Source organism: Shewanella sp. K8 (assembly GCF_028823715.1).
In the GTDB taxonomy this organism is placed as follows: domain Bacteria; phylum Pseudomonadota; class Gammaproteobacteria; order Enterobacterales; family Shewanellaceae; genus Shewanella; species Shewanella algae.
Genome location: NZ_JAPEHY010000014.1, coordinates 1 through 57671 on the forward strand (window position 1 = coordinate 1; position 57671 = coordinate 57671).

48 protein-coding genes and 2 other annotated features (1 of these 50 running past the window's edge) are annotated in these 57671 nt (G+C 51.8%); of the genes, 22 read left to right on the forward strand and 26 right to left on the reverse strand.

Annotation, left to right across the window (positions count from 1 at the left end; all coding sequences use genetic code 11):
- Nucleotides 1-426 (forward strand): transposase (locus ON072_RS09295; protein WP_274626035.1); only part of this gene is annotated, 426 nt, incomplete at its 5' end.
- A gap of 31 nt (nucleotides 427-457) precedes the next feature.
- Here the strand turns inward: ON072_RS09295 and ubiT are convergent.
- Entirely contained in the window at nucleotides 458-976 is a 519-nt protein-coding gene (gene ubiT / locus ON072_RS09300; RefSeq protein WP_028779819.1) for a ubiquinone anaerobic biosynthesis accessory factor UbiT, read from the reverse strand.
- A gap of 140 nt (nucleotides 977-1116) precedes the next feature.
- Between ubiT and ubiU the strand changes: the two genes are divergently transcribed.
- Complete coding sequence (gene ubiU, locus ON072_RS09305) at nucleotides 1117-2118, forward strand: ubiquinone anaerobic biosynthesis protein UbiU (protein ID WP_044734919.1); 1002 nt, start codon at nucleotides 1117-1119, stop codon at nucleotides 2116-2118.
- A gap of 10 nt (nucleotides 2119-2128) precedes the next feature.
- A complete protein-coding gene (locus tag ON072_RS09310; RefSeq protein WP_096140785.1) occupies nucleotides 2129-2989 on the forward strand; it encodes a U32 family peptidase in 861 nt (286 codons plus the stop codon).
- Nucleotides 2990-3033: 44 nt separating this feature from the next.
- Here ON072_RS09310 and ON072_RS09315 read toward each other — a convergent pair whose 3' ends face one another.
- Nucleotides 3034-3741 carry a DUF998 domain-containing protein gene (locus tag ON072_RS09315; RefSeq protein WP_045283546.1) on the reverse strand — a complete coding sequence of 236 codons (708 nt, stop codon included), beginning with the start codon at nucleotides 3739-3741 and terminating at the stop codon, nucleotides 3034-3036.
- Nucleotides 3742-4257: 516 nt separating this feature from the next.
- Here ON072_RS09315 and ON072_RS09320 point away from each other — a divergent pair.
- From ON072_RS09320 to ON072_RS09345, 6 genes are all read left to right on the forward strand, one after another.
- The gene (locus ON072_RS09320; RefSeq protein WP_208141991.1) at nucleotides 4258-5802 is read left to right on the forward strand and encodes a methyl-accepting chemotaxis protein; all 1545 of its coding nucleotides are present in this window, start codon (nucleotides 4258-4260) and stop codon (nucleotides 5800-5802) included.
- 372 nt (nucleotides 5803-6174) lie between these two features.
- Nucleotides 6175-7452, forward strand: a complete 1278-nt coding sequence (locus ON072_RS09325; RefSeq protein WP_081782994.1) for a YjiH family protein — start codon at nucleotides 6175-6177, stop codon at nucleotides 7450-7452.
- A gap of 139 nt (nucleotides 7453-7591) precedes the next feature.
- A complete protein-coding gene (locus ON072_RS09330) occupies nucleotides 7592-11242 on the forward strand; it encodes a two-component regulator propeller domain-containing protein (protein ID WP_261753138.1) in 3651 nt (1216 codons plus the stop codon).
- Nucleotides 11243-11331: 89 nt separating this feature from the next.
- Nucleotides 11332-12198: a UDP-2,3-diacylglucosamine diphosphatase gene (locus ON072_RS09335; RefSeq protein ID WP_052658119.1), complete on the forward strand. Its 867-nt coding sequence runs from the start codon at nucleotides 11332-11334 to the stop codon at nucleotides 12196-12198.
- 15 nt (nucleotides 12199-12213) lie between these two features.
- Nucleotides 12214-13962 carry a lysophospholipid acyltransferase family protein gene (locus tag ON072_RS09340; RefSeq protein WP_261753137.1) on the forward strand — a complete coding sequence of 583 codons (1749 nt, stop codon included), beginning with the start codon at nucleotides 12214-12216 and terminating at the stop codon, nucleotides 13960-13962.
- A gap of 51 nt (nucleotides 13963-14013) precedes the next feature.
- Nucleotides 14014-14421 (forward strand): CBS domain-containing protein, encoded by a 408-nt coding sequence (locus ON072_RS09345; protein ID WP_025011917.1) that lies wholly within the window; start codon nucleotides 14014-14016, stop codon nucleotides 14419-14421.
- A 37-nt stretch (nucleotides 14422-14458) separates the two neighbouring features.
- Here the strand turns inward: ON072_RS09345 and ON072_RS09350 are convergent, their stop codons facing one another.
- The 12 genes from ON072_RS09350 to murJ form a co-directional block, all read right to left on the reverse strand.
- Nucleotides 14459-14758 (reverse strand): TapY2 family type IVa secretion system protein, encoded by a 300-nt coding sequence (locus ON072_RS09350; RefSeq protein WP_141250864.1) that lies wholly within the window; start codon nucleotides 14756-14758, stop codon nucleotides 14459-14461.
- On the reverse strand, nucleotides 14755-15150 hold the full coding sequence (locus ON072_RS09355; RefSeq protein WP_028779812.1) for a type IV pilin protein: 396 nt from the start codon (nucleotides 15148-15150) through the stop codon (nucleotides 14755-14757). Before ON072_RS09355 ends, ON072_RS09350 begins: the two co-directional genes overlap by 4 nt.
- A gap of 8 nt (nucleotides 15151-15158) precedes the next feature.
- On the reverse strand, nucleotides 15159-18740 hold the full coding sequence (locus ON072_RS09360; RefSeq protein ID WP_261753136.1) for a pilus assembly protein: 3582 nt from the start codon (nucleotides 18738-18740) through the stop codon (nucleotides 15159-15161).
- Nucleotides 18737-19195, reverse strand: coding sequence for a PilX N-terminal domain-containing pilus assembly protein (locus ON072_RS09365; protein ID WP_025011916.1), 459 nt, complete (start codon nucleotides 19193-19195; stop codon nucleotides 18737-18739). The genes ON072_RS09360 and ON072_RS09365 overlap by 4 nt, the downstream gene beginning before the upstream one ends.
- A 10-nt stretch (nucleotides 19196-19205) precedes the next feature.
- The gene (locus ON072_RS09370) at nucleotides 19206-20165 is read right to left on the reverse strand and encodes a PilW family protein (protein ID WP_025011915.1); all 960 of its coding nucleotides are present in this window, start codon (nucleotides 20163-20165) and stop codon (nucleotides 19206-19208) included.
- 4 nt (nucleotides 20166-20169) lie between these two features.
- Nucleotides 20170-20721 carry a type IV pilus modification protein PilV gene (gene pilV / locus ON072_RS09375; protein WP_025011914.1) on the reverse strand — a complete coding sequence of 184 codons (552 nt, stop codon included), beginning with the start codon at nucleotides 20719-20721 and terminating at the stop codon, nucleotides 20170-20172.
- A gap of 255 nt (nucleotides 20722-20976) precedes the next feature.
- Complete coding sequence (gene ispH / locus ON072_RS09380; protein ID WP_025011913.1) at nucleotides 20977-21930, reverse strand: 4-hydroxy-3-methylbut-2-enyl diphosphate reductase; 954 nt, start codon at nucleotides 21928-21930, stop codon at nucleotides 20977-20979.
- A 1-nt stretch (nucleotide 21931) separates the two neighbouring features.
- Nucleotides 21932-22354 (reverse strand): FKBP-type peptidyl-prolyl cis-trans isomerase, encoded by a 423-nt coding sequence (fkpB, locus tag ON072_RS09385; RefSeq protein ID WP_261753135.1) that lies wholly within the window; start codon nucleotides 22352-22354, stop codon nucleotides 21932-21934.
- A 5-nt stretch (nucleotides 22355-22359) separates the two neighbouring features.
- Nucleotides 22360-22875, reverse strand: coding sequence for a signal peptidase II (lspA, locus tag ON072_RS09390; RefSeq protein ID WP_025011911.1), 516 nt, complete (start codon nucleotides 22873-22875; stop codon nucleotides 22360-22362).
- Nucleotides 22876-22886: 11 nt separating this feature from the next.
- Nucleotides 22887-25712, reverse strand: coding sequence for an isoleucine--tRNA ligase (ileS, locus tag ON072_RS09395; protein ID WP_261753134.1), 2826 nt, complete (start codon nucleotides 25710-25712; stop codon nucleotides 22887-22889).
- Nucleotides 25713-25744: 32 nt separating this feature from the next.
- A complete protein-coding gene (gene ribF / locus ON072_RS09400; protein ID WP_028779808.1) occupies nucleotides 25745-26680 on the reverse strand; it encodes a bifunctional riboflavin kinase/FAD synthetase in 936 nt (311 codons plus the stop codon).
- Between the two features lie 65 nt (nucleotides 26681-26745).
- Nucleotides 26746-28305 carry a murein biosynthesis integral membrane protein MurJ gene (gene murJ, locus ON072_RS09405; RefSeq protein ID WP_101059508.1) on the reverse strand — a complete coding sequence of 520 codons (1560 nt, stop codon included), beginning with the start codon at nucleotides 28303-28305 and terminating at the stop codon, nucleotides 26746-26748.
- Between the two features lie 255 nt (nucleotides 28306-28560).
- On the opposite strand from murJ, the gene rpsT reads away from it, so the two are divergent.
- Nucleotides 28561-28827: a 30S ribosomal protein S20 gene (rpsT, locus tag ON072_RS09410; RefSeq protein WP_025011908.1), complete on the forward strand. Its 267-nt coding sequence runs from the start codon at nucleotides 28561-28563 to the stop codon at nucleotides 28825-28827.
- 63 nt (nucleotides 28828-28890) lie between these two features.
- On the opposite strand, the gene ON072_RS09415 is transcribed toward rpsT, so the two are convergent.
- Nucleotides 28891-29187, reverse strand: coding sequence for an ArsR/SmtB family transcription factor (locus tag ON072_RS09415; protein ID WP_025011907.1), 297 nt, complete (start codon nucleotides 29185-29187; stop codon nucleotides 28891-28893).
- 135 nt (nucleotides 29188-29322) lie between these two features.
- Here ON072_RS09415 and ON072_RS09420 point away from each other — a divergent pair, with 135 nt between their 5' ends.
- Nucleotides 29323-30726 carry a M28 family metallopeptidase gene (locus ON072_RS09420; RefSeq protein WP_261753133.1) on the forward strand — a complete coding sequence of 468 codons (1404 nt, stop codon included), beginning with the start codon at nucleotides 29323-29325 and terminating at the stop codon, nucleotides 30724-30726.
- A gap of 75 nt (nucleotides 30727-30801) precedes the next feature.
- Here the strand turns inward: ON072_RS09420 and yaaA are convergent, their stop codons facing one another.
- Nucleotides 30802-31578, reverse strand: coding sequence for a peroxide stress protein YaaA (gene yaaA, locus ON072_RS09425; protein WP_117199812.1), 777 nt, complete (start codon nucleotides 31576-31578; stop codon nucleotides 30802-30804).
- 110 nt (nucleotides 31579-31688) lie between these two features.
- The gene (locus ON072_RS09430; protein ID WP_044734931.1) at nucleotides 31689-33188 is read right to left on the reverse strand and encodes an alanine/glycine:cation symporter family protein; all 1500 of its coding nucleotides are present in this window, start codon (nucleotides 33186-33188) and stop codon (nucleotides 31689-31691) included.
- A 425-nt stretch (nucleotides 33189-33613) separates the two neighbouring features.
- Here ON072_RS09430 and ON072_RS09435 point away from each other — a divergent pair, with 425 nt between their 5' ends.
- The 5 genes from ON072_RS09435 to ON072_RS09455 all read left to right on the forward strand — a co-directional run bounded on the left by ON072_RS09435 (nucleotide 33614) and on the right by ON072_RS09455 (nucleotide 40614).
- On the forward strand, nucleotides 33614-35980 hold the full coding sequence (locus ON072_RS09435; RefSeq protein WP_045283541.1) for a phosphoketolase family protein: 2367 nt from the start codon (nucleotides 33614-33616) through the stop codon (nucleotides 35978-35980).
- Between the two features lie 288 nt (nucleotides 35981-36268).
- Entirely contained in the window at nucleotides 36269-37369 is a 1101-nt protein-coding gene (locus ON072_RS09440) for an OmpA family protein (protein ID WP_025010588.1), read from the forward strand.
- 242 nt (nucleotides 37370-37611) lie between these two features.
- Nucleotides 37612-38565, forward strand: a complete 954-nt coding sequence (tal, locus tag ON072_RS09445) for a transaldolase (protein ID WP_025010587.1) — start codon at nucleotides 37612-37614, stop codon at nucleotides 38563-38565.
- Between the two features lie 38 nt (nucleotides 38566-38603).
- Nucleotides 38604-40241 (forward strand): glucose-6-phosphate isomerase, encoded by a 1638-nt coding sequence (pgi, locus tag ON072_RS09450; RefSeq protein WP_045283540.1) that lies wholly within the window; start codon nucleotides 38604-38606, stop codon nucleotides 40239-40241.
- 190 nt (nucleotides 40242-40431) lie between these two features.
- Complete coding sequence (locus ON072_RS09455) at nucleotides 40432-40614, forward strand: DUF3545 family protein (protein ID WP_025010585.1); 183 nt, start codon at nucleotides 40432-40434, stop codon at nucleotides 40612-40614.
- A gap of 61 nt (nucleotides 40615-40675) precedes the next feature.
- Here the strand turns inward: ON072_RS09455 and ON072_RS09460 are convergent, their stop codons facing one another.
- The 3 genes from ON072_RS09460 to ON072_RS09470 form a co-directional block, all read right to left on the reverse strand.
- Nucleotides 40676-41218, reverse strand: a complete 543-nt coding sequence (locus ON072_RS09460) for a hemerythrin domain-containing protein (RefSeq protein WP_025010584.1) — start codon at nucleotides 41216-41218, stop codon at nucleotides 40676-40678.
- 201 nt (nucleotides 41219-41419) lie between these two features.
- On the reverse strand, nucleotides 41420-42517 hold the full coding sequence (locus ON072_RS09465) for a response regulator transcription factor (RefSeq protein ID WP_045283539.1): 1098 nt from the start codon (nucleotides 42515-42517) through the stop codon (nucleotides 41420-41422).
- Nucleotides 42505-44514: an ATP-binding protein gene (locus ON072_RS09470; RefSeq protein ID WP_261753132.1), complete on the reverse strand. Its 2010-nt coding sequence runs from the start codon at nucleotides 44512-44514 to the stop codon at nucleotides 42505-42507. Before ON072_RS09470 ends, ON072_RS09465 begins: the two co-directional genes overlap by 13 nt.
- 99 nt (nucleotides 44515-44613) lie before the next feature.
- On the opposite strand from ON072_RS09470, the gene nfo reads away from it, so the two are divergent.
- Nucleotides 44614-45468, forward strand: coding sequence for a deoxyribonuclease IV (gene nfo, locus ON072_RS09475; RefSeq protein ID WP_045283538.1), 855 nt, complete (start codon nucleotides 44614-44616; stop codon nucleotides 45466-45468).
- A gap of 139 nt (nucleotides 45469-45607) precedes the next feature.
- Here the strand turns inward: nfo and thrC are convergent, their stop codons facing one another.
- From thrC to thrA, 3 genes are read right to left on the reverse strand one after another with little or no spacing between them, the layout of a single operon-like run.
- Nucleotides 45608-46891, reverse strand: a complete 1284-nt coding sequence (gene thrC / locus ON072_RS09480; protein WP_261753131.1) for a threonine synthase — start codon at nucleotides 46889-46891, stop codon at nucleotides 45608-45610.
- 38 nt (nucleotides 46892-46929) lie between these two features.
- The gene (gene thrB, locus ON072_RS09485; protein ID WP_107352752.1) at nucleotides 46930-47889 is read right to left on the reverse strand and encodes a homoserine kinase; all 960 of its coding nucleotides are present in this window, start codon (nucleotides 47887-47889) and stop codon (nucleotides 46930-46932) included.
- On the reverse strand, nucleotides 47886-50351 hold the full coding sequence (gene thrA / locus ON072_RS09490; RefSeq protein WP_107352751.1) for a bifunctional aspartate kinase/homoserine dehydrogenase I: 2466 nt from the start codon (nucleotides 50349-50351) through the stop codon (nucleotides 47886-47888). Before thrA ends, thrB begins: the two co-directional genes overlap by 4 nt.
- Before the next feature lie 34 nt (nucleotides 50352-50385).
- Nucleotides 50386-50506, reverse strand: a sequence feature (Thr leader region).
- Nucleotides 50507-51011: 505 nt separating this feature from the next.
- Here thrA and slyD point away from each other — a divergent pair.
- Complete coding sequence (gene slyD / locus ON072_RS09495; protein ID WP_025887197.1) at nucleotides 51012-51623, forward strand: peptidylprolyl isomerase; 612 nt, start codon at nucleotides 51012-51014, stop codon at nucleotides 51621-51623.
- A 147-nt stretch (nucleotides 51624-51770) separates the two neighbouring features.
- Nucleotides 51771-52151 (forward strand): hypothetical protein, encoded by a 381-nt coding sequence (locus tag ON072_RS09500; RefSeq protein WP_025887196.1) that lies wholly within the window; start codon nucleotides 51771-51773, stop codon nucleotides 52149-52151.
- Nucleotide 52152: 1 nt separating this feature from the next.
- Here ON072_RS09500 and trpR read toward each other — a convergent pair whose 3' ends face one another.
- Nucleotides 52153-52428, reverse strand: coding sequence for a trp operon repressor (gene trpR, locus ON072_RS09505; protein WP_045283537.1), 276 nt, complete (start codon nucleotides 52426-52428; stop codon nucleotides 52153-52155).
- Nucleotides 52429-52625: 197 nt separating this feature from the next.
- Between trpR and ON072_RS09510 the strand changes: the two genes are divergently transcribed.
- On the forward strand, nucleotides 52626-53078 hold the full coding sequence (locus tag ON072_RS09510) for a c-type cytochrome (protein ID WP_025010575.1): 453 nt from the start codon (nucleotides 52626-52628) through the stop codon (nucleotides 53076-53078).
- A 62-nt stretch (nucleotides 53079-53140) separates the two neighbouring features.
- Here ON072_RS09510 and ON072_RS09515 read toward each other — a convergent pair whose 3' ends face one another.
- A complete protein-coding gene (locus tag ON072_RS09515; RefSeq protein WP_025010574.1) occupies nucleotides 53141-53818 on the reverse strand; it encodes a cytochrome b/b6 domain-containing protein in 678 nt (225 codons plus the stop codon).
- 312 nt (nucleotides 53819-54130) lie between these two features.
- On the opposite strand from ON072_RS09515, the gene hpf reads away from it, so the two are divergent.
- The gene (gene hpf, locus ON072_RS09520; protein WP_025010573.1) at nucleotides 54131-54484 is read left to right on the forward strand and encodes a ribosome hibernation-promoting factor, HPF/YfiA family; all 354 of its coding nucleotides are present in this window, start codon (nucleotides 54131-54133) and stop codon (nucleotides 54482-54484) included.
- Between the two features lie 108 nt (nucleotides 54485-54592).
- Nucleotides 54593-54712 (forward strand) — a sequence feature (Phe leader region).
- A 38-nt stretch (nucleotides 54713-54750) separates the two neighbouring features.
- A complete protein-coding gene (locus ON072_RS09525; RefSeq protein WP_107110675.1) occupies nucleotides 54751-56706 on the forward strand; it encodes a chorismate mutase in 1956 nt (651 codons plus the stop codon).
- Here the strand turns inward: ON072_RS09525 and ON072_RS09530 are convergent.
- Nucleotides 56694-57671: the 3' portion of a cation:proton antiporter gene (locus tag ON072_RS09530; RefSeq protein ID WP_096140804.1), read on the reverse strand. The gene runs 324 nt beyond the window's last position; only the last 978 of its 1302 coding nucleotides appear in the window; its start codon lies off the right edge, out of view; it ends in the stop codon at nucleotides 56694-56696. The genes ON072_RS09525 and ON072_RS09530 overlap by 13 nt on opposite strands.

A 57671-nucleotide genomic window follows, 5' to 3' on the forward strand; every position in this document is an offset into this window, starting at 1 on the left:
GCCCGCAAACGGGTAAAACGGGGGCGCTGGGTCTTACTCAAAAACAGAGATAATTTGACAGACAAACAGGCGGGTTATCTCAACGAGCTGTTGGAGTCGAACAAAAGCTTAATGACGGTTTACCTGCTCAGGGAGCAACTCAAGGAGATGTGGTACTGCACAGATGAAGCCGAAGCCACGGCTCAATGGAACCTCTGGTGGCAACAAGTCAGAGAGAGCGGTATCAGGCCGTTACTCCAATTTGGCCAGCGTCTTAAAAACTATCTTCATGGCATAGTTGCTTCAGCGGTTCATCCGTTGCACACCTGCCGACTGGAAGGGATGAACAACAAAATCAAACTGCTGAAGCGAATGGGCTATGGCTACCGGGATACCGAATACTTCTTTCTGAAAGTCAGAGAGGCGTTCCCCGGAGATCCGCGATGAACCTTTTTTTATGCCAGGATTTTACTGTTTGTCAGGCCCATTGAGGTGCGGTTTGTGAACTTTGCAGGAGCGTGGTCAGCATATTGGCCAGCTTATCCAACATCAGCTTCAACCCCTTTGGCATACTTTGAACATCTATGCCGAGCAGCAAGTTTTTAACCTCGAGGCCCAATTCGGTATCACCTTCAATACTGAGTCGGCGCTGGAAAAACAGGGTGTCAGGATCCTCTTTGGCAGCGGCGACCAGCAAGAGTTCGGCGCTATTGGCGCTGAAAGTGACTTCCGGAGCCGTAAAAGGCCGCACCTTGAAACCTTGTTCGAAACTGACTTCAAATGCCAACTCCATGTCCTCGACCCGAACGCCCACCCATTGCCCTTCAAGAAAGTCCAATTCACCATCCTGAACCTGTTCGCTGAGCAATACCGCCAATAGCTGCTGCAGTACGTTCGCCTTGATGGCGAAGGGAACCAAGGTCAGCGGTTTTCCAACCAACTTGGGAGCCAGAGTGAGAATATCGCGCGCCGCCTTGGCGGCTAAAGCCGTGCGCATCTTGAGTTACTCCTGATTAAAATGCCAAAACTCCGGCAGTCTAACCAAGTTTTATGATCATAAACCTGTTTTATATCAATTCTGTGAGATCCAAAGGTCGATAAACTGCGGCTTTGTTTGTAATTAGGGAGAAAGTTAACATGGAACTCCTGTGTCCGGCCGGGAACTTGGCATCACTCAAGGCTGCTCTCAACGCCGGCGCCGATGCCCTCTATCTGGGGCTGAAAGACGACACCAATGCCCGCTCATTTGCCGGACTGAACTTCACACCGACCAAACTGCAACAGGCAGCCAAAGAGGTAAAGTCACAAGGGCGCAAGCTGTATCTGACTATTAATACCTTTCCGCAACCGGGTGAAGAGAAACGTTGGTACCAGGCCGTCGATCTGGCCGCCAACACGGATATAGATGGACTGATCATGGCCGATCTGTCGCTACTGGATTATGCCCATAGCCACTACCCTCACCTGCCGCTGCATCTTTCGGTACAGGCCAGTGCCACCAATCTCGGCGCCTTGGCACTTTATAAGCGTGAATTCAACATTGAGCGCGCCGTACTCCCCAGAGTGCTATCCATCAAGCAGGTCAAAGATCTTGCCAAGGCCAGTCCGGTTGATCTGGAAGTGTTTGCCTTCGGCAGTCTATGTATCATGGCCGAAGGGCGCTGTCAGTTGTCTTCCTATGTGACTGGGGAATCGCCCAATTCAGGTGGCTCCTGCTCACCGGCAAAACATGTGCGCTGGCAGGAAAATCAGGGCTGTCGCCAGACCCGCCTCAACGAAGTCTTGATTGACAGCTCGGGGTTGAACGAGCAGATGGGCTACCCGGTTGTGTGCAAGGGACGTTATCTGACCGAAGAAGACAGCCAGCCGGGCTTTTTGCTGGAGTCCCCCACCAGCCTCAATACCCTGGACTTGCTGCCGGAACTGGCCCAGGCCGGCATAGTGTCACTTAAAATTGAAGGTCGCCAACGCAGCCCCGCCTATGTGGAACAGGTTACCCGGGTTTGGCGTCAGGCGCTGGACACCTATCAGAATGCGCCGGAGCGGTTCCAATCCAAACCCGAATGGCATGCCGCGCTGGCCAAAGTATCCGAGGGACAAACCACCACGCTGGGTGCCTACGAGCGCAGCTGGCAATAGGAAGTTTTCTATGAATATTTCTCTTGGCCCGCTGCTCTATTGCTGGCCCAAAGCACAAGTGCAGGCCTTCTACCGTGAAGTTGCAGACAGCACTATTCCACTGGTTTATCTGGGTGAAGCCGTTTGCAGCCGCCGCAGGCAGATGAAGTTTGCCGATTATCTGGCCCTGGCCCTTGAGCTCAAGGACGCCGGCAAACAGGTTGTATTGTCGACTCTGGCCTTGATAGAGGCACAATCCGAGCTTAAAGAGCTTAAAAAGCAACTCGATAATGGCGAGTTCATAGTTGAGGCCAATGATATGGCCGCCGTTGGTATGGCGCGGGAGCAGGGACTGCCTTTTGTCTGTGGTGCCAGTATCAATAACTACAACAGAGCCAGCCTGGAAAAGCTGCATCAATGGGGCATGCAGCGCTTTGTGATGCCCATTGAGCTGTCAAAAATGTGGCTGCAAAAAGTCACCGCCCCGACGCCAAACTTTGAAATTGAAGTACTGGGTCATGGTTATTTGCCATTGGCGCACTCGGCCCGTTGCTTCACCGCCCGTCATCAAGGGTTGGCAAAGGATGACTGTCAGACGGTATGCATCAAGCATCCAAAAGGCCTGGTCGCCCAGACCCAGGAGCAACAACCACTATTGCGACTCAACGGCATACAGACTCAGTCGGCAGCCCGCTGCGATCTCAGACGGGAAATACCAGAAATGAAACGTATGGGTGTTGACTGGTTCAGGGTTTCACCGGATGGCCATGACTCCATCGCTTTGGCGGAGTCTTTACTGCAAAATGCAGGGAGTGAAGTCGATGCTGAAACAGGCAAAGAAGCCTGTAATGGATACTGGCACGGCGCACCTGGCATGGTCTATAGACGTTAGCGTCAAGGTCTTAAGCAAACCCGTGCTGTGGGCTTTTCCGGCCTTTAATAAGGACTTTCAACAGGCTCCTGTTCATCGGGGGCCTTTTTTGTGCACAGCAACAAACACAAGACCCAGAGCATAAAGCTGCCGAGCCCCAGCCATTCGAGGACTGCCGGCCACCAAAAGTCAGGCCGAGGTAATTGCAGCACCAACTCATGGTAAAAGGGGTTATCCCCCTCGGTAATACCAAGTTCAAGATGCGGTAGAAACAGAAACGCGCCCAGACTGACGCCGCTGATAAGCGCCGGGATCAGAGTCCACAGAGTGGCGGCACCAAAGGGGCGCTGCAGCAGATAAACCAGGTAGCAGCCGACACTGATACAGCCAAAGATAAAAAACCACTTCAGCATCAGGATATGAAGGTGATAGACATTGACGGGAAACAGGCCAACACCGGCCAGGGCCATACAAGTCAGGGTCAGGCTGAGATACAGGAGATGGCCGCTCAATAAGCGAGACAACTGCAGGGTGAATAACCAACAGAGCACCAGGCTCAAACTGCCGAAGAACAAACCACCATTGAGCAGTACCGCCAACTTAGAATGGCCATAACTGCCCAGCTCACTCAGGCTGTGATTGAGCAGGCTGAACTCCCGCCCATCGCCGCTCTGATAGCCCCAGATAACCAAACCCAGGCCAAGCAGCAGTCCAAAGAGTCCCAGCAAACCAAAGCTCAACGCCATTCTTGCCAGTCTCTGTCTTCTTAACATGCCAGTGTATGCCCCGGATTCATTTTCTGGTGTCTAACTTACATGCTCCAGATTTTTTTTAAAGCCCGGGCAAGGTCTTTTTGCGTTACCGATCGCTTATTTACCCGAGTTTAAACAACAAAATTCGCTTCCGGTCGAATTATTGCACTTTGATGCCTCGGCCATTCTTTGCTGTTCTGGCATACCCTCCCGCAGGAGATGACAGTAACCTTGGTTACCAAGATCATGCCGGGTCTGGAAACTGCAGTTCCGCCCAAGAGCAAAAATACAGCGCTAGCAGATTTCACTGTGTCCAGCCGTTGGATTGCTTGTTTACAGAGTTTTATCCCGACTAAAACACTGGCCATCGGAGTTTTCAATTAGTATACATATCAATAACCTGCAAACGCTTTACCTCTAAAAAAGTTGCAAAAAGCGCTCACTCAAATAACCACAAAAATGTTATGCTTATCACACTTAAAACGATAATAAGGCCTGAATCAATATCGGGCCACTAACTCTGAGCCGGAATTAAAGATGTCCAGAAGGAATTCCACCACCACAGACAGGGAAGTCTGTCTGCAATCCACCGACGAACTCATTTCCACCACAGATCTTCGCGGCGTTATCACTTACGTCAACCCGGCCTTTGCTGAGATATCGGGTTTTTCTGAAGCCGAGCTGTTGGGCCACAGCCACAACATGGTTCGCCATCCCGACATGCCCAAGGCGGCCTTTGCCGAAATGTGGCAATGCCTCAAGGCCGGCAGTTCCTGGCGGGGATTGGTCAAAAACCGTTGTAAGGACGGTGGTTTTTACTGGGTCGATGCTTTCGTGTCCCCCATCTTTGAACAGGGTAAAATCATTGGTTATCAATCTGTCAGGGTTAAACCCAGTCAAGGCACCATCAAACGGGCCATCAAGGTATACAGTCGCCTGAATCAGGGCAAAAGAGTCAAAGATCCGCTGACGCTGACGCAAAAACGCTTGCTTTCGGCACTGATGGCAGGCTCTGGCTTACTGCTTAGCGGCTATATCTGGGGCTGGGGCGTGGTGTTGGCCGGAGCCATGTTGATGGCGCTCAATCTGGCTATCTTCTATGACGAAGCCTTTCGTATTCCGGCACGATTGATGGCACTCAAGCAAGAGTACGATTCTGTCAGTCGCTTCATCTATGCCGGGCACGATACCTCATCCGTGCTCGAATTTCAGTTGCAGCGTAAGGCCGCCATGCTTCAGGGCGTTTTGGGCCGGACTCAGGATCAAGCGCTTAAAACCAATGATATTGCCGCTCAGTTGGTGGTGGCCACAGAGCAGGCCAGAGTCGGCATGGATCTGGAACAACAACAGATGCAGCAGATAGCCAGTGCCATCGAAGAGCTGCATGCCACTATCAGTGAGGTGGCCGACAACACCCAGGCAACCTCAGGCCGTATAGATGAGGCTTATGGCCTATGTCGTCAAAGCCGGGATGTGATGCATCAGAACAGTGAACATATTCTCCACCTGGCCGATGATGTTGCCAGGGCGGCTTCCAATGCCAAACGCCTGAACGATGAAGCACAGCAAGTTGCCAACGCCATGTCGGAAATCGACGCCATTGCCGACCAAACCAACCTGCTGGCTCTCAATGCAGCCATAGAAGCAGCCAGAGCCGGCGAACAGGGACGCGGCTTTGCGGTGGTCGCCGATGAGGTCAGAGCCTTATCCGGCCGCACTCAGCAGTCCACCAAGAGTATATCTGCCAGCATAGAGGCCATGTTCAGCATGCTGACCCAGTGGGCCAATGAGATGGAAGCCAGTAGACAACAGGCACAGGAGTGCGCCACTGAAGCATTGTCGGCTGTGGAGTCCATCAACACAGTTAATCAGGGGATGGCTGAAATACACGATCTCGCCAGACAAAACGCCGTGACGGCAACCCAGCAAGGGCAAGTAGTGCAAGAGATAGCAGGCGGCATACAGACGATTCACGGCGCCACCAATGACAATGTCAGCGCCCTGTGTCAGGTTGAGCAAGCCGTATTGCAGTTAAAGGCCAGTGCCGACAGGTCGCTGAACCTGAGACAGACTTTCGGCTGAGACAAAGCCCAGGTTCAGCCTGAATAACAAATATTTAACCATTTCTTTTTGAAGGATTTTCCATAAGGAACTGCTCAAATAATAATTAAGCAAGGACAGGAAATAACTATGCTGTTGTGATCAAAGAGACAGAACTGACAGCGAATGAATTTACATAGCCGCGCTAAGGGGGTAATCTTGCCCCCTTAAATTCGGGGGCCGGTTGAATGAAAATGCATTCAGAGCCAATATTGCCCCTGGCGAGTAGCTTTGTTACTCATCCAATTAGTGTAGATTCAGGGTGTAATAACCGTGGCAGACGAAAAACAACCCCGCAACATAACAACCATACTCACCTTCCTGGTGCCATCTCTGCTCGGCGTCTTACTCTTTATGACGCCTATCAGCTATAACAACGAACTGACCATTCCTGTGGCGGTGTTGGCCGGTGAACTCAAGAATTTGCTCAATGATTATTTGACCAGCATAATTTGCGCCATAGTGGTATTTACCGCCACGGCCAGTGTATTGGTGAAACTCCTGCGCCCCGGTTTTATCCGCCGCAGCAAGTTTCTCAACTCCCTGTTGAATATCAGCCCTGCCTGGCTCTTGGTCAGGGTTTTGGGCGCCATATTTATCTGTCTGACCTTCTTCCAGGTTGGCCCTGAGATGCTCATAGCCGATTCCACCGGCGCCTTGGTGATGAATGGCCTGTTGCCACTGTTGTTCTGTGTATTCTTTTTTGCCGGTATGTTCCTGCCTTTGTTGCTCAACTTTGGCCTGCTGGAACTCTTCGGAACCTTACTGACCAAGTTGATGCGGCCGGTGTTCAACCTACCGGGACGCAGCGCCATAGACTGTATGGCCTCCTGGCTCGGGGATGGTAGCGTTGGTATTTTGCTGACCAGTAAACAGTATGAGAACCGCTTCTATACCCAGCGTGAAGCGGCGGTTATCGGCACCACCTTCTCGGCAGTCTCCATCACTTTTACCCTTGTGGTACTCACCCAAGTGAAACTGCAGGCAATGTTTGTACCCTTCTACCTGACAGTCTGTCTGGCCGGCATTGTTGCCGCCATAATAGTACCCAAGTTGCCGCCGCTGTCGCGCAAGAAGGATGTTTATGTTGATGGCAGCCCCAGACAGAAAGATGATGAGTCGCTGCCAGAAGGTCATAACTCTCTGTCCTGGGGACTGGATCTGGCGCTCACCAAGGCGTCCCACACAGGTGGCGTATTCAAGGTGCTCTCCGAAGGGGTGAAAAATGTCATCGATATGATCTTCGGTGTGCTCCCCGTCGTAATGGCATTGGGGACCATAGCTCTGGTCATCGCCGAATACACCCCGGTATTTAACTATCTTGGTAAGCCTTTTATTCCATTGTTGGAACTGATGCAGATCCCCGAAGCTACCCAAGCCTCCAAGACTATAGTCGTCGGGTTTGCCGATATGTTTATCCCCTCGATTCTGGCCACCAGCATAGAATCCGACATGACACGCTTTGTGATTGCGGCGCTGTCTGTCACCCAATTGATCTACATGAGTGAAGTAGGTGCCTTGCTTATCGGCAGCAAGATACCGGTGAAAATTTGGGAGTTGTTTGCCATCTTCCTGCTGCGAACCCTGGTTACTCTGCCTGTGATTGCCGGGATGGCACATCTACTGTTCTAAGGGCAATTTAGCCGGACTTCCCCACAACGGCCGCTACATGCGGCCGTTTTTTATTTCTAAGCACTAGAATGTGCTCACAAAATTCGCATTTCGGCCACCAGCATCTACACTGAAAAAAGTTCGTTTTTGAGGCTTTTCGGTGAAAATCTTTGCGTTGCTGCTCCTTTTTACGGCACTTTGGTGCCTCGATAGCCTGACGCCGTCATTGGGCTATCGCCCTGTCCTTGAGCAATTTCAGGCCGAAGACGGCTTGTCGATGAACACTGTCAATGACCTCGCCACAGACGATCGTGGTCACCTGTGGATAGCCACACAAGCCGGACTCAACCGCTTCGATGGCGAACATTTCAGAATCTACAGTAAGCAGGACGCTCCCTACGGCCCTAGTGGCAATCACATTGAAAGGCTACTGTTTTCAAGCCAGAAGGAGTTGTGGCTGCTGACCTTGAGCGATGGCCTGAATCTTTATCATCCGGACAGTGGCCGCTTTGAAATATTGGGTGCCGAAGCCGATCTGCCGCTGACCGGGATCCGCGAGCTGGCAGAAGACAAACAAGGCATGCTCTGGCTGCTGATGGATGATGCAAAGGTTTGGCGCTACGACCCCAAACGCCGCCAACGCCTGGATAGCCAGCAGCTTCAGACAAATACCGTTTCACAACTGAGGTTTTATGCAACACCTTCCGGCGACTTGTATCTTGCAGGAGACTCGCTCTGGCAGCTGGATGACAGCAAGTCCTGGCAACAGATGGCAATATTGCCGCAGTCTGCTCAGGTAGAGTCTCTGATACAGGCCAAAGACGGCAGTTTATGGCTCGCAAGCAAAGGAACGCTCTGGCACTGGTCTTTGGGAACCGAGGCCGTGCCTTACTCCATCAACCAACTTGGCGATGCCGGCTTTCGGCATATGGTTTTGGATCCACAGCAACGGCTCTGGTTGGCGGTGGATAAACTCGGTCTGCTGCGGTTTACACCTCAAACCCGGGAGCTTCTTTGGCAACCAAACAGCGATGGCAAGACCATCCAGACACTGCATCTGGATGACAGCAACCAACTTTGGATAGCGACCAAGGGAGCCGGTCTCGGTAAGCTGGATCTCAATCAGGAAGCCATGGGAAAGCTGCTCCCCAACAGTTTCGAGAACCACAACCTGGGTAATGGCGATGTCAGAGCGATTTTTCGCGATCATCTGGGGCAACTCTGGGTCGGCACCGCCAGCGGCCTTTATCAGGCACTGGAGTCTGACTCGGGCAAAATTCAAGGCTTCAAACCCTCGCCGCTGGCAAGCCAACTGCTGGATAAGGCCTTTATCGGCTTTATCAAAGAAGACAGTCAGGGCCGGCTTTGGATTGGCACCCGGGGCGAAGGCTTACTGATCTTCAATGCCGAGCGCGACAGCTATCTGCACTATCGCCATCAGGCCAATGAACCGGGCTCACTGCCGGCCAACACCCTCTACAGTTTAACCTTTGACCAAAGTGGCATTGCCTGGATAGCAACCAAAGAAGCCGGAGTCAGCCGTTATCTTGGTATCGAAAAAGGCTTTGCCGCACCGGATGCCGCGCCGCTGCCCAAAACAGAAACCACTTCGGTGCTGGAAGATGACGGCGGCAATATCTGGATCACCAGTTACGGTGAAGGCCTATTCAGGCTCAAGCCGGATGGCAGTGTATCTCATTGGTCCACGGATACTGAAGTCCCTCTACCCAGCAAGCACCTGTTTTCCATCTACCAACATCCGGATGGACAGTTATGGATAGCATCCAGCGACGGCGTATTCTCATTCACCCCGGATAGCGGGCAGGATCAAATGTTTGACCGCCAACACGGCCTGATCGGCGATGTCGCCTACCTGATGCAACATGATGCCGACAACAAACTCTGGATTGGCAGCGCCAGCGGCCTGTCACGGCTGGATCCCGCAACAGGCACAAGCCGGAATTTTGCTTATGAAGATGGCTTGCAAGCCAACGAGTTCAACTTTGGCGCCGGGTTTCTCGATCGGGACGGTAGCTTGTTTCTCGGCGGTGTAAAAGGTCTCAACCATATTCAGCCCCCCGCTTTACCCGCGAGGAAACCTCCGGCGCAGCCGATCATAGATGAACTGCAGGCGCTGGGGCAAACACAAGAGCACACACCAAAACCCTGGAGCCGACAAAAACTGGTTCTGGGGGTTGATGCCTTGCCGCTGAGTCTCAAATTCCACAGCCCGAACCTGCATCACGCCAGACATCTTGAGTATCAATACAAACTCGAAGGCATGCAGCAGGAGTGGCTCAATACCCGGGGGGCCAGAACCGCCTTCTTCCCGGCGCTCAAACCAGGTGACTATCGCTTTATGGTCAGAGCTGTGGATATTGACGGCAATACCAGCCCGGCGCAGAGCCTGCTGCTGAGCATAACCCCCAGGCCCTGGCAAAGCCCCTGGGCTTATACTATTTACAGCTTATTGTTGCTGAGCCTGATATTTGGCTTTGCTTATAACAGGTGGCAGAAGTTTATTGAGCAACGAAAACTGCTGCAACAGGTGGCGAGCAGCGAGCAAAAGCTGCAACTGGCACTTATCGGCAGTGGCGATGAGTTTTGGGATTGGGATTTGCAGGCACAGGAGGCCAATCGCAATAACGCATTTCTCTGGTATCCCGAGCCCGAAACCCACCTGAAAGATACGCTGGAGCGCTGTGTCCATCCCGAAGACTTGCCGCTCATCTGGCCCGAGATTGATGCCTGCCTCCATAAAGACCGGCAAGAATTTGAACTCAGCTATCGCGGCAAGACCCAGGACGACAGCTGGCTTTGGGTACTCAACCGTGGCCGGGTCATGGCCAGGGATCAAGAGGGGCGCCCTTTAAGGATTACAGGAACCATCAAGGATATTCAGAAACTGAAAGAAACCGAATCGGCACTGCGTCGTTTCAATCAGGAGTTGGAGCAGAGGGTTAAACAGCGCACTGAAGCGCTGCAACAGAGCAATGATGAACTGAACCACACCCTGGAAGAGTTACGACTGGCGCAGTCTGAACTGCTGGATAAGGAGAAAATGGCCACACTTGGTGGTCTGGTTGCCAGCATCACCCATGAAGTCAACACTCCCATAGGTATCTGTGTCACCGCGGCTTCGCATCTGGCGGAGAATGTTAAAGCCTTCAACAAGCGCTTTTACGCCGAGGATGTCGATCAGCAGGATTTCGAACAGTACCAGAGTGAAGTGGCCGACTGCAGCCGACTGATGCTGACCAACCTGGAACGCGCCGCCAAGCTGATCCGCAGCTTCAAACAGCTCTCCGTCGATCAATCCCATGAAGAACTGCGGGAATTTAACCTGGGGCACTATCTGGATGAGATTTTCCTGTCGCTCAACCCCATGCTGCACCGCTCGCCTCACAAGTACAGCTATCAATGCCCGGCCGACATCACCCTCAACTCCACTCCGGGCGTCTTTTACCAAATTATCAGTAACCTCTTTACCAATTCACTGGTACACGCCTTTCCAGAAGGAAGCGAGGGACGGATGTCGCTCAATGTCAGCCGCACAGATAACGGCATAGAGCTTGTCTACCGTGATGATGGTTGCGGCATGAATACCGAAGTACAGCAGAATATTTTTGTTCCCTTTTTTACCACCAAACGCGGTAAAGGCGGCAGTGGCCTGGGGATGAACATAGTCTATAACCTGGTGACTCAAGTACTTGGCGGCGAGATCCGTCTGATCAGTGCACCGGGTCATGGCAGCGAGTTCCGCATCATACTGCCAAATGATATAGAGGTAAGTTCAGGGGCGTCACAATAAGGTCATCAAGACGTCACTTCAAGGTCAAATAACTGACTTAGAGTCTTTCACAGTCAAACCCGTTTCACTGGTTTTATCCAGGAGCCGCGATGAAAGACAGCAAGTCATTGGTAGCAAAACCATCGACATTTCACCCATCCTCCCGCCGCGCAGCCGAGTCTGTCATCAAGCTCAACGCCCTCTGGCTCTCGGATATTCACCTGGGCAGCATTGACTGCAAGGCCGAATATCTGCTGCATTTCCTAAACAGCGTTCAGCCCAAGGTGCTGTATCTGGTGGGGGACATAGTCGATATCTGGGCCCTCAAACGCCGGGTATTCTGGCCCGAGAGTCACAACCAACTGCTGCAAAAACTGCTGCAAATGGCACAGAGCGGCATCAAGCTGGTGTATCTGCCCGGCAACCATGACGAGCTGTTTAAGGATTACCACCAGCTGCAACTCGCCGATGTCATTATCAGCAAAGAGTACAGACATCAAACCCTGAGCGGCAAAACCCTGCTGATGCTGCATGGCGATCAATTTGACTCCGAAGTCTGTATCGGCCGTATCACCGCCCGCCTCGGCGATCACCTCTACGATGTATTGATGTTTCTCAACCGCCAATTGCACAAGGTTCGCCGCCGTCTCGGTTATCCCTATTGGTCTTTGGCCGGCTTTATCAAGCAAAGAGTCGGCAAGGCCCAGCAAGCCATCAACAGTTTTCGCGAAGCCGTGGTGCGTTATGGCCGCAAGCAGAAGGTGGACGGCATCATCTGTGGCCATATTCACCAGCCGGAGCTCACGGAAATGAGCGGCTTTATCTATGCCAATGATGGTGACTGGGTAGAGAACTGCACTCTATTGACTGAAACCCTCGAGGGCGAGCTGCAACTCGAGCGCTGGAATGAACAACTGGGCCGGACCGAAGTACTGAAACGCTTCGCCTGGCAGGGACAAGAACAACAAGCTGCTTAAATCAGGTACCCCATTATGATGTTTACCGTCGATAAAGTCGTGGAATCCAATCTGCCCAATATCAACAGCAAGCCTTGGCTCGCCAAGCCAACCAAGGCCTTACTGCGTTATCTGCTTAATGAGCGGGAGTGCAATGATATCGCCGGCCAATTCAGTTTTCTCAAGGGCGTGGATTTTGTTGAACAAGTGCTGGAAAGCTTTGCCGTCAGCTATACGGTTCCGGACAGTGAGGTGGAAAACATTCCCCATCAGGGCCGGGTCGTTATCTTCGCTAATCATCCAATAGGTTCGCTGGATGCTCTGGTGCTGATAAAACTAATCAGCGAAGTCAGGCCTGACATTAAAGTGGTTGCCAACGAGCTGTTGATGACACTGACGCCACTGCACAACATCCTGCTGCCGGTTCGCAATATGACAGGCGGAACCCCCAGACAACACCTGGAGAAGATCCATCAACATCTGCGCAGTGAAGGCGCTGTGCTCATCTTTCCATCGGGTGAGGTATCCAGGCTCAGATCAAGCGGCATTCGCGATACCCAGTGGCAAACAGGCTTCCTGAAGATGGCTATCAACTGCAATGCGCCGCTGCTGCCCATGTATGTCGATGCCAAGAACTCGGCGACCTTTTACGGTGCTTCCATCTTGTATAAACCTTTGGCTACCCTGCTGTTGGTCAAGGAGATGTTTAAACAAGCCAGTAATACTCTGCCGCTGCGTATCGGCGAGCTTATCCCGGCCGAAGCGGTCAGCGGCAGTGACTTCCCGCTTAAAACCCGGGTCAGCCTGCTGAAGAACCACCTCTATCGCATAGGCAAGAACCGCAGCCCACTGTTCAACACCCAGAGCGCCATCGCCCATCCGGAAAAACGTCGTGAGTTGCAACAGGCTTTACTGCAGTGCGAACAGCTTGGTCAAACTCAGGATGACAAGCAGATTTTCCTCTATCGCCATCAGGGCAGCAGCCCAGTGATGCGGGAAATAGGTCGGCTGCGGGAGCTGGCTTTTCGCGCCGTGGGTGAAGGCACAGGAAAACGCAGAGACATAGACAAATACGACTCCAGTTATCTACACCTGGTACTCTGGGATCCCAAGGAGCTGGAGATAGTCGGCGCCTACCGTTTTGCCGAAGTCGCCCGCTTGCACAGTGCAGGTGAAAACCTCTACAGTGAGTCACTGTTTCACTATCAAACAGAATTTGCTCCCTATTTCGCCAAGGGCCTGGAGCTCGGCCGCAGCTTTGTGCAGCCTAAATATTGGGGAAAGCGCAGTCTCGATTATCTCTGGTACGGCATAGGTGCCTTTCTGGCTCGTCATCCCGGCTACCGCTACCTTTTCGGTCCTGTGACCATAAGCAATCAGTTGCCGGCACAGGCCAAGGAGATGTTGGTGCACTTCTACCTGCAGCAGTTTCCCTGTAAGACGCAGCTGACACAGTCTTTCACGCCTTTTGGTCTGCCTCCTGAGCGCCAGGCTGAGCTGGATAAGCTCTATGTTGATTCAGATTACCAAGGCGCATTCAAACTGCTCAAGCAGACCCTTGCCAGTATGGGTGCCGCTGTGCCAACTCTCTACAAGCAATACGGCGAACTTTGCCAGCCTGATGGGGTGCGCTTTCTCGCCTTTGGAGTGGATGCCGACTTTGCCGACTGTATCGATGGTTTGGTGCTGGTGGACTTGGACAAACTCAAGTTCAAGAAACGCAGCCGCTATATCGATTGTCATCTGCAAGAACTCAATCAGCAAGATGAAAACGCTCCGAGTTAGCATTATTGACAGGGCTCTGATATAACAAAGAAAAGGTTATGGAGGATCCCTATGCAGCTCTGCATCGCCGATATCATGATCACCCGGGTCGTCACAGTGGAAATGGACGACCGCCTGAGTGTGGCCAAAGAGATATTTCATCATGCAGGCTTTCATCATCTGCTGGTGGTGGATGATGAAGGCAAGCTGGAAGGCGTCTTGTCCGAACGGGATCTGCTGCGGGCCTTAAGCCCCAATCTTGGCAGCGAAACGGCCACCAGCAGAGATCTGGAGACCCTCAATAAGCGGGTGCATCAAGTGATGAGCCGTAATCCTGTGACCGTTGCGCCGCATCTAGGCTTGGCTCAGGCATCCAGACTACTGCTGGAGAAAGATATAGGTTCACTGCCGGTACTGGAAAACGGTGAGATTGTCGGCATAGTGACCTGGAAGGATCTATTGCGAGCCTATTGCTGTTAACCACAATAGGCTCAGACTTCATAGGCCTGGGTGAAAGCTATCTCAGAGTTACCTCATCCAACTTACGGGCCTTTTCAGAGCTGAACTCCTCATTGAGCAACACACACTCACTGGCCTGCTTGATATAGTAACGTTTCCCCTGAGTATCCTTGAGCGGCTTGCTACTCAAACGCGCCATCAATAGCGGCTGCTTTTCCAGATCCCAACGATAGAAGGCAATTTGCTCTCCCTTGCTGGTGATCAAGTGACACTTCACCTCTTGCCGCTCGGCGGCATGAGTTGTCAAAACGATACCGGGCAAGATGAGCAACAAGCCATATTTGATTGATTTCATCATTTCCAACACTCCGCAGAGGCGCCGCCTTTAACCCCGGCGTCAGTCAAGGTCAGCGTCTTGCACTTGCTGTCACGACTGGCTTGTACCCCTTGCGCCGTTGCTGTCAGGGTAAAACTGCCGGTGCCGGTTGACGCTATGCTGTAGTGACCATTTTCAGTAATAAAGGGGCTGGCATTGAGCCCCAGTTTGGTCATATCCGTGGCGTAAGTGCGATTGTCCAAATAGTACTGCTCCTGCAGATTGGCCAGTCGCATCAAGGCTGCATGAGCCTCAGCCCTGGTACTCTTGGCAATGTACTGCACATAAGAGGGATAAGCGATCGCCGCCAGTATGCCGATAATGACCACAGTGATCATGACTTCTATCAGGGTAAAACCCGCTGCTTTTTTCATCTCTTATCCTACTCATTCACATGATAATAAATCTTGTTGGTACTCAGGCCTGTATCCAGCGCCACTGTACCGGAACAGTTTTCACCGGTTTCATCACACTCACCGCGACCAATAATCAAGGCAGCATCTGGATTGTCCGGATTATCCGGGTCATCTGGATCTTTGGGCGGGGTAATGATCTTGGGTGGCTGAGGAATACAATCCTCACACACTTCCAAAAACTCATAATTGTAACGCCCGCCTTTATGCAGGTCGAAACTGTACAAGCGTCCGGTCGAAGAGATGAGACAGCTATTTTCAGTTTCGGGTGTCGACTGCGCCGGCACAAAGGAGGTGAAGTAGACACGCCCTTTGATGATGGCCGAAGGTGACAGACTCTTCTCGCCAATGACAGAGAAGTTATAGTACCAGCCCAGCTTGGTACCAAAGTCGATATTCTCACTGTCGCTGCTTGGCGCCGCCGATGTCACATTGTAAAGGTTGGCCAAAGTGATCGGGCTGGGCACTGTCGCACCTGAGCCGCCAAAAGTCTTGGTCACCACGTTGCGATCCTGCAGCACAAAGAACATATCTTCGGCATCGGTAGCCAGTGGTGACGCCCTGTTACCACTGCCGAGCGTAACGGCATCATAAGGTACGTTTTGATATGCCGTAGTAGTACTGGTGTTACCGTCGGCATCTGTCGTTGTCACCCGGGTGACATTGGTAAATACTGTCTGAGCCACCACAGGTTCATAGAAGAAGCGGCGATCGGAAGATGCCAGCGCGCCGCCCACAGAGGCAAACTTGAAGCCACTCCAACTGGAGGTGTTTTCTGAAGGCATATCCATACGCCAGACATTACCCCCAAGGTCTGCGGCATATAACCTGTCTGTAGCGCCATCACTGTTGCTGTCGAGAGTGGCTATTGAACCGGCAATGCTGTGTTCTATGCCGGTCAACGCTGTGCCACCATCGACACCAAAGCTATGCTTGAGTACCCCGGTTTCGGCGTCGACCAAGTACACATTGCGGCCATCTGAGTTGCTGCCTGTGTTGGCGTCATATCCCAGATTGTAACCACCGCCGAAGATCACTACAGGTTTATCTGAACCCGGCACCTTAGTCACAACCGGTGTCGACCAAGTCTGCCCCATATTGGCAAACCCGGCGCTATTGTTGTCAATCCGCCACATCATTCGAGGCGAATCCGGGGCGGTAACATCGAAGCCATAGTAGGAACTCCCGCCCCTACGCATGCCGAAGAAGATCCAAGCCTTGGTAATGGCACCCGAGTCGTTGCGCTCCAAATAGGAAACCGGCGAGCCATCTATGCCATAAACACTGTGACCATTGGCATAGCTGTTATCTCTGAGTTCCTGCACATTACTGAGTAGCTCATAGGGCATAAAGGCCCAACTCTCTTCAACACTGCTACCCGTGTCTTTGAAGGCATGTAACATACCATGGTTGGTGCCAACGAAAATGCGCACATTGCTATTGCCATCGCCACCAAAGTCAATGGCAAGCGGTTGCGAGTGCATGGGGTCACCCATGATATCGCCGCGAACCCCGTTGTAATCATCAGAGGTAAATTCGCCATTTTCATCTTTATCGACATTTTTGCCCTTGATCCACTCAAAGGCTTTTTCCAGCTCAGAGCTTTCTGTACCGGCGGCTACACTCATGTTCATATGAGTCAACAAGGCAAGGTCACCACCGGCATAGCTGGAAGCCTGATTCTTGCTTAGGGTCGCGAGGCCTCCACCTACCTTGATGTTACTGTAGAGAGTACGGCTGTCAGGTACTATGGTTCTGGCTGCACCGCCTTCCTGTACATCGTTGCCATCTGGGTCCGGAGAGCAGTTACTCCATAGACTACAAGCCGTGTCCGCAATACCACCCGAACTTGAGATAGCCGGTCTGTCGTTGGCATCTATCAGTACGCCTGAGGAGTTCACCTTCAACTTCTTCAGGTTACCGGCCCACTTGGGCCCTTGAGATGGGCTGAACAAGGCATAATAGGCAGAGTCCAGAGTTCGGGTTGGGTCAGCATTACTGAAGGCTACCCCTGGCGCCGAAAACCTTTGTCCTTCGTCCGTGATACTGTCAAGCACATTGCTGAAGGCCTGCTGCAGATCGGCCACACTATTGGCAGCATGGTATTTGCCCTTTCCTCGTTTGGCAGTCTCTTCCAGCAAGGGCTCGGCCGCAGATCCCTCATCCAGCGCAAAACCTATGGTGTGAGTCACCACCCTTTGGAATTTCTCCGTGGCCGGCAAAATATCGTTGCGATACATGTAACTGGCCAGCGCCGGCAGATAGCTCTTCTTTTCTCTACCGTAATAATCTACTTCATAGGTGTATGGGCTGTAATTACCGTCGGAGTTCACCCCCGAAGCGCTTGTAATGGATTGAATCGCGGCATCGGCAGATGAGTCCAGCGTTGGCACCCCATCGGTAATATAGATGATATAAGCAATATCACTACAGACACTCATGGGAGACTTATAATTACCGCTATTCTCAATGGTCGTGTCATACATAGGCCTGTTGGCGGTATACTTTATCGAGCCACTGTTATAGTTTCTATCACTGTGGCCAAAGGTAATCGGGCCGCCGCTAAAGTACCGATAGGCTTCAAACAAAGTTTCACAAAGTGGAGTGTTGGTTTCGGCCGGCAGGTTTTCAACCGTACTGATCAGGGTTTCTTTCTCAGGCGCCGTGCGGCTACGAATACCGGCGACGATTCGGCCACCATCCCGATCCCCCTCATAGCGATAGTTCATATTGAATACCGCCAGGCCAAAATCAACCGTCGGCATCGAACTTATCACCCCGGCGATAGCTGTCTTGGCAATATCCAGTCTGCTGAGGTCTTGAGTATCATCCAAGTCGCCATTCTTATAAAGGGTGTACCAACGCAGATAATTGTCAGTGTATAAGGTTACCAGCTCGCCTTGGTTAAAGCCCATGGATTGCGCGTTGCTGAGTGCATTTGCTTCATTGCTGTATGGAATATAGTTTTTACCCACTTTGACGCTATTCTGTGGATAGCCATCACCATAGGTAATCCCATCTACTGTGATACCGTTATTGCTTGGATTGGCGGCTTCAATATCTTCCCAACAGTCCACCGGGTTGTTCTTTTCGGCGCCACTGTTTTCTTTTATCTGCTGCCAGGTTCCCTTGGCATTACCGGAAAACACAAACTCTCGGATATAACCGGTAAAACGACCATAGCGATCCAAGGCGGTTTTAGCGACGGCGCAACCATTGAGAGCATCGTTGAAACGGCGCGATTCCGAAGGGCTGTCCGGCACAGGTAATGAACTTTCATCCATCCCGGAGCCGACGGTAAAGTAGATCATCCTTCCTTGATAGGAATTCGAGGAACCGACAGGGGGATACTCTTCGGTTGGATCATATCCTCCTGGCACTCCGGTTTCTATGGTATCCATGGATGCCGAATTATCAAAAATAATCAGCACCTTGGCTCGTCCCTGATTTGGCGGCGGGATCAAGTAAAGGTCTGTATCATCGGCCGAGACTTGCCCGGAAGAGCCAACCAGCACAAACAACAAACCGCATAAACACTTTTTGAGTTTCATGATCCGCTCCCGTTAAGCACTTCCTGCTCAACTCCTTCGATAACTGTCAGTTGCCCGAGGTTGTCCCGGCCGTACCTAACCTGGCTGGAAACCTCCACTCTTCGGCACTTGATAAGATCTGTACCGCTGGCATCCCTGCTACGCTGACAGGAAACATTCCTGGCATCCACAGTGCCATCACTCTTCAATGGCAAAGGCGTCAAAACCTGAGTGCCACCCGAATAGTTGTTGCCTGAATCTATCGCTGTCATTGTCGCCAATTCTGCTTGGCTCTTGGCATTCAATACCGCCTGCAAACCACCGTCGGCCAAGGCCTTGGCTTCCACCCGCTCGGCACCGGCGCCGGCCATACGCAGCGACTGACTGGAGTTAACTGCCAGAGCCACCCCAATCAGGGTCAGAATAATCAAGAGGATAAGTGCGAAGAACAGTACGACTCCCCGCTGTTGTCTTATTTTCATCTGCTTAGTTCCTAATCAACACAGGGTTTTCAAGTACCACTGTGGTCGAAACCACTTTCCGGCGGAAGTTATCGCCACCACCACTGATGGCTCTGTCGCCGGTTTTGTCGCCCAGTGAGTAAGTCGCATTATTGGTGTAACTATTGTCAGCATTGGGCGAACGCACCAATAAAAATATTCTCAAGGCCACTATTCGCTGGAACAACTGGTTGTCCCACATCAGATCCGTCACATTCTGTACCGGCATAAAGCTATCGGCCGTGTCATCACCGTTCTCGTCGAAACCATAGAGAATACGCATGTTTTCGATACCCTCGACCAAGGGCTCGTCTACGTTCATTCCGCTGGCAGAGAGTGATTTACGGGTCAGAACCGGCACGCCGTTGTTGTCTTTAATAAAGTAGACATGGTGTTGGTATTCCCACACCCTCTGGTTTTCAAGGCCGGGATCTGTATCTTTAAAAAACACCGCCTGGCTGGCCGTTGCTGCCACCCGAAAACCACTGGTGGCTCCGGGAGGGCCTACCAGTCGTTTAATCTGAATCACATCTGTCCCTGTCATCGCTGAATTGACACAGCTCAGTGAGCCGGCACTCACCCCGGCCTCATACCCCCAAAGACGTCTGAAGTGGGCCGGTTGGCCATTGGGCAGAGTGGCATTGTTGAGCCCTTGTCCAATACAATCTGTCCCGACAGCATCATCGACCCGAGCGTTGGTACCCAGCACGAAATCTGTCCCTGTCATATCGCCAAAGAAGCCTACCTGACTCAGATCCGGCACCATGATGGCCAACGCAATACGGCCATTTTCCTGTAACTGATTGAACTGCCCTGTGGTAGTAACATTAGTGGCAGACATACTGAACATGGCGAACAATCCGAGCGCCAGAAACAGACTGATGACCATGGCCACCATGAGTTCTACCAGAGAAAAACCCGACTGCTTTGAATTTTTCACACTCACCGCCTTAACCTTGATTGATCACTGTCTTGAGGATAAAGACCCGCCGGCGCTTACCCAAGCTACTGCCGCAGTCAGTCGTTTCATAGGCGGTGCCGGCGGTTTCCTGAATGCCTCGCCATGCCATCACAATAGTGACATTGCTGCCATTGACATTCAGACAAGCGGTAGCACTGTCGAGGCCGCCGACATTCTGGCTGCCCACGGCTTCAGCGGCGCCGGTAAAGAGTTCTTGCCATTGGTAAAGATCCCAGGCCAGGGTCTCGGCAGCAGTGCAGGTCACCGTGGCACCAAGGGCCACATCGCAGGATTTTGCAGGAGCACTTCCGCCCCCGGAATAGGGAGAGCCGTCGTCGTAATTATTCAGTACCGTGTTATTAAGCTTCATCCGATTGAGGATATCGTTGGCAAAGTACGCCGCCTGAGTCTGTTGAAATGATTCAAAGCTGGCGCGCTTTGCCACTATATGTAAATTAAATATCCCGATAAGCCCTATCACCAAAATGACGAGCGCTACCATAACCTCAATCAGAGAGAATCCCTCTCTCCGTTTTTTCATCTGTGTCAAATCTCCAGACAATGCCATGTTTTTGACAATAAATTCAGCCTATTAGTTCTTTAATATCTTATAGTTAGCTCAAGACCACAATAATACCTGTTAATGATAGTTGAGTCGAATGTAAATCTCCAGTAACAAAGAACGCTAATAAATTCAAGCCTTATAAGAGGTATTTTTTCCATAAAAAAAAGAGGCTTAGATAGCCTCTTCTTAAAATGCTTTTCACTTATATAAGCGCAATAAATCCGCGGCTTCTTACCTTAGCTCCACCGGAACGGCAAACACGGTATCTTCCTTGCGCCCTTCCACTTCGGTCACCACACTTGGCGCCAGTTTGGCTATGGCCTCAACCACCTGCTGCACCAACACCTCAGGAGCAGAAGCCCCGGCAGTAACGGCAACCTTGCTGACGCCATCAAACCAATCCCGCTCAACATCATCGGCGTTATCCACTAAATAGGCCTGAGTGCCAGACTTGAGCGCCAGTTCGCGCAGTCTGTTGGAGTTGGAGCTGTTTTTGGAGCCAACCACTATCAACAAGTCCACATCCTGGGCCATCTTACGTACCGCATCCTGGCGGTTTTGAGTCGCGTAGCAGATATCGTCTTTACGAGGACCTTCAATCGAAGGGAACCGCTTCTGCAGCGCAGCAATAATATCCAGGGTATCATCCACCGACAGCGTGGTTTGGGTGACAAAGCAGAGATTGTCTGGCTCTTTCACCTGCAATGCATCCACGTCGGCCGGAGACTCAATGAGATAGACTCCCCCTTCAGGGTTATCGTACTGCCCCATGGTGCCTTCCACTTCGGGATGACCGGCATGACCGATAAGAATGCACTCAATTCCCTTACGACTGGCGCGGGTCACCTGCAGATGCACCTTGGTCACCAGAGGACAAGTGGCATCAAACACCTTAAGACCGCGACGCTTGGCCTCATTGCGCACCGCCTGTGACACCCCATGGGCACTGAAAATCACTATGCTGTTGTCGGGTACCTGATCCAGTTCGTCGACAAAAATCGCCCCGCGCTGCTTGAGATCTTCAACCACATAACGGTTATGCACCACTTCATGGCGCACATAGATAGGCGGGGAAAAGAGTTCCAGCGCCCGCTCGACTATACTGATGGCCCGGTCGACACCGGCACAGAAGCCTCTGGGATTGGCCAGCAATATGTTAAGACCGGTAGATTTTGCTACTGACATATCAAAGCTCCTGCAATACTTCCAGTTCAAATGTCACCTGGTGGCCCGCCAGCGGATGGTTCAGATCCACTGTGACAGAATCACCGGCTATCTCCCTGACAATTCCGGGTATTTCACTGCCGCCAGGGCCGGCGAAACTGACGATAACGCCGGGTTCCAGCGTCATATCTGCCGGGAATCGGCTGCGATCCAAGTGATGAATGGTATCGGGATTGGACTCGCCGAAAGCATCGGCAGGGGCCAAGGTAAAGCTGTGATTGTCGCCGGTTTTCAGCTTAAGAAGCTCAGCCTCAAACGCCGGGCTCAGGCTGCCGTCACCGATATTGAGCCGGGCGGGTTTACCGGAGGCTTTGGTGCTGTCGGCGGTCGAGCCGTCTTCCAGCAGTATATTCAGGTGACACAAGAGGGATTTCACATCAGACATCTGTGTTACTCCTTGGCTTCATTCTGCTTGGCTGCGGCCTTGTCACCGCCGAAAAATGAATCCCAGATGATCAGGACTGCGCCAACACAGATAGCCGAGTCAGCGATATTGAATGCCGGGTAGTGACTGGTTTTCCAGTAGAAATCGAGGAAGTCCACCACAAAACCGTGCATCAGGCGATCGACAAGATTTCCCAGCGCGCCGCCTATTACCAGAGTGTAAGCCAGGTTTAGACGCCACAATCCGGCCGATTGCCGTCTGAGCCAAACGGTCAGCAACACACTGAAACCGACAGCGACGGCGGTAAATAACCAACGCTGCCAACCGCCGGCATCACTGAGGAAGCTGAAGGCGGCGCCATAGTTACGTACATAGGTCAGATTAAAGAAAGGCAACAGCTGCACCGATTCATACAGCTTGAAGTTACCCAATACCCACTGTTTGGACAGCTGGTCAGCCAAAAAAGCCAACACAGCCACCCAATACCAGCGCAGGCCACTTTGTTTCCAGTCTGCGGGCATGTTTATTATCCTCAGGCGAACAGGCGTTGTTCACCTTCTCCTTCGATATTGGTCACACAGCGGCCACACAGCAGTGGATGCTCGGCGATCTGGCCAACGTCTTCTCTGTGGTGCCAGCAGCGGTCACACTTGGCCGCTTCGGACTTGGCGACGCTGAGCTTAAGTGATGCCAGCTCAGTTTCACGGGCATCGGCAGGTGCATCGGCAAGCGGCTTAACCACAGCCTTGGAGGTCAGCAGCACAAAGCGCAGCTCGTCACCCAGTTTGGCCAAAGCTTCGGTCAGCGCCGCATCGGCAAACAGAGTTACCTCGGCTTCCAGCGCGCCGCCGATTAGTTTATCGCGGCGGCCCTGTTCCAGAGCCTTGTTGACTTCATCACGAACCTGCAGCAACTGAGCCCAGTATTCATCACTCAGATCTGAGTCCAGCTGCACGGCCTTGAGGCCCTGGAACCATTCCTGAGTAAACACATAGGCGTCACGTTTACCCGGCAGCAACTGCCAGATTTCATCGGCAGTGAAGCTGAGGATAGGGGCAACCCAACGCACCATGGCTTCGGCAATCAGATACAGAGCCGACTGACAACTGCGACGGGCGTGACCATCACGCTTGGCGGTATACTGTCTGTCCTTGATGATATCCAGATAGAAGCTGCCCAATTCAACCGAGCAGAACTGCATCAGCTTCTGGGTCACTATGTGGAAGTTGTAAGCATCATAGGCTTCCAACAACTCTTCCTGCAGCTTGGCGGCGCGGCGCACCACCCAGCGATCCAGCGCCACCATGTCTTCGATGGCGATCATGTCTGTCTCTGGCTCAAAACCGCTCAGGTTGGCCAACAGGAAGCGGGCGGTGTTACGGATACGGCGATAAGCATCGGCGCTACGGTTGAGGATCTCATCGGATACCGTCATTTCACCGCTGTAGTCGGTAGAAGCCACCCACAGACGCAGAATATCGGCGCCCAGTTTGTTGGTTACCTGCTGTGGTGCAATCACGTTGCCGATGGACTTGGACATCTTGCGGCCCTTGCCATCCACGGTAAAGCCGTGAGTCAATACCTGCTTGTAAGGAGCCTTGCCGTTCATGGCGGTTGAAATCATCAGTGATGACATGAACCAACCACGGTGCTGATCCGAACCTTCCAGGTAGAGGTCAATTCCCTGCCCCTGGAATTCAGGGCGGGCGGCAACCACTGAGGAGAAGGTAGAACCTGAGTCATACCAAACATCCAGAGTGTCGGTCACTTTGCGGTACTGTGCTGCATCTTCACCCAGGAGCTCAGACTCGTCCAGATCCCACCAGGCTTGAATGCCCTGCTGCTCAATGCGATGAGCAACACGCTCCATCAAGGCCACGCTATCTGGATGCAGCTCTTCGGTTTCCTTGTGAACAAACAGAGTGATAGGTACGCCCCAGGTACGCTGGCGCGAGATACACCAGTCAGGACGGTTCTCGACCATCTTCTCAATCCGGCTCTGTCCCCAATCAGGGATCCACTGGGTTTGCTCGATTTCACCCATGGCTTGAGCACGCAGCCCTTTGTTATCCATGGAGATAAACCACTGCGGTGTGGCGCGGAAGATAATAGGTGTCTTGTGGCGCCAGCAGTGTGGATAGCTGTGACGATAGGCTTCACGGTGCAGCAAGGCATCTTTTTCCTGCAGCAGCGCCACAATTTCATCATTGGCCTTGAACACGTGTTTGCCGGCAAACAGCGGGGTATCCGCCTTGTAAACGCCGTTATCACCCACAGGATTAGCCACTTCCAGACCGTACTTCTGGCCAACCACAAAGTCGTCCTGACCGTGTCCAGGTGCTGTGTGTACCACACCGGTACCGGATTCGGTGGTCACATGATCGCCAAGAATCGCCGGCACACTGAAATCATAGAAAGGGTGCTGGAACTGCATCAACTCAAGCTCGGCACCTTTGGCACGACCAAGGATCTGATGGCTCTTGACGCCATAACGAGTGATACAGCTTTCCACCAGGGCTTCCGCCAGAATAACAGCTTGCTTGGCGCCGTCTTCAGACTCAATCTCCACCAGCACATAGTCCAAATCCGGGCTCAGAGACAGCGCGCGGTTGGCAGGTAAGGTCCAGGGAGTGGTAGTCCAGATAACCATGGAAACTGGCGCTTGATACTCAGTAACCCCGAAAACGGCCAAAACTTTAGTCTTGTCCACAGCGGTAAAAGCCACGTCTATAGCCGGTGAAGTCTTGTCTTCATATTCCACTTCGGCTTCGGCCAGGGCAGAACCACAGTCGGTACACCAATGCACCGGCTTAACCCCTTTGTGCAGGTGGCCGTTGTCAATCACTTTGGCCAATGAGCGAATGATGTTGGCCTCAGTGCTGAAATCCATGGTCAGGTAAGGTTTAAACCAGTCACCGAGCACGCCGAGACGGATAAAGTCATTGCGCTGGCCATCCACCTGTTTGGCGGCATACTTACGGCACTCGTCACGAAACTCGGCAGCAGAGATTTTCTGCCCTGGCTTACCGACTTTCTGTTCTACCTTAAGTTCAATCGGCAGACCATGGCAGTCCCAACCTGGCACGTAAGGCGCATCAAACCCCGACAAGGTCTTGGATTTGATAATAATATCTTTGAGGATCTTGTTAACTGAGTGACCAATATGAATATCGCCATTCGCATATGGAGGGCCATCGTGCAGAATGAACAGCTTGCGGCCAATACGGCTATCACGGATCTGTTGGTACAGATTCTCCTCGGTCCAGCGTTTCAACATCTCTGGCTCGCGATTTGCCAAATTACCACGCATCGGAAACTCGGTTTCCGGCAAATTCAAAGTTGATTTATAGTCGCTCATTGATCCTATACCATTAATTTAGCTAAGAGAGCTCAGCCTGCTTCATTGCTGAGTAAGGCGCGAGCCTCATCAGCGTCATTCATTATTTGTTTCTTAAGTGCCTCAAGGGACTCGAACGGTTTCTCGTCACGGATCTTGGCCACTAATTCCACTTCTACTTTACGCCCGTAGAGGTCACCTTCAAAGTCAAACAGGTGCACTTCCAACTGGCAATTTTGTCCCTGAACCGTGGGGCGAAAACCCACATTGGCAACACCATCGTATTGCTCACTGCCATCCCACCAGAGCCTGACCGCAAATACGCCCCTCACAGGAACCACCTTGCGCTTCATGGCGATATTGGCAGTGGGGAACCCCAGCGTCCGGCCCAGCTTTTTCCCATGGGCCACCTTACCACTGAGAGTATAGGGATGTCCCAATAAACGTCTGGCCTGCTCAAGATTGCCCTTGGCCAGCGCATCTCTGACCATGGTGGAACTGACCCTGTGATCGCCAACCAAAAAGCTTTGGGTACTGACTACCGCAAAACCGTGCTGTTCACCAGCAGAGCGAAGCAGCTCAAAATTGCCCTGACGAGCCCGTCCAAAACAGAAATCGTCACCGACTACCAGATACTTGACCCCAAGTTTACGCACCAGCAGCTCTTCGACAAACTCCTTGGCCGGCACTTGGGCAAACTTTTGATTGAAATTGACACACACAAGCCTGTCTATTCCAAGTTCTGCAAGCAGTTTGACCTTGTCGCGAAGCAGGCTCAACCGCGCAGGGGCATCCTGGCCGCGAAACAGTTCCTGCGGTTGCGGCTCAAATGTCATCAGGGTGGCCGGTAAACCAAAGTGACGTGCCTTCTTGACCAGATTGGCTATCACTTCGGCATGGCCCCTGTGCACACCATCGAAGTTACCTATGGTGAGCACACAACCGCGATGGGCCGGCAATATATTGTGTATTCCGCGAATCAGTTCCATGAAATCAACGACCGCTTAAACGTAAATTGGCGGATTATATAACAGCTCGGCAGCAGAATCAGCCCTCAGTTCCGGGCTTTGAGCCGCCATGGACGGATCCCAAGCAGCACCAGTGCAATAAAATACCCCAGAGCGCCGCCTAAGATCAGGGCAAACAGATGGCTGATTCGCTCAACAAACGACCAGCCAAGCCATTGCGCCTGCTCTGGAGAAAAGTAGAGCAACAGGGCCACCATCACGACAGTAGCAAGTAATGCCTTGATAAAAAAGATGATTGTTTGTTTGCTGACTCGATAAACACCGGCCAGATGCAAACCGCGATATAACAGGGAAGCGTTGAGTAAAGCAGACAGAGAAGTGGCGATCGCCAGCCCCACATATCCAAATGGCACGGCAAAAATAATATTGAAACCCATGTTGCTAACCATAGCAATGATGCCATAACGCACAGGTGTCTTGGTGTCCTGACGGGCATAATATCCGGGCGCCAGTACCTTGATCAGCATAAAACTCAACAAACCTGTGCCGTAGGCCACCAGAGAATAGGAAGCCATTTCCACGTCACTGATGCTAAAGGCGCCACGCATAAAAAGCACCATCAACATCGGCTGAGCCAATACAATCAGCCCCATCATGGCCGGTAAACCCAGCAGCATAATGGCACGAATCCCCCAATCCATGGTGCGACCAAAGCCCTCACCCTCGGCATTGACATGGTTTTTGGATAGAGCAGGTAAAATAACAGTGGCGATGGCAATACCAAATAATCCCAGCGGAAACTCCAACAAACGGTCTGAATAATAGAGCCAACTGATAGAACCTGTGACCAGGAAACTGGCAATAAAGGTATCCAGCATCAGGTTAATTTGCGACACAGATACCCCAAACAGTGCCGGGATCATCAGAGTACGGATTTTGACCACTCCCGGATGATTCCAGCCCCATGAGGGCCGGACCAGGGCTTTTTCCTGCAGCAGAAAAGGAATTTGAAACAAAAACTGAATCACACCACCAAAAAACACCCCCCAGGCCAAACCTATTTCAGGCTTATCCAGGGTGGGGCTCAACCATAGGGCAGCGGCGATAATGGCAACATTGAGAAATACCGGGGTAAAGGCTGAAACGGCAAAGCGGCCCCGGGTATTGAGAATCGAGCCGGCCAAGGCGGTGAAAGTGATAAACCATAGATAGGGAAAGGTGATCTTCAGCATTAACGAGGCCAGTTCAAACTTGGCACCGTCAGGCTCGTCATTGACCCAGGCCATAAACCAGCCGGCTCCGAACAAAGCGGTCAATATTGGCGAAGCCAGAACCCCTATCAGGGTCACGACTGTTACCAATAACCCCAAGGTACCGGCAACCTTTGATAATAAGAGTTTGACCTCTTCGCTGGACTCTTTCTCCTGATACTGAGTCAATACAGGTACAAAAGCCTGAGCAAAGGCACCTTCAGCAAACAAGCGCCGCAAAAAGTTAGGGATCTTGTTGGCAAAAAAGAACACATCGGCACTGCTGCCCGCGCCCATCAAGTTGGCGACTACCACATCCCGTACTAATCCCAGCACACGAGAAATCAAGGTCATGACGCTGACAATGGCGCCGGACCGTACCAATTTTTTGCTCAAATATTCCCCCAGAAGACTCAAGCCGCCATAAACGGCGACAAGTCTCAAAAATTCCACTTAAGCTCTGTCACATGCCAGCAATTGCTGGTAGAATTGCGCCACATCTTACACGAGTTGGGTTGAGGATAGCCAAATCAGGTTGGATTAATTTATCTTTATGATGGATATTCAATCATTGTCATTGACAAAGTGGCGAAAACCGGGCATTCTCCTCGGCCTTTAAAAGTATCAAATCCAGTTTTTAGGAGTTGCACCTTGGCTAATAGCAAGACTGCAAAGAAGCGCGCGCTTCAATCAGAAAAGCGTCGTCAACACAACGCTAGCCGTCGCTCTATGTTGCGTACCTACGTGAAAAAAGTTATCGCTGCTATCAAAGCTGGCGATCACAAAGCGGCTACTGAAGCTTTCGCTGTTGCACAACCCATTCTTGACCGTATGGCAACCAAAGGCCTGATCCACAAGAACAAGGCTGCCCGTCATAAGGCTCGTCTGAACGCTCGTATCAAAGCACTGGCTGCTTAATTCGATACCAGCATAAAAAAAACCGGCATTTGCCGGTTTTTTTATATCTGAAATTCAATAACATCAATGACAATAGATGTTATTCAACAGCTTGATGATTTCGCGCACTTCTTCACTCTTAAGCGAATAGTACACTGTCTGGGCTTCTTTGCGGGTTGCCACCAGATTGTCTTTCCGCAACCAAGCCAGATGCTGAGACAAAGCCGACTGACTCAATCCCAGTTTCTTGTTCATTTCCCCAACGCACATCTCTCCCTCACTCAGGAGATAGCACAGAATAAATAAACGCCTCTCATTGGCCAGCGCCTTCAATAATACGACGGCATGGTCCGCTCGCTGCTGCATCAACTCAATATTCATGACGAGCCTATTCTCCTAATACAAACTCCGTCCCTAATATAGCCTTGCCTTACGGAGATAGTCGGGACATAAAGCACACTTTTTGTTAGATTGTTTTCAAAAATGGGACATACCTAATAAAAACAAAGGAAACACATGAAAAACTATCGAACCGCCCTGTTACTCCCACTGTTGATTTCTTCACTTATTGGTTGTCAATCCCCCTCTCCTTCCAATACAAATCAACTGCTTGCTGAATCATTGCAGCAAAAAGCCCTAGATTCTGACCTCGGCTTTCAAATTGTGGAATCTTTAACAGTGGAAGTCGGCCCTCGCCTGGCCGGTAGCCCAAAAGACGCCATGGCGGTTGCCTGGGCGGAGAAAAAGCTACAGTCACTGGGTTTTGACCGTGTCTATAAGGAAGCGGTGGAAGTCCCAGTGTGGGAGCGCGGTGAAGCCAGCGCCAGCATAGTGGCCCCCTTCCAACAGCCTCTGGTCATCACGGCCTTAGGCGGCAGCGTTGCCACCCCGGCAGAGGGCATTACGGCCAAGATAGTCCGCTTTGACAGCCTGGCTGCACTTAAAGAAGCCAATCCTGATGATGTTGCCGGGAAAATTGTCTTTATCGATCAGAAAACCGAGCGCCACAAGACAGGTAAAGGTTACGGCAAGAGCGTAGGTGGCCGCTCAAGAGGTGCCATAGAGGCGGCGCGTAAAGGAGCCTTGGCAATAGTTATCCGTTCGATAGGTACAGATCATGACCGTATGGCTCACACAGGTACCATGCGCTATGAAGAAGGCTTGAAGCGGATCCCGGCTGCGGCCATGTCGGCGCCGGATGCCGATCTTGTCAATGCCATGCTCAAGCGCTCTGCAGATATAACTCTCACGTTAAAGATGTCACCCGAGAACAAGGGCAGCGCCATTTCCTATAACGTCATCGCCGAAGTCACCGGCAGCAGCAAGCCAGATGAAATCGTGCTGATAGGGGCTCATCTGGACTCCTGGGATGAAGGTACAGGGGCCATAGATGACGGTGCCGGAGTCGCGATTGTCACTGCGGCCGGGAAGCTTATCCAGGATTTACCTGTAAAACCTGCACGCACAGTACGTGTCGTGCTTTATGCGGCCGAAGAGATAGGCTTGGTTGGTGGTAAGGCTTATGCCAAAGCCCACGCTGCAGAGCTGGATAAACACTATATCGCCGCCGAATCCGATTTCGGTGCTGGCCCTATCTACCGCATTGACTTTCAGGTCAATGAGCAAGTGCTGCCGAAACTACAGCAACTGACCCAGCTGATGCAGCGAAACGGCGTTGCCGCCGGTGACAACAGCGCCTATGGTGGCCCGGACGTTTCCATGCTGCCGGCCAGTGGCGTGCCTGTCGCCTCCCTGCGCCAGGATGGTACCGATTACTTCGACTACCACCATACCCCCAACGATACCTTGGACAAGATAGATCCCAAGGCGCTGGCACAAAACATTGCGGCCTATGCCCAGTTCGCCTATTTGATGGCACAGTCTGAACTGGAACTGCGGCCACTGCCTGCCAAACAATAAATCACTGCCGCCTTCTATATAGAAAGCCGTTCAATAATGAACGGCTTTCTTATCTTTATATACAGGAAAACACTATCAGCTCTGTTCTTCCCGCAGGAACACAGGAGTATCAGTGCTGGACTCGGCTTCACTGTAATAATAGCCGGCGCTGTTGAATGCCCTTAACCGCTCCAGACTCTGTTCCTCTTGCTCCAATAGGTAACGAGCCATCATGCCTCTGGCCTTCTTTGCATAGAAGCTTATCACCTTGTACTGACCTTTTTTGCAGTCCTTGAACACAGGCGTAATGATACGCCCGTCAACCTGCTTGGTTTTAACCGCCTTGAAGTACTCGTTGGACGCCAAATTCACTACAATATCATCTCCTTGCTGAGCCAATGCCTGATTAATGGCATCTGTGATGATATTCCCCCAGAAGGCGTACAGGTTATTGCCCCTGGGATTGGCCAAGGAGGTGCCCATTTCCAGCCGATAGGCTTGCATCAAGTCCAGAGGCCTCAAGAGGCCATAGAGACCTGACAAAATACGCAGATGCTGCTGAGCCCGAGCAACAGTTTCCGGGGCAAGGCTGTCAGCATCCAGACCTGTGTATACGTCACCACGGAAGGCATAGAGTGCCTGCTTGGCATTCTCCGGGGTGAAATCAGGTTGCCACTCGGCGAATCTGGCGGCATTCAAGCCGGCAATTTTGTCACTGACTTTCATCAAAGAAGCAATATTGGCTGGAGTCAGATCTCGGCAAACCTGAATAAGCTCGCTGCTGTGCTCAAGAAACTGTGGCAGGCTGTATTCAGATACCGCCGCAGGGTTGTCATAATCCAGGGTCTTGGCCGGTGAAACCAAAATCAGCATATTCACTCCGTCTTATTCATATAGATTTACCTATGATACTGGCAGGAAATAAAAAAACCACGCACTGATGGCGTGGTTTTTTCGATGGCCCCAATCTGGGCCGGATTCAGTTACAGGCCTTTGTCACTGCGAACCACAGGTTCACCGGTCCAGATACCCTCTTCGATATGGCCTTCAAGCTCAGGGAATTGGCTCTTGTCAAACACAGGCTCTTTGCCTTCGCTCAACTGATCACGGTAGTCATTGATCACCCGCATGGCAACACCGGAAAGCAATACCAAGGCGATGATATTGACTGTGGCCATCAACCCCATGGACAAGTCTGCCATATCCCACACCAGCTGGATCTTGGCAACAGCGCCAAACATCACCATGCCGAGTACACACAAGCGGAACAGGGGCAGTACCTTGCGGCTGTTATTGGAAAGGAACAGCACATTGGTTTCAGCGTAAGAGTAGTTGGCGATAATAGAAGTGAAACAGAATAGCAAGATGGCAAAGGCCACAAACAGGCCGCCCCAATCACCAACATGGTTGGTCAAAGCAGCTATGGTCAGTTGGATCCCCTTGTCTCCCTCGCTGACGTTGACACCGCTGAGATCACCGGCCAGCAATATGATGGCAGCAGTAGCACTACAGATAACGATAGTGTCCATAAACACACCTATCATCTGCACAAAACCTTGAGATGCTGGATGGTTAGGCGTTGGCGACGCGCTGGCAGCCACATTGGCGGCACTACCCATACCGGCCTCGTTGGAGAACAGGCCGCGGGCAACCCCGGACTGCATCGCCTGAGCCACAGTATAAGCGACTCCCCCTGCGGCCGCTTCCTGCCAGCCGAAGGCACTGTTGACTATCAATTCAATAATGGTCGGCAGTTGCTCAATATTCATGCCGACAACGACCATGGCGATCAGGATATAGGCAAAAGCCATAATAGGCACAACCACCTCGGAGACCCGCGCAACCTTACGCAGCCCACCCATGATCACCACACTGCTGGCCAGCACCAGGAAAATACCTATCCAATAACTGGCTTTTACATCAAACCAGTAGGCCTCTTTTACATCAAACACGATCTCCAGAGCACCGGCTATGGTATTGGACTGTACCGCATTAAATACCAAGCCGAAGGCGATGATCAGAAACACGGAGAAGAGAATCCCCATCCAGCGTTGTCCCAGTCCCCGTTCCATATAATAGGAGGGACCACCACGAAACTGGCCATCTTTATCTTTTACTTTATAGATCTGAGCCAGAGTCGACTCAATCATAGCCGTGGCCATACCCAGAAGGGCGATGAGCCACATCCAGAATACGGCTCCAGGGCCACCGGCCCCTATGGCAACTGCCACACCGGCCATATTACCGGCCCCGACCCTGGCGGCCATGCTGGTGCAAAACACCTGAAATGAAGACAAACCACTTTCACAGCCCTGTCTACTGGTTGCCATCACCTTGGCAGAATGCCCCAGGTGAGTAAGCTGAATGAACAACAACCTCAGGGTAAAGTACAGGCCGGCCCCCACCAGGGCATAAACCAATAGTTTTCCCCAAAGAAGAGAGTTCAAAAAACCGACTATGGTTTCGATAGTTTCTATTATCATAATTGTAAGCTTTCCCGTGGCAAACCTGGCCCATCACTGACTGGATGACGCCAAATTTGTGGTTAAGATTCCTTCCTGAATGAAAAAGGATAAGCATCGGCCAGTTTCTTTTCGAATTATCCTACATACACTAAGGTATGCCGGCCGCGCTTGAGGGCGGAGAAAATAGCATAGGATGCTAAAATTCTCGCGTGATCAAGATCACACTTAATCACTCATGTGACAGTAAATTCACCATAAAAACACCAGAACAAGCTAGTGTTATAACCTAAATAACAAGGGCATCACAGAGACTTTCGAAAAAAGCCACCGGCTAAACAAACTTTCAAAACTTGGATGCGGGACACATTTTTGTAATAAAACTACAAATATAGTACCTACAAGATAATCTGATTCACTTTTAGCTAGCTCAAGCGAGGCACGATATGACCCAAAAGCAAGAGATAGGTGCACTGAAGAAATTTGTCCGGGCCACTAACTTCCTGGCAACCTCACAGATTTACCTCAAGCACAATGTATTGTACAAACGCCCGTTGCAACACAGTGATATTAAGCCAAGGCTCTTGGGTCACTGGGGAACCTGTCCGGGGATCAACTTTGTCTACGCCAACGTGAACAGATTGATTACCAAGCACAAGCGCCCATTCCTCTACCTGGTCGGCCCAGGTCACGGTTTCCCAGCTGTACAGGCTAACCTCTTCCTTGAAGGCTCTCTCAGCCACTTCTATCCAGAAACCATTCCGTACAACGAAACCGGTATTGAAGATATCTGTCGCAAGTTCTCCGCGGCTTACGGCTATCCTTCGCATGCCAACCCCGAAGCTCCCGGACAAATTCTTGAAGGGGGTGAGCTGGGCTACTCCTTGTCTGTCGCTTGGGGCGCTGTTCTGGATAATCCTGACTTGATTGCCGCTGTACTCGTTGGTGACGGCGAATCTGAAACCGGTCCACTGGCTGCTTCCTGGTATGCCAACCGTCTGGTTTCTCCTGCCACCAACGGTGCCATACTGCCAATAGTGCATATTAATGGTTACAAGATTTCCGGCCCAACCCGTATGGGACGCATGAGCCACGAAGAGCTGGAACTTGAATTCAGAGGCCTGGGTTATCACCCCATCATAGTGGACAGCGAGCAGGAAGAAGATGTCTACCTGCAGATGACCAAAGCGATGGATACGGCTTATGAGATGATCAACGACATCCAGAAACGTGCCCGCAACGGCGAAGATGTGGTCAAGCCACGTTGGCCGGTGATCCTGATGCGCACCGCCAAAGGCTGGACCGGCGTTCCCGAATACGATGGCAAAAAACTCGAAGGCAACTGCGAGTCTCACCAGGTAATTGTCAATAAGTGTGCCACCGACAAAGGTCATCTGGCCGCATTGGATGGCTGGCTCGACAGCTACAAGTTCTCTGAACTTTACTCCATCAATGAGCAGAACCAGATTGTCTTCGACAAAGACATCCAATCACTGCTGCCCCCTGCAGAACTCTGCTGTGGCCGTCAAAAGATGAGCTATGGTGGTGAAGTGGTGCGCGCCCTCAGCAATCCTGATCTGGAAAAACTGGCCTATGGCCCCGAAGTTCCAAGAGGTCATCGTGGTTATTCCATGCTGAAAATGGGTCAGTGGATGCGCGAAGCCTTCCGCCTCAATAAAGATCAGCGCAACCTGCGGATCTTCAGCCCTGACGAAACTTACTCCAACCAGCTGCAAGCCGTATTCGAAGCGACAGATCGCGCCTGGCAATGGCCGATTGAAAGCTGGGATGAAGATATGAGCCGCGATGGTCGGGTCATGGAGCTGTTGTCTGAAAACCTGCTGTTTGGCATGATGCACGGCTACACAGTTACCGGCCGTCACGCCATGTTCCCTACCTATGAGTCTTTCTCTCAGGTAGTGTCTTCCATGGCTGACCAATACTGTAAGTATGTCTATGCCAGCCAAGGGGTTCACTTCCGTAAGCCGCTGCCGGCTTGCAACGTGGTGCTTTCCTCTCTGCTGGAACGTCAGGATCACAACGGTTACTCTCACCAGAACCCTTCTTTCCTGGGCGCCATGCTTGAGAAACATCCGAAGATTATCTCGGCTTATCTGCCCGCGGATGCCAACACCACTCTGGTTTACACAGAACGCGCTTTCGCCGACCGCGACAAACTGAACATTCTGGTCGCCGGTAAGAAAGAGCTGCCTCAATGGCTGAGCCTTGATGAAGCCCGTAAACAGGCCAAAGACGGTGTAATGGTCTGGGACTTTGCCTCTGATGAAAACCCTGATGTCGTCCTGGCTGGCTGTGGTGACTATGTCACTCAGGAGTGTATGGCGGCATTGGTATTAATTCGTGAACTCCTGCCAAGAGTGCGTATCCGCTTTGTCAGCGTCACTGAATTACACAGCAGTGGTCTGGGTAGCCTCAAGTTCCAGGAAAAACCTTGGTTGATGGATGAGATATTCACCGAAAATAAAGGTGTGGTATTTAACTATCACGGTTATCCAAACACCATCAAAAAACTGATCTTCGATTACAAAGGTAGTCACAGATTCAGAATCAAAGGTTATGAAGAGGAAGGTTCAACCACCACACCATTTGATATGGGTGTTCGTAACGGTACTTCCCGTTATCACCTGGTAATAGATATGGCTTACAAACTATTCCAGCAAGGTGTTATCGATGAAACCCGCCACGTTGCGATTACCACAGATATGTTACAACGCTTGGTTGATCATAGAAATTATATCAAGGCCAATGGTGTGGATCCTGAGTATATCGAGAACTGGATTTGGACCCGTTAAGCTGAACCTTAGCTAAACAATAGACAAATAATTTAGTTATAAAATTGTTTGCCAAAAATAAAAAAAGCGCCTTCAAACAGGCGCTTTTTCTTTATTTTAAATTGTTAAGCAAAGCCCAAGAGCAAATCTTGAACAATAAATTTATTGGTCGATAAGTGGAAAATTGCTTTTTTTCAATGGATAATTGACCCAGCTAGCTAAAACACTAAAGGAAATCCCACATTAAGTGCTAGTCATGTTTCCTATACGGGACATCTGGGTAATTGAATAGCAATGGACTTGGAGAACATGATGAATAAGACATTTAAAGTATTGTTGCTCGCATCTATGATGCCTTTTGCAGCATCTGCAGCAGACGAGCTCAGCCCATGGTATGTGGGTGCGGGCCTCGGTGTAAATAACTACGAACCTAACTGCGATCAGAAAACCATGAAAACCTGTGGTGAAGACGATCCATATGCATGGGACGTGTTTGCAGGTTACCTGTTCAACGATTACTTTGGTGTAGAACTGGGTTATCGTGACCTGGGTCGTGCCGAATGGACCGACTATGCCAACAAGCTCAATGACGTAGGTGCCAAGGGCGCCACTCTGGGCCTGGTGGCTTTCTGGCCTTTCGCCGACAAATGGAGCCTGTCTGCTGAAGCCGGTGCCATGAACTACCACATTTCCAACAACAGACAATGGGGTAGCGAGTACTACAGTGACAGCGGTGTTGCACCTTACTTCGGTGCCGGTATCGGTTACAACATCACAGAGAACCTGAAACTGGCCGCCAAGTATCGTCGTTATGAAAACCTCGATGAAGAAAAGTGGAACACTCTGGCAATGGAAAGCAACTACTGGGGTCTTGAACTGAGCTACCGTTTCGGCAGCACTTCAAAGCCTGCTCCAGTAGCGCCAGTGGTCATAGAGCCAGTTGACAGCGACAATGACGGTGTCAACGACGATATGGACCAATGTCCAAACACACCAGCTAACCACAAAGTAGACGCCAACGGTTGCTCTATCTATGTTGAAAAGCTGGAGAAGCTGGAAGTTAAGGCTGAGTTCGATAACAACTCATCTGTACTGAAAGCCGACTCTATGGCTGAAATCCAGAAAGTCGCTGACTTCATGAACAAGTACCCTAAAGCCGATCTGGAAATCGCCGGCCACGCATCACTGCCTGGTAAAGCCGATTACAACCAGTGGCTGTCTCAGAAACGTGCCGACGCAGTTGCCAAAGTACTGGTTGACCAGTATGGCATCGATGCCAGCCGTATCAACGCCAAGGGCTACGGTGAAAGCCAGCCGCTGATGCAGGGTTCTTCTGCTGAAGCCAACAAGGTTAACCGCCGTATTGAAGCTCACATGAGCTTTAAAGAAAAAGAAGCTCTGCTGAAGTAAGCTGAACTTCTTCTGGAAAAGTCGCTGCCCTGCAGCGACTTTTTTGTTTTCAGCCTTTGTGTCATTAGAATTCCCCCGGTTATGGGAGTACACTTCCTTTAACCGAAAACGGCCCTCATTGACAATTTCTCACCATTTTTGTAATTTTTTTTCAATCCTGGTTGGAAACGAGGGCAAAATCGCTTTTAATAGCGTCATGCAATCCCCGCGTAAACGGCCTCAATCTGAGAAGGATGTTTTTCATGGCAAACACACTCACGCAACTCAAATCCGTTACAACCATAGTTGCTGATACCGGCGACATCGAGGCGATCAAGCTCTATCATCCGCAAGATGCCACCACCAACCCATCACTGATCCTTAAAGCCTCTCAGATCCCTGAGTATGCCCCACTGATCGATGATGCTATTTCCTGGGCCAAATCTCAGAGCCAGGATCCGCAGCAACAACTGGAAGACGCCGCAGACAAGCTGGCGGTCAACATAGGGGTGGAAATTCTCAAGCTGGTACCGGGACGTATTTCAACCGAAGTAGATGCCCGCCTGTCATTCGATAAAGCCGGCTCCATCGCCAAGGCCTATAAGCTGGTTAAGCTCTATGAAGCAGCCGGTATCGATAAGTCACGCATTCTGATCAAACTGGCTTCCACCTGGGAAGGCATCTGTGCCGCCAAGGAGTTGGAGCAAAACGGTATCAACTGCAACCTGACACTCTTGTTCAGTTTCGCCCAGGCCAGAGCCTGCGCCGAAGCCGGAGTTTACCTGATCTCGCCCTTCGTCGGCCGTATTCTCGACTGGTACAAGAAGAACACCGGCAAGGACTATAGCGCCAGTGAAGATCCAGGCGTGGTCTCAGTAACCCAGATCTACAACTACTATAAACAGCATGGTTATCAGACAGTGGTTATGGGTGCCAGCTTCCGTAACACAGGTGAAATCATTGAGCTCGCCGGCTGTGATCGCCTGACTATAGGCCCATCTTTGCTGGAAGAACTGGCCAACTCAGACACCCAAATAGTGACCAAGCTGCAACCTGCCACTGAAACCCAAGAACCACCCAAGCCGTTGACCGAGGCTGAGTTCCGCTGGGAGTTCAACGAAGATCCCATGGCAGTGGAAAAACTGGCTGAAGGTATCCGTAACTTTGCCATAGATCAGGGCAAACTCGAGACCATGCTCAAGGCTAAACTGAGCTAAACAAGGTCTGTGCTGAAATTGAAGATCAGGGACAACTCATGACACATTTGACTCAATCCGCTAGCTGGCAGGCTCTCAAGGCGATGAGTGCAGACCTGCCTCACATGCGTGAACTCTTTGCCGAAAACGCGCAGCGCTTTGAACAGCTATCGCTCAAAGACTGTGGACTGCTGTTGGATTACTCCAAGAACCGCCTCACTGATGCCGTGCTGCAGGAGCTGCTCAAACTCGCCCGTGAAGCCGGACTTGAGCAAAAAATAGCGGCTATGTTTGCCGGCGAAGCAATCAATACTACGGAGCAGCGTGCCGTGTTGCACACAGCTCTGAGAGCGCCGGCCGATGCGGATATTCGCGTCGATGGCGTCAATGTAGTCCCTGAAGTTCAGCAAACCCTGGCTCAAATGGAGGCTTTTGTCGAGGCGCTCTATTCAGGTCAGTGGCGCGGCTATACCGGCAAGAAGATCACAGATCTTGTCTCCATCGGAATTGGCGGTTCCTTCCTCGGCCCCAAGATTATCTCCGAGGCCCTGCGTCCCTATTGGAACGGTAAGCTACAGTGTCACTTCGTCGCCAATGTCGACGGCACGGCCATCAGTGAAAAACTGAAGAAGCTGGATCCTGAAACCACCCTGTTCCTGATGTCGTCAAAATCCTTTGGCACTCAGGAAACCCTGACCAACACCCTCAGCGCCAAAGAGTGGTTCCTGGCCAAAGGCGGTTCACAGCAGGATATCGGCAAGCACTTTGCGGCAATTACCTCCAATGTCGCCAAGGCAACGGCGTTTGGCATAGATGAAGACAACATCTTCCCCATGTGGGATTGGGTTGGCGGGCGCTATTCTCTCTGGTCGGCCATAGGTTTGCCCATAGCCGCCCTGATAGGCATGGATAACTTCAAGGCACTGTTGGCCGGCGCCAGAGCAATGGATGTACATTTCGCATCCAGACCTCTTGAGCAGAATATGCCGGTGATCATGGGCCTGCTCTCTGTATGGTACAACAATTTCTTCAATGCCCAGTCCCACGTGGTGTTGACCTATGATCACTACCTCAGAGGGCTTCCGGCCTATTTCCAGCAGCTGGATATGGAGAGTAACGGCAAGTCCGCCACTCTGGACGGCAATTCAGTTGATTACAGCACAGGGCCGGTTATTTGGGGCGGAGAAGGCACCAATGGCCAACACGCCTACCACCAGCTGTTGCACCAAGGTACGGCATTGATCCCGGCAGACTTTATCCTGCCGTTGCAAAGCCATAATCCTATCGGTGAGCATCACGCTCAGCTGGCATCAAACTGTTTTGGTCAGACCCAGGCGCTGATGCAAGGACGAACCTTCGATGAAGCCTTGGCCGAACTGGCCGACAGCCCACTCTCAGAGGCTGAGAAACAGCTTATTGCCAAACATAAGGTCATGGAAGGCAACAAGCCGAGCAATACCCTGTTGATGGACAAGCTGACCCCAATAACCCTGGGCGCCTTAATTGCTCTTTACGAACACAGAACCCTGGTTCAGGGCGCTATCTGGGATATCAACTCATTCGATCAATGGGGAGTTGAGCTGGGTAAAACGCTGGGGAATGAAGTGCTGTCGCGTATCGGCGCAGAGCAAAACAGCCAGGATCTGGATGCTTCCAGCAATGCCCTGATCAATCTCTTCAGACAAGGAAAAATCTAGCCCGTTAACCTTGTAAATCAACAGATACCAGCCAGCTCCACTGGCTGGTATTTTTTTGCCCGCCATCTTGTCTATACGCCTTCATCAAAGTATCACTCAAGTTTAACAAAATAGAAACATTCTTCTTGCACCCTGTTTGCCAAGTATGATATTTAAATGTTGATAAAACATACAACAACAGGAGGTTGCCATGGATCGTTTGGATTATGGTAGTGCGCTAGACGAAGTCGTTGAAAGACCAAGCCGCTCTCGAAGCTCCAACAAGAAGCGCAAATGGCGTGAAATCGAAGCGCTGAAAGATAAACATCGTCTGTTGAAGGAACTACAGGAGATAGACAGCAGTTTTGACTATGATATCGACAGCCTCCTCTGAATATGAGAGACATTAAAAAAGAGCGCCAAGCGCTCTTTTTTAATGTCTGCTTCCCACAAGGTTATCTGTCTGCGGTTTGAATATAGCTTCTCAGCTCGTCGAATAGCTGGTTATCATCGCTGCTGAACAAAGGATCCTCTATCAGCTTCAACTCACACATGCTTTGGATCTTCTGCCAGTCTTCATCCTTCAGGCTCTTGGCAAGCAAAGGAAAGATCTCCCGCTCTTCATACAGCATGTGCTTTTCCTGCAAATCCACATATCCCTTCAATTCAGCAACCAGTTTTTCCTTGGCCACCACCACATCGTTCAGGATCAGGTTGAGTGTCGCCATCAAGGCCGATGAAGCTTCAATCAATTTTTGGTGCTCTTCCTCAAGACGCCGGGTAGGCTCGGTACGGCTCTCCTTGATAAGGAAATAGTCGTAAATGATGTCTTCGAGTGGATGATGGCTGTGCTCGGCATAGCCCTGCATATATTCGACAACATCCCGTACCAGATTAAAATTGACGTGCTCACCTTCGGCCAGCTTCAGGTATTTCCCCTTCAGCAACTTCAGCAATATGGCAATATGCTTGTGGTCATTCATCAATCTTTGCAGCATAGGGCACTCCATTTTGAGTCGGGCCTTTCTAGGTAATAGTAGTAAACAGGCCAAATATTACTCAATACTAACCATAGATGTTTTCCGGGGACATGATAAAGATCAAGGAAAATAACCTTCTAAATCAATACTTCATAAATTAGCACCTTGTATAATCTTCAATGACCTTACGCTGCTAGCACCAAAAGCTGGCCAAGCGCCTCAGCACCCCTGGCTTTCCTCCATCATCACCAGCATCTCTTTGAGAGAGCCACGGATACGATTGAAGGCTTCACCGGCAGAGCTGGCTTCGCGCAGATGTCGCTCAACCATGGAGGTAAAATAACTCTCCTGCTCTTCTGTCATATCCAGCACATGAAAGCTGCTGCGAATTTCAGTAGTGATCCCCGATAAGGTATCGCAGAAGTGCTGATCCTGTTGCTGCATGGAATCACCCAACTGCTTCATCAGCAGGTGTAACCTATCCATCACCCGTCGCAGCATCTGCTGGCGCTCTATGTCCAATACCCTGGCCTCCAATCCTTCGACCACAACGGCAATCACATCCCTGAGGCGGCCGTAAAGCACCTCATCCTTGACCGGCATATTCTTGATCAAGAATGACACATGCTTGTCATTGCACATGGTTCGGTTGCCAAAGTCATACAGGCGTCCCTGTTTGTCCAAAAGTTCAAAGATATTGGCTTCTATCGGGCTTATCTGGGCATTGTCCGGCACAAAATATTCGGCGCTGTCTGTGCGTATTTCCAGACAGGTATTGAGGTTGAGCTGAGTCATCAGCTCAAAAAAGGCATCGGCAAGGGCACGGTAGTTGTTACAAAGAAAACATTGGCGGAAGAATTGCAGCACACAGCCATATTGGGACGATTCACTCATGGACTGAAACGCCATATTTCTCGACATGGACTCGGCCTGCATCAGAGACTGTTTGCGCTGTTGATATTGCGCCACACTGCGTACCTTGGCCAACAGCTCTTTCAGCTCAAAGGGTTTGGCGATAAAGTCTACCGCCCCGGCCTCATAGGCCTTGAGGCGCTCATTGAGGGTATTCATACCGGAAACAAATACCACTGACGCCTCTCGCCCCTGTGATTGCAAGTGAGCACATAGCTCCACACCGCTGGAATCCGGCAGATTGATATCCATCAGGATAATTTCCGGTGTCGCCGACTCCAACGCCGACAAATAAGCTGCCGCCGAATCAAACACTTTGACGGAGTAATCATCCTGTAAGACTTCCTCTATCAAAGCCAGATAATCAACATCATCATCCACTACCCAGACAGTTAAATTGTCCATAACTCTCCCTTACTGTCATCAGCAAATCTAATTCCCACCTGCTTGAGTGCCAGAATCAATCCTGTCAGATCAAAGGGTTTATGCAGTACCGGAAACGGCATCTCATCGGCGCTGGAAATACCTATGTCCTGAATAAAGCCGGAGATCAGCAACACCAGCAGTGAGTGTTTAACATTGAGTTTTTGTGCAAGTTCATAGCCGTTGATACCGCCAGGCATCAACACATCTGTGATAAGAAGCTCGGCATCACAACGCTGCTGCTCGTAGCGTTGCAGCACTGTGATGGGGTCGTGGAACAGCTCCGCCTCTATCCCCAGCAGGTCGCAATAGTCGGCCATCACTTCCAGCATCTCAGGCTCATCATCCACCACTATCGCCTTTATCGGACGCCTGACTCTGGGCAATTCCCCCATATTGGCACTGAGTTGTGGCTCAGTCGCCAACTTACGACTCTGCGGGAACCATAATCTGAATTCAGTGCCGGCGGCGCCTGTGTTCAGGATGGCGATATAACCCTTGGAACGTTTAACAAAACCGTACACCATGGCCAGTCCAAGACCTGTGCCCTTACTCTTGCCCTTGGTGGTGAAGAACGGGTCGAATACCTTGTCCTGAAAGGCTTCAGGAATACCACTGCCGCCATCAATCACACTGATCCATACATAATGCCCGGGCTCTACCTGGGTCTTGCCTATGGCGATCCCGGGTAGATAACCACTCAAATAGCAACTGCCGGTACGTATCTTGAGTTCTCCCTTGCCCTCCATAGCATCGCGACCATTGAGCAGCAGATTCAATAAGGCGTCTTCCAGGTCCCCTTTGTCGAGCATCACAGGTTTGTTATCCGGTGCCAGCTCAATACTCAATGTTATTTGACTGGTCAAGGACTTAGCAAACAACTCCTGCAAACCTTCAATCACCTCATTGACCTGGCAAGGCTCGGCATTGAACTGTTCCTGGCGCGAAAACGACAATAGTCTGCGGGTCAGATCTGTGCCCCGTTGGCAGGCCTTAAAGGCGGTATTGAGGTATTTTTCAGCTTTGGGATCAGAGGTTTTAAGCTGCATTAACTCCAGGTTACCCTTCAATACCCCGAGAATATTGTTGAAGTCGTGGGCTATGCCACCGACCAACTCCCCTATGGCCTGCATCTTCTGGGTTCTGGCCACGGCCTGCTGCAACTGATGCTGCTCGCTGTAATCGCGACCTATAACGGCGTATATGCGCCGACTTTGGGAAATACAGTAACAATTGAGATGCAATAACTCCCTGCCGCCATCGCCCTTATGACACCAAAGTTCCCCGGTATAACTGCCCTTGCGGCGCAACTGCTCCCTAAAGGAATCACTTTCTTCGCCTTCAAACAACAAGCCGGTTAAATTGGCGCCCACCAATTCCCGGTTGGCATATAAGGTCACTGCTGTGGCTGCCGGGTTGGCGTAAAGGATGGGTTCTCGCTCAGGTTCGAGACTAAACAGCAGTAATAAACTGTCGGCACCATCTATAACGGCCTTGAAGCAGAGTTCATCCTCTGCCGACTGTGATGAACTGCGGCTGAGCTGACATTGATAGATAGCCCCCACCAAGGGGCCGATACTGGCCTGGCATGAGGCCAAAGACTCAAACCAACCGGGAGCCGATGAGTGGAAAAACAGCAATAGATCTGAATCTTTGATTGGCCAGACGGTAAATTTCAGCCATTGATGAAGCTCTTGTTGGCTCGCTTCTTTGGCCCATTGATTAACACTGCTCCAAAGCGTCAAATAGATAACCGGATCCCGACACCAGCAGGTGACTGATTCCGGCATATCGTTGGCGCCCAACTCTGAGCGTTCCACCATCAGCAAAGCCTCTGCCCCTGAGGCATGTACCAGGGTCTGGCACAGGGCCGGCAATACGTCCTGTCCCTGGGTCAAACCCAGTTGCAATTTAGCCAGTTCAATCAGCAGTCGGGACCAGTCGCCAGGGAATTCGGTTTGAGCCTCAGAGGAAAACACGTTAAAGTCCCTTTCCGTTGTTTTTCAGTCATTCAAGCATAGACAAGTTTGCAATATTAGCGACTTATCCAGCTTGCCAAGCGCTATAGAGGAGTCTGGGTGACGAGTCAGGAAAGGTGGGTTGGTGCCCATGTCAGCGCCCAGGGTGGTGTGGAAAATGCTCCGCTCAATGCCCACAAGATAGGGGCCAGTGCATTTGCACTGTTTACCAAGAATCAACGTCGCTGGCAGGCAGCACCTTTAACCGAGCAGTCCATCGCCGCCTTTCAGGAAAACTGCCAAAAATTGGGGTTCAGACCCGAGGCGATTCTGCCCCACGACAGCTATCTGATTAACTTGGGACACCCGGATCCCTTGCTGCTGGAAAAATCCCGCGATGCCTTTGTCGATGAGATGCTTCGTTGCAAACAGTTAGGATTAACCTTGCTGAACTTTCATCCAGGCAGCCACTTGCGACAGATAAGTGAAAACCACTGTCTGCGTAACATCAGCGATTCAATCAACCTGGCATTGGCAGCTTGTGATGGCGTCTGTGCCGTCATCGAAAATACCGCGGGACAAGGCTCCAACCTGGGACACAGCTTTGAACAACTGGCACAGATCATTGACGGGGTTGAGGATAAATCCAGAGTCGGTGTTTGCCTGGATACCGCCCATATGTTTGCCGCGGGTTACGACATTCGCACTCAGGAAAGCTGCCGGGAAAGCTTTGACGCCTTTGGCCGCATAGTGGGCTTTCAATACCTCAAGGGCATGCACCTCAACGACAGCAAGACGGGACTCGGCAGCCGGGTCGATCGCCACGACTCCCTGGGCATGGGCGAAATAGGCAAAACCGCTTTCGAGTATATTCTCGGCCACCCAGCCACCAAGGGGATACCCTTGATATTGGAAACCATACGCCCGGAGATCTGGCCCGAAGAAATTGCCTGGCTGAACAGCCTTAGCCGCTAAACCATCCATTCGCTCTCCGTCGATTCAATCTCCTGACTGCCCCAGTAAAAAGCCGCAAATGATGCGGCTTTTGGGATAATTGCTGCACTAAATTCAATCCTTGGCAGCCCCATCGACCTCCAAGAGCTGAACCAAGGTCTTAGTTCAACACCGCAAACATGTGCTGTTTAAGACTATCAAAATCGACCGGCAGAACAGCCGACAGCAGCGGCTTATCAGCCACCCTTTGCAATGCCTGTGGCAGTGGCAGACTGGTGTTCAACTCGCGGTCGACCACATCCTTGAATTTGGCCGGATGTGCCGTCGCCAGAAAAATCCCCTGCTCTTCATCCTGCAGAGACAAACGCAGTGCCTCGGCGGCCACCGCTGCATGGGGCTCTGCCAGATAACCTGTCTGCTCAAGCGCCAACATGGCCTGACGGGTTTGCCCCTCGGAAAGCGCCAAGCCGGACAAGTCAGACAGCGGCCATTTCATCTCGGCAAAAATCGCTTCCACTCTCGGCCAGTTGCTCGGCTCGGACACATCCATGGCGTTGGACATGGTCGCAACAGTTTGCCGCGGCGCCCAATCACCAAAACTCAAATAGCGCGGTACAGTATCATTGCTGTTGGTGGCCGCCACAAAACGCTTGATGGGCAATCCCATGGCTTTGGCCAGCAGACCCGCGGTCAGGTTACCGAAGTTACCACTGGGGACACTGACAACCGGCGCCGATTGATGCTGCTTTCTATGCTGGGCGACCGCTTCAAAGTAATAACAGATCTGCGCCAGCAAGCGGCTGATGTTGATGGAGTTGGCCGAATTCAGGTGCAAACCGTCACGAATATCACTGTCTTCAAAGGCTTGCTTGACCAAGTGCTGACAGGCATCGAAGTCGGCTTCGACCGCAACTGTGTGAATATTGCCGCCCAGAGTGGCAAACATCTTCTCCTGCAACTCACTGATCTTGCCTTTGGGATAGAGCACCATCACCCGCACCTTATCCAGGCCAAAGAAGGCATCAGCCACCGCCGCGCCTGTATCCCCCGAGGTCGCGGTCAAAATGGTCAGCGGTTCTGAGCCGCCAAGCTGGTTGAGACACTGAGCCATAAAACGGGCACCGAAGTCTTTAAAAGCCAAGGTTGGCCCATGAAACAGCTCCAGACAACTGCGCTGCTCGTCCATCTGCACCAGCGGCAGAGGGAAATTAAACGCCTTCTCCACCAGCTTATCGACACAGTCCTGCCCCAGTTCATCGGCGAGCCAGGCACCGAGTATCTGCTTGCTGCGCTCAACAAAAGGCAGGGCCAACAGGGCATCGACATCTGCCATTTTCGGGATCCGGGTTGGGAAAAAGAGCCCTCGGTCCATGCCAAGACCCAGCTTGAGCGCTTCAGTAAAACTTACCCGCTGTGCCGGGTGCTTGAGGTTATAGAGTTCCATATTGATGCCTTAAATTCTTTTTTGGATGAAAATGCGTTTCAGGACAATACCCGGGTGCCTTGCATATCCAGGCGGCAGATGTGGGCAAAGCCGCCCGCTTCGGTTAAATAGTGTTGTTCCAGGTAGCGCTTGGCCTGCTCGGCGCGGGCCAGATCGGCGCTGATGGAAAACAGGGTTGGGCCGCTGCCGGAAATCCCGGTGGCCAACATACCCAGCTCAGACAATCCGCGCCGCGCCGCCTGATACCCGGGAATAGCCTCGGCCCGATAGGGTTCGGCCAACACATCTTTCAACACAGTCAGCGCCAGCGCCTCATCCTGGCGATAACAGGCATGAACAAAGGCGCTGAGATTGCGACCAAATTCTATACAGGTTCCCTTGTCGTATAGGTTCGGCATCAAGGCGCGCATGGCCGCCGTCGACAATGAAATCCCGGGATAGGCCACCAGCCAGTACCAGGAATCAAAGGCCGGCAAGGGCTCGCAGATACGCCCGGGCAAATCCAGCATCAGTTGCAGTCCCCCAAAGTAGCAAGGTGCGACGTTGTCATAGTGCACCGAACCACTGATCTCCCCTTCAAAACGTCCCATCAACCCCAGCAAGGCCTGCTCATCATAGGGACGGCCAAAATATTCATTGAGACCATAGAGCGCCGCCACCACTGAGCTGGCGCTGGAGCCAAGGCCGCTACCCACCGGCAGGTTCTTGGACAGGGTCAAGGAAACGCCTTGATTGATCCCGGCCTCACCTAGGAAAAACTCGGCGCAGCGATAAACGATATTCTGCTGCGGCTCCTGTGGCAGTTTGTGGGCCCAAGGGCCAAGTTGAGTGAGAGAAACGCCGCAAGGCGCTGGGCCAACTGTGACCGTATCCCCCAGCAAACTGCCATCAATGGGTGCCAATGCGGCACCCAGCAAATCGAAGCCGACACCGACATTTCCCATAGAGGCGGGCGCATAGACAGTCACAGGTGCATTGGCGGGAATAAACTGACTCATGCGCTGACCTCCCGAGTCCAGTTGAGGGTTCTGAGCAAGTCGGCGAACACTCCGGCGGCAGTCACTTCAGTACCGGCGCCATAGCCTCTGAGCACAAAGGGGATCGGCTGATAGTAGCGGCTGTAGAAAGCCAGCGCATTCTCACCGCCTTTGACGCTGAACAGGGGATCATCGGCCGCCACTTCGGCGATACGCACCCTGCAACCTGACTCATCTATCTGGCCGACATAGCGCAGGCGTTTACCCTTGGCATGGGCGGCAGCGACCCGCTCGGCCACGGCGGCATCCAACTGCGGCAGAGCCGCCATAAACTGGGCCACATCACCTGATGCATCGAAGTCATCCGGCAAGACAGACTCCACCTGAATATCATCCAGCTCCAACGGCAAGCCCACTTCCCGGGCCAAAATCAGCACCTTGCGCGCCACATCCATACCGTTGAGGTCGTCTCTGGGGTCCGGCTCAGTGAAGCACTTTTCCCGGGCAATGGCCGTGGCCTGTGACAGGCTCATCCCCTCATCCAGCATACCGAAGATAAACGACAGCGAACCCGAGAGTATCCCCTGGAAACGCAGCAGCTTATCACCGGCAAACAGCAGCTTTTTCAGGTTATCGATAACCGGCAAACCGGCGCCGACATTGGTTTCATAAAGGAACTGGCGCCGTTGGGCCAGCGCGGTTTGCCGCAGTGCGCGGTAAAATGCCAACTCTCGGGTATTGGCCTTCTTGTTGGGCGTCACCACGTGCAAACCGGCATTCATCACATCCAGATAACGGCCGGCTATGACATCCGAAGAGGTGCAATCCAGCAATACGGGATTGAGCAACTGTTGCTCCTTGGCCCAAGCCAACATCTGTGTCAGATCAAAGGCGACGGACGAATCGTTGAGCCTTGGCTGCCAATCGGCCAAAGAGATACCGGCGGCATCGAGCAACATCTTGCCTGAGTTGGCGATGGCGCAAACCCGAATACTGATATGTTGCTCCTTGAGCATGGCTTCCTGCTGTTTTATCTGCTCCAGCAAGCCTGCGCCTATATTGCCGGCGCCAACCAGGAAGACATCGAGATACTGCTGCACATCGAAAAAACCCTGGTGACAGGCCGCCACCGCATGACGCGTCTTGCGCTGCTCGACCACGGCCGAAATGGAGCGCTCGGACGAGCCCTGGGCAATGGCGATGATATTGACACTAGCCTGGGCCAGAGCCTGGAAAAATCGCGCAGCCACGCCCTTATGGGTACGCATACCGTCACCTATCAGGGACACTATCGCCAGTTGATCCCGCATCTCCAGCGGCTCCAACAGTTCACTCTTGAGCTCAAGTTCAAACTCCTGCTCCAGCGCCCACTTGACTCTGGGGGCATCCAAAGTGGCCACACAGAAACTGATGCTGTACTCACTGGAGCTTTGAGTGATCAGCGATACCGAAACCTTGGCTCTGGCGATGGACTCCAGAATACGCGACGCCATGCCCACCATGCCTTTCATTCCCGGGCCTGAGACGTTGAACATGGTTTGGTTATCCAGATTGGAAATCGCCTTGACCTGCAGCCCGGTCTGATCCGGCAGATTGGATACCAGAGTACCCGGCGCCTGGGGGTTGAAACTGTTTTTGATGTAGCAAGGGATTTGGAACTGGGCTATGGGTGAAATGGTCTTGGGGTGCAGTACCTTGGCGCCAAAGTAGGAGAGCTCCATCGCCTCCTGGTAACTGAGCTGGGAGAGCAGCTTGGCATCGGCAACCACCCGGGGGTCGGTATTGTAGACCCCATCGACATCTGTCCAGATTTCGCAGCTGTCAGCATCCAGACAAGCGGCCAAAACTGCGGCCGAATAATCCGAACCATTGCGTCCCAGAGTCACCACCTTGCCATCGGCACCGGCGGCGGTAAACCCGGGCATGACCCACACTCTCTGCTCATCGAGTTTAAGCAACGCAAATCTGGGCTTACTGACGGCGATATCCACCACAGACTCCAGAGGTGTGCCGACGCCGAGGAATAATTCTCTCGGGTCGAGTAAACCGGCACTGACGCCCTTGGCCTTGAGCACTTCAACCATCAAGGCTGCCGAGAGTCGTTCCCCGGCTACCAGGATCTCGGCCCGCACACTGTCAGGACACTCCCCCAGAAGCTGAACCCCAGCCAATTTTGCCCGCCAACTCGCCAGTTGCTGCGCCAATACCTTCTTCAGCTGCTGTCTGGCTTCCTCTGCGAGAGATACAGATGCATCGGCATACAAGGCTTCAAATACCTCAGCCACCTTGGCAAGGGCCTCGTCGACATCCCCCTTTGCCAATACCATATCGACCATGGCCAATAGATTGTTGGTTACGGTTGCCGGAGCCGACAGCACTGTGGCCACTTGCTCTTCTCTGGCACTGGTCAGAACTATTTCTGCTGCCATTTCAAACCTTTGCCAGTTTGCCAGCGAGGTACCGCCGAACTTCATTACTTTCATCTATCTCTCCTTTAAATACCGCGCCCGCCCAGGAAACAAAAAAGCCCGCTCCTTGGTGGGAGCGGGCTTCTTGTTTGCAATTCTTCAGGGTATAGTCAGCCCGCCCCCACACTGGTAATGGTGGTGGTTGTAATGGTGGTAATTACAACTGAGCTTAGCTGATACATTGGGTTTCTATACTCGTTTCGTTCTCTTGTGTTCAGGCCGGTTCATTCAGGAGTTGAGCCCGAGAATGACAGCAATGCAAACAGGATTGCTTTTTTTTGTAGCCCTTGTCAAGGGGCGTTTTCATGAAAATTTTAATGAAATGGCAATCTTATTGAATAAGCCTCACCAAAGTCTGTTTTTAACTGGATAAGCATCAACGAAATCTCCTCATTGCAATTAACCTTGACGTAAAGTGTATTGGATAAAAGCTGAGTATCAGCCAAGCAGGAACCGTCGAGCACACCAAGGTGAAAGCCTACAGGGTTCAAAAACACTCAAGTCAAGATTTTTGGAAAGACGTTTGAAAAATAATGGCTTTTTTAGTGCCTTTCCAACCCAAAATGTCGTCATGGTGGCAAAACTCTGTGCAACAGTTGGCATAAGCAACGCTCGGATATCGCCAGCGCGGAAAAAGCACGTTATCATGCGGCCACATTCTGAACGGGAGGCGATATGCAAATCACCCAACACAGCGCGGTTACCATTCACTACCGCCTGACTGACGCCAAGGGTCAGTTGATAGAAAGTTCTTTTGAGGCAGATCCTATGGTCTACCTCCACGGTATGGAAAACCTGATCCCGGGACTTGAAAAAGCACTGGAAGGCAAAGGCAAAGGCGATACGCTGGAAGTGACCATAGAAGCCGAAGAAGCCTATGGCCCATACCACGATGGTCTGCGTCAGGAAGTTCCTCTGGAAGCCTTTGGCGATATCCAGGACATAGTACCAGGCATGCGCTTTATCGCCGAAACTGAAATGGGCCAGCGCCCGGTACAAGTGACCGAAGTACTGGACAACAGTGTTATCGTTGATGGCAACCACCCTCTGGCTGGCCAATCACTGACCTTTAATGTGGAAGTGATGGACGTGCGTGAAGCGACGGCCGAAGAGGTCGCCCACGGCCATATCCACGCCCATGGCGGTTGCGGTAGTCACGGCCATGATCACGGCGGATGCTGTGGCGGTCATGATCACGAGCATGGCGGTTGCTGTAGCTCAGATGCCGAAGAAGGCACCAAGAAAGAAGGTTGTGACGGTAACGGTGGTTGCGGCTGCCGCGGTTGATAGCCAGTCACACCGACGCCTACTACTGATATCAATCGAGAGTCCGGCCAATGCCGGACTCTTTGTTTATTCCACTTTGGAAAACAAGGCTGGGGCTCCTGCTTTGGACTAGAATCAATAGATAACCTGGATGCGAAGGAATGCCCCGTGATCTTGTCCAGAATGGTCTATGAGAGTCTGCCCTATCTGTATTTTTTTACCGGTAGTCTGGCACTCTATCTACTCGATCCCCTACTTGGGATCCTGGGTTCCGTTTTGCTTATATTGGCCGCGGCCTGGATTTACAATTTGCGTTCGAGTCACAGACGCAGCGATCCCAAACGCCTGCGACGGGGGGGATTTTGGCCCGAACCCCTGTATGCAGGATTGCCTTTCCTCTGGTTACTGTCGGGCATGCTGCTGTTGAGATTTGCAGATAAGGAAGTGTACCAACTGCTGGGGCTGCTCATTTGTGCCTGGGGAAGCTATATTCTGAGTCAGCGTCACCTCTACCGCCGCCACAAATTGCCGCGACAGCCTCTGATGTAACTCAAAGGATCAAGGCGCGGATCTTTTCTTTCAGCGCTGCGGGCATATGCTTCAAATAGTTGGAGCAACGGGTGATTGTCGCAATGCTCACCTCATATTCGGCAGCTATCTGTCTTTGACTCATCTCCCCTTCAAGCAATACCTGAAACACCTTCAAACGGCCGGCGATGGCATGTCTTTCATCATCGGTCAGCAGCAGCTCAAACAGGTAATTAAGATCTTCTGGATTGTTATGGGCTAGCACTTTATCCAGTACTGATATCCAATCTGGGCGCATATAAACTCATTCGTGTTCACGTAATGGTACGTGAACACAGTATAGCCTCGTTTTCCTGCGAAAAAAAGTCGTGTTTTAGCAGCCAGTTACTGACAAAACTTTACATGTAAACTGAAAAAGCCTACTCCCTCTGTCACACAAAATGTGTACAATAGCCAAGCAATGTCACATTAACGCACAAACTTGTGAGAATGATAATGAAAAAATACTTACTGATGTTAGCCGCCACCGCGGCGCTTAGCGCTACAGCTGTTCAGGCCCACAACTTTGAAAGCAGCGATGATGCCATCCAGTACCGTCAGTCTGGTTTCAGCCTGATGGCCTATAACTTCGGTGATATCGGTGCCATGCTCAAAGGCAAGAAAGACTTTGACGCCGATGTTGCAGCTATGCGTGCAGCCAATGTGGCCGCCCTGGCGAAACTGCCACTGGAAGGCTTTATCGACGGTTCAGACAAGGGTAATACTGAAGCCCTGGCCAAGATTTGGGCTGACAAGGCTGACTTTGAAGCCAAGTTCAAAGAACTGCAAACCAATGCCGATGCCCTGGCCATAGCGGCCAAAGGTGGCGACAAGAATGAGCTGAAAAAAGCCTTCGGTGCCGTTGGCAAGAGCTGCAAAGGCTGCCACGACGTCTACAAGAAAGACTAAGCTCTTTCGTCGATTCCATTAAAAAAGCCTGCATCAAGCAGGCTTTTTTAATGCTCGGAAGCTTACAACATGCCGATCACGGGCATCATCAAGAAGTGCACCACAGGCACGGCAACCACCAACAAAAGCACCAGTGCCAACATCAGAGACGCAAATCTGGGCTGCTGTGCTTCTGCAGCAGGTAAGCGCTTATAGCCACTGAACATGGCCCCCACCAGCTTTTCACCTTTGAAGCGGTGCAACAAGACGGCGGCCACATGAATACCGGCAAGGATCAATAAAAGATCGAAATTCTTCTTGTGTAACCAGGTAAACCAACTGGCGGTTTCACCGCTGACATAGGAGACCAAGGGCCCTTCGGTGAATATCTCATCTGTGGCAAACAAACCCGACACCAATTGCAGACTGATGATGACCAGCAATAGCACCACCATATAACCCCCAAGAGGGTTATGCCCTAAAGAATGAGGAGCCTGCTTGGCCCGCATCTTGGCAAGATAATCCAATGCCTGGCGGGGATGACGGACAAAGTGGCTGAAACGGGCTGTGTCGCTGCCGATAAAGCCCCAAATAAGCCGCACCACCAGCAAGATCATCAGACTATAGGCAAACAACTGGTGATAACTCATCTCCCCCTGATCGGCGCTCCACCATAGCCCGGCCAGGAGCAGCAGCATACCCCAATGAAACACCCGCACAGGTATATCCCAGACCTTCACTTTAACTTCGTTGTTATTCATAAAGTACTTCCTGTTATCACCCGTTTTGGCCCAAACGGCATAAGGGTAAAGAGTTGTAGATGACAAACATGATGATATTTAAAGCGAGGGAAGGAGGCAATCGGAAAGGACTGATACTCAGTGATCTCATCGAATATGACCCTTTATTGACAAGGGTTCAAGGCTTTTTAGGGCAAAATTATCCAAACTTGTCTAAGTGATCAAATAAGTGACAAACGCTCTCTGACTCGCCATAAATATTGATCTGGATCACATTTTTAACCTCAGGTATTGTTAGTCTGAAGTCAAGGAAACAACAGAGGGTTTGACAATATGCTAAAGATCACCAGCAAGCAATTTGAAGTCACAGCTGCTATCCGTGAACGTGTTGAGAGCCGCCTTGCCAAACTGAACCGTTACGATACCCAGTTGATTAATCCCCATGTCATCATCCTCACAGAAGGGCCACTCTTTAAAATAGAAGCATCAATTAAACTGGCCAACGGACAACTTTTTGCCCAGGCGAAACATGAAAATCTCTACGCAGCCATAAATGCAATGGGACAAAAGCTGGAAAAACAGCTCAATCGCCTGACCCACAAACCCGCAGCTCAGCGTGGTGCCTTGGAAACCGAAGCCACCGAACCTGAGTTCGAATATGATTATAAGGAGGATTACGCAGCTTGATATTTCAATCTCCCACTAACCAGCGCACCTCCGGGTGCGCTTTTCATTGCTGAACCCAAGGATTTTTTGATTGACAGCCCAAGGGGATAGTTTTAGCTTAAACGCCATGAAATACCTCAATCGCTCATTTTTTATTTTCTTTTTTACACCTCATTTCCGGAGGCGGCCCTGACGTGTAAAAACGAAAGTGAAAATTGCCAAGCCTCCCACCCGGGAGGCTTTTTTGTCTGTATCATGCACTGAGTATTACTGGTTTAGAGGTCAGAATGAACAAAGTACCATCGCTGGAGCGAATAAGGGATGACATCACTACCCTGGACAGGGATCTGTTGGCACTGTTGGCCAAACGCCGGCAACTCAGCCTGGAAGTCGCCCGCAGCAAAGAGGTGGACATTCGCCCTATCCGTGATACCCAGAGAGAAAAAGAACTCTTGGCCAGGCTGGTTCGCCAAGGGCGGGAACAGGGGCTGGATGCCCACTATGTCATCAGTCTGTACCAGGCCATTATTGAAGATTCTGTACTGAACCAGCAAGCCTACCTACAGGGCAGAGCCAATCCCGAAACCCAGAAACAGCAATACTGCATCGCCTATTTGGGCGCCAGAGGTTCATATTCCTACCTGGCCGCCAGCCGCTACTGTCAACGCCGTCAGGTAGAGATGCAGGATCTGGGTTGTCAGAACTTCGATGATATAGTGCAGGCCGTCGAGTCCGGCCATGCCGACTATGGTTTTCTGCCGATAGAAAACACCTCATCCGGCTCAATCAACGAAGTCTACGATGTGTTGCAGCACACCAGCCTGGCTATTGTGGGTGAAACCACTATAGAAGTGGGTCACTGTCTGCTGGCCAAAGCGGGAAGCAAGCTTGCGGATATTAAAACCGTCTACGCCCACCCCCAACCCATCAGCCAATGTAGCCGCTACCTGAGCCGCCATCCCGACTTTCGTCTGGAATATTGCGCCAGCAGCGCCGAGGCAATGGAAAAAGTTCTCCAGGGCGATAACACTGTGGCCGCTATCGGCTCCAGTGAAGGCGGCGCCCTCTACCAGTTGGAACCTCTGGAGCAGGAACTGGCCAATCAAAAAATCAACCAGAGCCGCTTTATCGTAGTGGCCCGCAAGGCGATAGAAGTGCCGGAGCAACTGCCGGCCAAGACTACTCTGATTATGGCCACCGGTCAGAAGCCAGGCGCCTTGGTGGAAGCCTTGCTGATCCTTAAAGATCACAACCTCAATATGAGTAAGCTGGAGTCACGCCCTATCCCGGGCACGCCTTGGGAAGAGATGTTTTATCTGGATGTCGATGCCAATCTGGCATCCATAGCTATGCAGCAAGCACTTGCCGAGCTTGAGCGGCTCACCCGCTTTATCAAGGTACTTGGCTGTTACCCTTGTGAGACGGTCGAGCCAACCCAGCTGAGTCACAGCCAACTGTTGATTGAACCTGAGAGTTCCAGGCAGGACAGCGCCAAACCGTCACCCCAGAGACATTCCCGCCACTATAAACCGGCCAGCACAGAAATTAGTTGCGGCCAGCTCAAACTGGGGCAAGGCCAGTTCGCCGCCTTGGCGCAACTGAACCTCCCCATAGATGCAGCCAGCTTTGCCCCAAGCGCCAAGGCCCTCAGGGAAGCGGGATTTCAAGGGGTGGTTCTCAGCACACTGACGCGCCAACCCAATGCCAAACAGCAACTGCCCAAGTTGCAGAGCCTGTTAAACCAAGCCGGGCTGCAGAGCATTGTTACCTTGGAGCATGCAGAAGATCTCGCTCTGGCCCAGACCGCGGCCGACATGCTGCTGCTCAGCGGCAAACAGATGTACAACACAGAGCTGCTCAACGCGCTTGGTGGACAGAACCTGCCGGTAATATTGGAGCGTAATCCCATGGCCAGCCAACAGGATTGGCTGACCAGCGCCGATACTCTGCTCGCCGGCGGGAATCAGCAGTTGATCCTTTGTGATGCGGGGGTCAGTGGATTGAATCAACCAGAACAACTTGTGTTGGATCTCGCCGCCCTGGTGGAACTAAAAACCCAGAGCCACTTACCGCTATTGGTAAATCCAAGTCTGTGCCTCAGCCCAAGCAGCAGTGAGCAAACACTGACTGCTCAGGCCTTGGCTATCAAGGCGTTGGGAGTAGATGGTTTAATCATCGCAGTCGATGTCCGTCATCCACAGCAACATGGAGGCTTAATCGCCAAGCTGTATCAGACAGCTTGAGTCGATTCGGCAGCGGCTTTACCGGCCTCTGCCGCCTCGCGGCTGCGGCGGATCAAACGGGAAACCGTTGAGCCCTGCACCATGATAGAAAAGACCACCACGGCATAGGTCATTACCAGCAAGAGATCCCTGAGCTCCAGCTCGGGGGTCAGCACTATCCCCGCCGGAATACTCATGGCCATAGCCAGCGCCAGGCCGCCCTTGAGCCCGCCCCAGATCAGGATCCCCTCCGCGCCTTGGCTGTATTGCCGCATACGCCGGAACCCCAGATAAGGTAAGTACACACTGACACATCTTGCCAACAACACCACAGGGATACTCAGCAGCACAAACCACCAGAGTTGCATATCCAGATGGGTCAACAGCAGCAGGAGCCCCAATAGCAGGAACAAGAGCGAATTGAAGAAGTGTTCAAGCAGGCCCCAGAACCTTTGCAGCAATATTCTCCCCGTGACCCCAAAGCATTTTGGCACGGTGAAATTCCCCAGCACGATTCCAGCGGCCACCATGGCCAGAGGGCCGGACACCGAGAGTTTTTCTGCCATCACATAACCTGCGGTCGGCACCACCAAGGTAATCAAGAGTCTCTGGGTTTCTTCATCCGTGAGTTTCATCAGTTGATGCAGCGCAAAGGCCAGCGCCAGGCCATAGGCAATGCCACCAACGGCCTCATGGAAAAACAGCGCGCCGACATCGGCCAGGCTCAGAGCCTCGGCAGAAAAAGCCAGCTGCGAGACAGCAACAAACAGCACCAGGCCAATGCCATCATTGAACAGCGACTCACCCTCAACCTGAATGGCAATATCCTCAGGCGCGCCGAGTTTTTTCAAGATGGCCAAAACCGCTATCGGATCGGTTGGTGATATCAAAGCCCCGAACAACAAACAGTAACTCCAGGGCAGTATCAATCCCAGCAGCGGCATCAAATAGAAGCAAAGCGTTGCCACTGTCAGAGTGGAAATCAC

Excerpts from the sequence above, each read along its gene's own strand:
- ubiT (WP_028779819.1), bottom strand. The coding sequence starts at position 976 with ATGCGCACGGCTTTAGCCGCCAAGGCGGCGCGCGATATTCTCACTCTG.
- ubiU (WP_044734919.1), top strand. The coding sequence starts at position 1,117 with ATGGAACTCCTGTGTCCGGCCGGGAACTTGGCATCACTCAAGGCTGCT.
- ON072_RS09310 (WP_096140785.1), top strand. The coding sequence starts at position 2,129 with ATGAATATTTCTCTTGGCCCGCTGCTCTATTGCTGGCCCAAAGCACAA.
- ON072_RS09315 (WP_045283546.1), bottom strand. The coding sequence starts at position 3,741 with ATGTTAAGAAGACAGAGACTGGCAAGAATGGCGTTGAGCTTTGGTTTG.
- ON072_RS09320 (WP_208141991.1), top strand. The coding sequence starts at position 4,258 with ATGTCCAGAAGGAATTCCACCACCACAGACAGGGAAGTCTGTCTGCAA.
- ON072_RS09325 (WP_081782994.1), top strand. The coding sequence starts at position 6,175 with ATGACGCCTATCAGCTATAACAACGAACTGACCATTCCTGTGGCGGTG.
- ON072_RS09335 (WP_052658119.1), top strand. The coding sequence starts at position 11,332 with ATGAAAGACAGCAAGTCATTGGTAGCAAAACCATCGACATTTCACCCA.
- ON072_RS09340 (WP_261753137.1), top strand. The coding sequence starts at position 12,214 with ATGATGTTTACCGTCGATAAAGTCGTGGAATCCAATCTGCCCAATATC.
- ON072_RS09345 (WP_025011917.1), top strand. The coding sequence starts at position 14,014 with ATGCAGCTCTGCATCGCCGATATCATGATCACCCGGGTCGTCACAGTG.
- ON072_RS09350 (WP_141250864.1), bottom strand. The coding sequence starts at position 14,758 with ATGATGAAATCAATCAAATATGGCTTGTTGCTCATCTTGCCCGGTATC.
- ON072_RS09355 (WP_028779812.1), bottom strand. The coding sequence starts at position 15,150 with ATGAAAAAAGCAGCGGGTTTTACCCTGATAGAAGTCATGATCACTGTG.
- ON072_RS09360 (WP_261753136.1), bottom strand. The coding sequence starts at position 18,740 with ATGAAACTCAAAAAGTGTTTATGCGGTTTGTTGTTTGTGCTGGTTGGC.
- pilV (WP_025011914.1), bottom strand. The coding sequence starts at position 20,721 with ATGAAAAAACGGAGAGAGGGATTCTCTCTGATTGAGGTTATGGTAGCG.
- ispH (WP_025011913.1), bottom strand. The coding sequence starts at position 21,930 with ATGTCAGTAGCAAAATCTACCGGTCTTAACATATTGCTGGCCAATCCC.
- fkpB (WP_261753135.1), bottom strand. The coding sequence starts at position 22,354 with ATGTCTGATGTGAAATCCCTCTTGTGTCACCTGAATATACTGCTGGAA.
- lspA (WP_025011911.1), bottom strand. The coding sequence starts at position 22,875 with ATGCCCGCAGACTGGAAACAAAGTGGCCTGCGCTGGTATTGGGTGGCT.
- ileS (WP_261753134.1), bottom strand. The coding sequence starts at position 25,712 with ATGAGCGACTATAAATCAACTTTGAATTTGCCGGAAACCGAGTTTCCG.
- ribF (WP_028779808.1), bottom strand. The coding sequence starts at position 26,680 with ATGGAACTGATTCGCGGAATACACAATATATTGCCGGCCCATCGCGGT.
- ON072_RS09415 (WP_025011907.1), bottom strand. The coding sequence starts at position 29,187 with ATGAATATTGAGTTGATGCAGCAGCGAGCGGACCATGCCGTCGTATTA.
- ON072_RS09420 (WP_261753133.1), top strand. The coding sequence starts at position 29,323 with ATGAAAAACTATCGAACCGCCCTGTTACTCCCACTGTTGATTTCTTCA.
- yaaA (WP_117199812.1), bottom strand. The coding sequence starts at position 31,578 with ATGCTGATTTTGGTTTCACCGGCCAAGACCCTGGATTATGACAACCCT.
- ON072_RS09430 (WP_044734931.1), bottom strand. The coding sequence starts at position 33,188 with ATGATAATAGAAACTATCGAAACCATAGTCGGTTTTTTGAACTCTCTT.
- ON072_RS09435 (WP_045283541.1), top strand. The coding sequence starts at position 33,614 with ATGACCCAAAAGCAAGAGATAGGTGCACTGAAGAAATTTGTCCGGGCC.
- ON072_RS09440 (WP_025010588.1), top strand. The coding sequence starts at position 36,269 with ATGATGAATAAGACATTTAAAGTATTGTTGCTCGCATCTATGATGCCT.
- tal (WP_025010587.1), top strand. The coding sequence starts at position 37,612 with ATGGCAAACACACTCACGCAACTCAAATCCGTTACAACCATAGTTGCT.
- pgi (WP_045283540.1), top strand. The coding sequence starts at position 38,604 with ATGACACATTTGACTCAATCCGCTAGCTGGCAGGCTCTCAAGGCGATG.
- ON072_RS09455 (WP_025010585.1), top strand. The coding sequence starts at position 40,432 with ATGGATCGTTTGGATTATGGTAGTGCGCTAGACGAAGTCGTTGAAAGA.
- ON072_RS09460 (WP_025010584.1), bottom strand. The coding sequence starts at position 41,218 with ATGCTGCAAAGATTGATGAATGACCACAAGCATATTGCCATATTGCTG.
- ON072_RS09465 (WP_045283539.1), bottom strand. The coding sequence starts at position 42,517 with ATGGACAATTTAACTGTCTGGGTAGTGGATGATGATGTTGATTATCTG.
- thrC (WP_261753131.1), bottom strand. The coding sequence starts at position 46,891 with ATGGAACTCTATAACCTCAAGCACCCGGCACAGCGGGTAAGTTTTACT.
- thrB (WP_107352752.1), bottom strand. The coding sequence starts at position 47,889 with ATGAGTCAGTTTATTCCCGCCAATGCACCTGTGACTGTCTATGCGCCC.
- thrA (WP_107352751.1), bottom strand. The coding sequence starts at position 50,351 with ATGAAAGTAATGAAGTTCGGCGGTACCTCGCTGGCAAACTGGCAAAGG.
- slyD (WP_025887197.1), top strand. The coding sequence starts at position 51,012 with ATGCAAATCACCCAACACAGCGCGGTTACCATTCACTACCGCCTGACT.
- trpR (WP_045283537.1), bottom strand. The coding sequence starts at position 52,428 with ATGCGCCCAGATTGGATATCAGTACTGGATAAAGTGCTAGCCCATAAC.
- ON072_RS09510 (WP_025010575.1), top strand. The coding sequence starts at position 52,626 with ATGAAAAAATACTTACTGATGTTAGCCGCCACCGCGGCGCTTAGCGCT.
- ON072_RS09515 (WP_025010574.1), bottom strand. The coding sequence starts at position 53,818 with ATGAATAACAACGAAGTTAAAGTGAAGGTCTGGGATATACCTGTGCGG.
- hpf (WP_025010573.1), top strand. The coding sequence starts at position 54,131 with ATGCTAAAGATCACCAGCAAGCAATTTGAAGTCACAGCTGCTATCCGT.
- ON072_RS09525 (WP_107110675.1), top strand. The coding sequence starts at position 54,751 with ATGAACAAAGTACCATCGCTGGAGCGAATAAGGGATGACATCACTACC.